59 protein-coding genes (2 of these 59 only partly in view) are annotated in these 54,638 nt (G+C 70.0%); 37 read left to right on the forward strand and 22 right to left on the reverse strand.

Translation table 11 applies throughout. The annotated features are described in order from the left end of the window. The 5 genes from ACFSVL_RS19860 to ACFSVL_RS19880 all read right to left on the reverse strand — a co-directional run. Window positions 1-835: the 5' portion of a nucleobase:cation symporter-2 family protein gene (locus ACFSVL_RS19860; RefSeq protein WP_378306208.1), read on the reverse strand. 512 nt of this gene lie to the left of the window's left edge; the window shows 835 of its 1,347 coding nt (coding positions 1-835); it begins with the start codon at window positions 833-835; its stop codon lies off the left edge, out of view. A gap of 74 nt (window positions 836-909) precedes the next feature. Next, a complete protein-coding gene (gene pucL, locus ACFSVL_RS19865; protein WP_378306210.1) occupies window positions 910-1,800 on the reverse strand; it encodes a factor-independent urate hydroxylase in 891 nt (296 codons plus the stop codon). 1 nt (window position 1,801) lies between these two features. Further along, on the reverse strand, window positions 1,802-2,119 hold the full coding sequence (gene uraH, locus ACFSVL_RS19870; RefSeq protein WP_378306212.1) for a hydroxyisourate hydrolase: 318 nt from the start codon (window positions 2,117-2,119) through the stop codon (window positions 1,802-1,804). Between the two features lie 82 nt (window positions 2,120-2,201). Further along, complete coding sequence (uraD, locus tag ACFSVL_RS19875) at window positions 2,202-2,687, reverse strand: 2-oxo-4-hydroxy-4-carboxy-5-ureidoimidazoline decarboxylase (protein WP_378306214.1); 486 nt, start codon at window positions 2,685-2,687, stop codon at window positions 2,202-2,204. Between the two features lie 92 nt (window positions 2,688-2,779). Then, window positions 2,780-3,256, reverse strand: a complete 477-nt coding sequence (locus ACFSVL_RS19880) for a helix-turn-helix domain-containing protein (protein WP_378306216.1) — start codon at window positions 3,254-3,256, stop codon at window positions 2,780-2,782. Between the two features lie 108 nt (window positions 3,257-3,364). Here ACFSVL_RS19880 and allB point away from each other — a divergent pair, with 108 nt between their 5' ends. Continuing rightward, on the forward strand, window positions 3,365-4,690 hold the full coding sequence (gene allB / locus ACFSVL_RS19885) for an allantoinase AllB (RefSeq protein WP_378306217.1): 1,326 nt from the start codon (window positions 3,365-3,367) through the stop codon (window positions 4,688-4,690). A gap of 4 nt (window positions 4,691-4,694) precedes the next feature. After that, window positions 4,695-5,714 (forward strand): allantoicase, encoded by a 1,020-nt coding sequence (alc, locus tag ACFSVL_RS19890; RefSeq protein ID WP_378306219.1) that lies wholly within the window; start codon window positions 4,695-4,697, stop codon window positions 5,712-5,714. A 320-nt stretch (window positions 5,715-6,034) separates the two neighbouring features. Here alc and ACFSVL_RS19895 read toward each other — a convergent pair whose 3' ends face one another. The 3 genes from ACFSVL_RS19895 to ACFSVL_RS19905 all read right to left on the reverse strand — a co-directional run bounded on the left by ACFSVL_RS19895 (window position 6,035) and on the right by ACFSVL_RS19905 (window position 8,679). Next, on the reverse strand, window positions 6,035-8,035 hold the full coding sequence (locus tag ACFSVL_RS19895) for a WXG100 family type VII secretion target (protein WP_378306221.1): 2,001 nt from the start codon (window positions 8,033-8,035) through the stop codon (window positions 6,035-6,037). Continuing rightward, window positions 8,032-8,364: a type VII secretion target gene (locus ACFSVL_RS19900; protein WP_378306222.1), complete on the reverse strand. Its 333-nt coding sequence runs from the start codon at window positions 8,362-8,364 to the stop codon at window positions 8,032-8,034. The genes ACFSVL_RS19895 and ACFSVL_RS19900 overlap by 4 nt, the downstream gene beginning before the upstream one ends. 138 nt (window positions 8,365-8,502) lie before the next feature. Further along, complete coding sequence (locus ACFSVL_RS19905) at window positions 8,503-8,679, reverse strand: hypothetical protein (protein ID WP_167441866.1); 177 nt, start codon at window positions 8,677-8,679, stop codon at window positions 8,503-8,505. 70 nt (window positions 8,680-8,749) lie between these two features. On the opposite strand from ACFSVL_RS19905, the gene ACFSVL_RS19910 reads away from it, so the two are divergent. From ACFSVL_RS19910 to ACFSVL_RS19920, 3 genes are read left to right on the forward strand one after another with little or no spacing between them, the layout of a single operon-like run. Beyond that, window positions 8,750-8,914, forward strand: coding sequence for a ribbon-helix-helix protein, CopG family (locus ACFSVL_RS19910; protein ID WP_378306224.1), 165 nt, complete (start codon window positions 8,750-8,752; stop codon window positions 8,912-8,914). Between the two features lies 1 nt (window position 8,915). After that, window positions 8,916-9,242 carry a VOC family protein gene (locus ACFSVL_RS19915; protein WP_378306226.1) on the forward strand — a complete coding sequence of 109 codons (327 nt, stop codon included), beginning with the start codon at window positions 8,916-8,918 and terminating at the stop codon, window positions 9,240-9,242. After that, window positions 9,239-10,060: a class I SAM-dependent methyltransferase gene (locus ACFSVL_RS19920; protein WP_378306228.1), complete on the forward strand. Its 822-nt coding sequence runs from the start codon at window positions 9,239-9,241 to the stop codon at window positions 10,058-10,060. Before ACFSVL_RS19915 ends, ACFSVL_RS19920 begins: the two co-directional genes overlap by 4 nt. Here the strand turns inward: ACFSVL_RS19920 and ACFSVL_RS19925 are convergent. The 4 genes from ACFSVL_RS19925 to ACFSVL_RS19940 form a co-directional block, all read right to left on the reverse strand. Beyond that, complete coding sequence (locus ACFSVL_RS19925) at window positions 10,053-10,562, reverse strand: DUF6228 family protein (RefSeq protein ID WP_378306229.1); 510 nt, start codon at window positions 10,560-10,562, stop codon at window positions 10,053-10,055. The two genes, ACFSVL_RS19920 and ACFSVL_RS19925, sit on opposite strands and share 8 nt — an antisense overlap. A 30-nt stretch (window positions 10,563-10,592) precedes the next feature. Beyond that, a complete protein-coding gene (locus tag ACFSVL_RS19930) occupies window positions 10,593-11,069 on the reverse strand; it encodes a CoA-binding protein (RefSeq protein ID WP_378306231.1) in 477 nt (158 codons plus the stop codon). Continuing rightward, the gene (locus tag ACFSVL_RS19935; RefSeq protein ID WP_378306232.1) at window positions 11,066-12,352 is read right to left on the reverse strand and encodes an O-acetylhomoserine aminocarboxypropyltransferase/cysteine synthase family protein; all 1,287 of its coding nucleotides are present in this window, start codon (window positions 12,350-12,352) and stop codon (window positions 11,066-11,068) included. Before ACFSVL_RS19935 ends, ACFSVL_RS19930 begins: the two co-directional genes overlap by 4 nt. A 112-nt stretch (window positions 12,353-12,464) precedes the next feature. Further along, the gene (locus ACFSVL_RS19940; protein WP_378306234.1) at window positions 12,465-13,298 is read right to left on the reverse strand and encodes a putative RNA methyltransferase; all 834 of its coding nucleotides are present in this window, start codon (window positions 13,296-13,298) and stop codon (window positions 12,465-12,467) included. A 175-nt stretch (window positions 13,299-13,473) separates the two neighbouring features. On the opposite strand from ACFSVL_RS19940, the gene ACFSVL_RS19945 reads away from it, so the two are divergent. From ACFSVL_RS19945 to ACFSVL_RS20050, 22 genes are all read left to right on the forward strand, one after another. Next, complete coding sequence (locus tag ACFSVL_RS19945) at window positions 13,474-14,841, forward strand: ammonium transporter (protein WP_378306236.1); 1,368 nt, start codon at window positions 13,474-13,476, stop codon at window positions 14,839-14,841. Then, entirely contained in the window at window positions 14,838-15,176 is a 339-nt protein-coding gene (locus ACFSVL_RS19950) for a P-II family nitrogen regulator (RefSeq protein ID WP_378306238.1), read from the forward strand. Before ACFSVL_RS19945 ends, ACFSVL_RS19950 begins: the two co-directional genes overlap by 4 nt. Before the next feature lie 3 nt (window positions 15,177-15,179). After that, entirely contained in the window at window positions 15,180-17,477 is a 2,298-nt protein-coding gene (locus ACFSVL_RS19955) for a [protein-PII] uridylyltransferase (protein WP_378306239.1), read from the forward strand. Between the two features lie 481 nt (window positions 17,478-17,958). Continuing rightward, window positions 17,959-18,336, forward strand: coding sequence for a hypothetical protein (locus tag ACFSVL_RS19960; protein WP_378306241.1), 378 nt, complete (start codon window positions 17,959-17,961; stop codon window positions 18,334-18,336). 397 nt (window positions 18,337-18,733) lie between these two features. Continuing rightward, window positions 18,734-20,275, forward strand: a complete 1,542-nt coding sequence (gene ffh, locus ACFSVL_RS19965) for a signal recognition particle protein (RefSeq protein ID WP_378306243.1) — start codon at window positions 18,734-18,736, stop codon at window positions 20,273-20,275. Then, the gene (locus ACFSVL_RS19970; protein WP_378306244.1) at window positions 20,272-21,345 is read left to right on the forward strand and encodes an amidohydrolase family protein; all 1,074 of its coding nucleotides are present in this window, start codon (window positions 20,272-20,274) and stop codon (window positions 21,343-21,345) included. The genes ffh and ACFSVL_RS19970 overlap by 4 nt, the downstream gene beginning before the upstream one ends. A gap of 43 nt (window positions 21,346-21,388) precedes the next feature. Further along, a complete protein-coding gene (locus tag ACFSVL_RS19975) occupies window positions 21,389-22,111 on the forward strand; it encodes a CPBP family intramembrane glutamic endopeptidase (protein ID WP_378306246.1) in 723 nt (240 codons plus the stop codon). Between the two features lie 105 nt (window positions 22,112-22,216). Then, a complete protein-coding gene (locus ACFSVL_RS19980; protein ID WP_378306248.1) occupies window positions 22,217-23,008 on the forward strand; it encodes a CPBP family intramembrane glutamic endopeptidase in 792 nt (263 codons plus the stop codon). A 178-nt stretch (window positions 23,009-23,186) separates the two neighbouring features. Beyond that, on the forward strand, window positions 23,187-23,630 hold the full coding sequence (gene rpsP / locus ACFSVL_RS19985) for a 30S ribosomal protein S16 (protein ID WP_378306250.1): 444 nt from the start codon (window positions 23,187-23,189) through the stop codon (window positions 23,628-23,630). Beyond that, window positions 23,627-23,866, forward strand: coding sequence for an RNA-binding protein (locus ACFSVL_RS19990; RefSeq protein ID WP_003103110.1), 240 nt, complete (start codon window positions 23,627-23,629; stop codon window positions 23,864-23,866). Before rpsP ends, ACFSVL_RS19990 begins: the two co-directional genes overlap by 4 nt. Before the next feature lie 25 nt (window positions 23,867-23,891). Next, entirely contained in the window at window positions 23,892-24,407 is a 516-nt protein-coding gene (gene rimM, locus ACFSVL_RS19995) for a ribosome maturation factor RimM (protein ID WP_378306252.1), read from the forward strand. Between the two features lie 10 nt (window positions 24,408-24,417). Next, window positions 24,418-25,125, forward strand: coding sequence for a hypothetical protein (locus tag ACFSVL_RS20000; RefSeq protein WP_378306253.1), 708 nt, complete (start codon window positions 24,418-24,420; stop codon window positions 25,123-25,125). A 4-nt stretch (window positions 25,126-25,129) separates the two neighbouring features. Further along, entirely contained in the window at window positions 25,130-25,876 is a 747-nt protein-coding gene (gene trmD / locus ACFSVL_RS20005) for a tRNA (guanosine(37)-N1)-methyltransferase TrmD (protein WP_378306255.1), read from the forward strand. Window positions 25,877-26,071: 195 nt separating this feature from the next. Then, window positions 26,072-26,440, forward strand: coding sequence for a 50S ribosomal protein L19 (rplS, locus tag ACFSVL_RS20010; RefSeq protein ID WP_116205650.1), 369 nt, complete (start codon window positions 26,072-26,074; stop codon window positions 26,438-26,440). 31 nt (window positions 26,441-26,471) lie between these two features. Further along, window positions 26,472-27,398, forward strand: coding sequence for a signal peptidase I (gene lepB / locus ACFSVL_RS20015; protein ID WP_378306257.1), 927 nt, complete (start codon window positions 26,472-26,474; stop codon window positions 27,396-27,398). 38 nt (window positions 27,399-27,436) lie between these two features. Beyond that, the gene (locus ACFSVL_RS20020) at window positions 27,437-28,279 is read left to right on the forward strand and encodes a ribonuclease HII (protein WP_378306259.1); all 843 of its coding nucleotides are present in this window, start codon (window positions 27,437-27,439) and stop codon (window positions 28,277-28,279) included. Then, window positions 28,276-28,599, forward strand: coding sequence for a DUF2469 domain-containing protein (locus ACFSVL_RS20025; RefSeq protein ID WP_003096226.1), 324 nt, complete (start codon window positions 28,276-28,278; stop codon window positions 28,597-28,599). The genes ACFSVL_RS20020 and ACFSVL_RS20025 overlap by 4 nt, the downstream gene beginning before the upstream one ends. A 232-nt stretch (window positions 28,600-28,831) precedes the next feature. Beyond that, window positions 28,832-29,212 carry a YraN family protein gene (locus ACFSVL_RS20030; protein WP_378306261.1) on the forward strand — a complete coding sequence of 127 codons (381 nt, stop codon included), beginning with the start codon at window positions 28,832-28,834 and terminating at the stop codon, window positions 29,210-29,212. Next, window positions 29,212-30,723 carry a YifB family Mg chelatase-like AAA ATPase gene (locus ACFSVL_RS20035; protein WP_378306262.1) on the forward strand — a complete coding sequence of 504 codons (1,512 nt, stop codon included), beginning with the start codon at window positions 29,212-29,214 and terminating at the stop codon, window positions 30,721-30,723. Before ACFSVL_RS20030 ends, ACFSVL_RS20035 begins: the two co-directional genes overlap by 1 nt. 387 nt (window positions 30,724-31,110) lie before the next feature. Then, window positions 31,111-32,283 carry a DNA-processing protein DprA gene (dprA, locus tag ACFSVL_RS20040; RefSeq protein ID WP_378306264.1) on the forward strand — a complete coding sequence of 391 codons (1,173 nt, stop codon included), beginning with the start codon at window positions 31,111-31,113 and terminating at the stop codon, window positions 32,281-32,283. 51 nt (window positions 32,284-32,334) lie between these two features. Beyond that, entirely contained in the window at window positions 32,335-33,354 is a 1,020-nt protein-coding gene (locus ACFSVL_RS20045; RefSeq protein WP_378306266.1) for a tyrosine recombinase XerC, read from the forward strand. A 109-nt stretch (window positions 33,355-33,463) separates the two neighbouring features. Beyond that, window positions 33,464-34,312, forward strand: coding sequence for a FliA/WhiG family RNA polymerase sigma factor (locus tag ACFSVL_RS20050; protein ID WP_378306268.1), 849 nt, complete (start codon window positions 33,464-33,466; stop codon window positions 34,310-34,312). A 254-nt stretch (window positions 34,313-34,566) separates the two neighbouring features. Here ACFSVL_RS20050 and ACFSVL_RS20055 read toward each other — a convergent pair whose 3' ends face one another. After that, entirely contained in the window at window positions 34,567-35,064 is a 498-nt protein-coding gene (locus ACFSVL_RS20055; protein ID WP_378306270.1) for a murein hydrolase activator EnvC family protein, read from the reverse strand. 1,229 nt (window positions 35,065-36,293) lie between these two features. On the opposite strand from ACFSVL_RS20055, the gene rpsB reads away from it, so the two are divergent. The 5 genes from rpsB (at window position 36,294) to ACFSVL_RS20080 (ending at window position 40,745) form a co-directional block, all read left to right on the forward strand. Further along, a complete protein-coding gene (gene rpsB, locus ACFSVL_RS20060; RefSeq protein ID WP_378306271.1) occupies window positions 36,294-37,184 on the forward strand; it encodes a 30S ribosomal protein S2 in 891 nt (296 codons plus the stop codon). Between the two features lie 82 nt (window positions 37,185-37,266). Next, window positions 37,267-38,082 (forward strand): translation elongation factor Ts, encoded by an 816-nt coding sequence (tsf, locus tag ACFSVL_RS20065; RefSeq protein ID WP_378306273.1) that lies wholly within the window; start codon window positions 37,267-37,269, stop codon window positions 38,080-38,082. A 98-nt stretch (window positions 38,083-38,180) separates the two neighbouring features. After that, on the forward strand, window positions 38,181-38,927 hold the full coding sequence (gene pyrH, locus ACFSVL_RS20070; protein WP_378306275.1) for a UMP kinase: 747 nt from the start codon (window positions 38,181-38,183) through the stop codon (window positions 38,925-38,927). Between the two features lie 49 nt (window positions 38,928-38,976). Continuing rightward, window positions 38,977-39,534, forward strand: a complete 558-nt coding sequence (gene frr / locus ACFSVL_RS20075) for a ribosome recycling factor (RefSeq protein ID WP_009074501.1) — start codon at window positions 38,977-38,979, stop codon at window positions 39,532-39,534. A gap of 176 nt (window positions 39,535-39,710) precedes the next feature. Further along, window positions 39,711-40,745, forward strand: a complete 1,035-nt coding sequence (locus ACFSVL_RS20080) for a phosphatidate cytidylyltransferase (RefSeq protein ID WP_378306501.1) — start codon at window positions 39,711-39,713, stop codon at window positions 40,743-40,745. A 1-nt stretch (window position 40,746) separates the two neighbouring features. Here the strand turns inward: ACFSVL_RS20080 and ACFSVL_RS20085 are convergent, their stop codons facing one another. After that, entirely contained in the window at window positions 40,747-41,589 is an 843-nt protein-coding gene (locus ACFSVL_RS20085; protein ID WP_378306277.1) for a VOC family protein, read from the reverse strand. Between the two features lie 111 nt (window positions 41,590-41,700). Between ACFSVL_RS20085 and ACFSVL_RS20090 the strand changes: the two genes are divergently transcribed. Beyond that, complete coding sequence (locus ACFSVL_RS20090; RefSeq protein WP_378306279.1) at window positions 41,701-42,522, forward strand: class I SAM-dependent methyltransferase; 822 nt, start codon at window positions 41,701-41,703, stop codon at window positions 42,520-42,522. Here the strand turns inward: ACFSVL_RS20090 and ACFSVL_RS20095 are convergent. Continuing rightward, complete coding sequence (locus ACFSVL_RS20095) at window positions 42,459-43,124, reverse strand: PadR family transcriptional regulator (protein WP_378306281.1); 666 nt, start codon at window positions 43,122-43,124, stop codon at window positions 42,459-42,461. The two genes, ACFSVL_RS20090 and ACFSVL_RS20095, sit on opposite strands and share 64 nt — an antisense overlap. A gap of 169 nt (window positions 43,125-43,293) precedes the next feature. On the opposite strand from ACFSVL_RS20095, the gene ACFSVL_RS20100 reads away from it, so the two are divergent. Further along, on the forward strand, window positions 43,294-44,946 hold the full coding sequence (locus tag ACFSVL_RS20100) for a glutamate--tRNA ligase (RefSeq protein ID WP_378306283.1): 1,653 nt from the start codon (window positions 43,294-43,296) through the stop codon (window positions 44,944-44,946). 276 nt (window positions 44,947-45,222) lie between these two features. Here the strand turns inward: ACFSVL_RS20100 and ACFSVL_RS20105 are convergent, their stop codons facing one another. Both ACFSVL_RS20105 and ACFSVL_RS20110 read right to left on the reverse strand, forming a co-directional pair. Then, window positions 45,223-45,867 carry a response regulator transcription factor gene (locus ACFSVL_RS20105; protein WP_378306285.1) on the reverse strand — a complete coding sequence of 215 codons (645 nt, stop codon included), beginning with the start codon at window positions 45,865-45,867 and terminating at the stop codon, window positions 45,223-45,225. Next, window positions 45,852-47,096 (reverse strand): sensor histidine kinase, encoded by a 1,245-nt coding sequence (locus ACFSVL_RS20110; RefSeq protein WP_378306287.1) that lies wholly within the window; start codon window positions 47,094-47,096, stop codon window positions 45,852-45,854. Before ACFSVL_RS20110 ends, ACFSVL_RS20105 begins: the two co-directional genes overlap by 16 nt. 182 nt (window positions 47,097-47,278) lie before the next feature. Between ACFSVL_RS20110 and ACFSVL_RS20115 the strand changes: the two genes are divergently transcribed. Beyond that, on the forward strand, window positions 47,279-47,677 hold the full coding sequence (locus tag ACFSVL_RS20115; RefSeq protein ID WP_378306289.1) for a hypothetical protein: 399 nt from the start codon (window positions 47,279-47,281) through the stop codon (window positions 47,675-47,677). Here the strand turns inward: ACFSVL_RS20115 and ACFSVL_RS20120 are convergent. Both ACFSVL_RS20120 and ACFSVL_RS20125 read right to left on the reverse strand, forming a co-directional pair. After that, window positions 47,661-50,021, reverse strand: coding sequence for a penicillin acylase family protein (locus ACFSVL_RS20120; protein ID WP_378306291.1), 2,361 nt, complete (start codon window positions 50,019-50,021; stop codon window positions 47,661-47,663). The genes ACFSVL_RS20115 and ACFSVL_RS20120 overlap by 17 nt on opposite strands. Window positions 50,022-50,197: 176 nt before the next feature. Then, window positions 50,198-51,460, reverse strand: coding sequence for an aspartate aminotransferase family protein (locus ACFSVL_RS20125; protein ID WP_378306293.1), 1,263 nt, complete (start codon window positions 51,458-51,460; stop codon window positions 50,198-50,200). An 87-nt stretch (window positions 51,461-51,547) separates the two neighbouring features. Here ACFSVL_RS20125 and ACFSVL_RS20130 point away from each other — a divergent pair, with 87 nt between their 5' ends. After that, window positions 51,548-52,450, forward strand: coding sequence for a LysR family transcriptional regulator (locus ACFSVL_RS20130; RefSeq protein WP_378306295.1), 903 nt, complete (start codon window positions 51,548-51,550; stop codon window positions 52,448-52,450). Here ACFSVL_RS20130 and ACFSVL_RS20135 read toward each other — a convergent pair. After that, window positions 52,447-53,400, reverse strand: a complete 954-nt coding sequence (locus tag ACFSVL_RS20135; RefSeq protein WP_378306297.1) for an NAD(P)H-dependent flavin oxidoreductase — start codon at window positions 53,398-53,400, stop codon at window positions 52,447-52,449. The two genes, ACFSVL_RS20130 and ACFSVL_RS20135, sit on opposite strands and share 4 nt — an antisense overlap. A 46-nt stretch (window positions 53,401-53,446) precedes the next feature. Between ACFSVL_RS20135 and ACFSVL_RS20140 the strand changes: the two genes are divergently transcribed. Continuing rightward, window positions 53,447-53,779 carry a winged helix-turn-helix transcriptional regulator gene (locus ACFSVL_RS20140; RefSeq protein WP_378306299.1) on the forward strand — a complete coding sequence of 111 codons (333 nt, stop codon included), beginning with the start codon at window positions 53,447-53,449 and terminating at the stop codon, window positions 53,777-53,779. 36 nt (window positions 53,780-53,815) lie between these two features. Here ACFSVL_RS20140 and ACFSVL_RS20145 read toward each other — a convergent pair whose 3' ends face one another. Then, window positions 53,816-54,571 (reverse strand): LPXTG cell wall anchor domain-containing protein, encoded by a 756-nt coding sequence (locus ACFSVL_RS20145; RefSeq protein WP_378306301.1) that lies wholly within the window; start codon window positions 54,569-54,571, stop codon window positions 53,816-53,818. 3 nt (window positions 54,572-54,574) lie between these two features. Further along, window positions 54,575-54,638: the end of a papain-like cysteine protease family protein gene (locus ACFSVL_RS20150; RefSeq protein ID WP_378306502.1), read on the reverse strand. 494 nt of this gene lie beyond the right edge of the window; only the last 64 of its 558 coding nucleotides appear in the window; its start codon lies off the right edge, out of view — the gene reads right to left on this strand; the stop codon is at window positions 54,575-54,577.

Below are 54,638 nucleotides of genomic sequence, written 5' to 3' on the forward strand. Positions count from 1 at the left end.
GGCTGGTGGTCGGCCGGTCCACGATCTCGCCGAGCGCCAGCAGGTCAGCGGTGCTTTCCGCCATCACCACCAGCATCACGATGAGCATGGAGACGATCGCCGCGACGTCGAACGCCGGCGTGCCGAAGTGGAACGGCGTCACGATGCCGAACACCGGGGCGTCGGGCAGTGTCGAGGTGTCGACTTGGCCGAGCGGCCACGCCACCGCGGTGCCGACGACCAGGCCGAGCAGCAGCGCGATCCGGCTCCAGAACCCGGTCAGGAACCGGGTGAAGACGAGTACCGCGACCAGCGTGATCCCGGCCAGGACGAGCCCGGTGGGCTTGGCCGACTTCTGCTGCGCGGCGATCCACTGCACGGCGACCGGCAGCAGCGAAATCCCGATGAGGGTGATGACCGTCCCCGTCACCACCGGCGGGAAAAACCGCGTCAGCTTGGAGAAAAACGGTGCGGCGAGCACGACGAACACGCCGCCGGCGAGCGTGGCGCCGTAGACGACGCCCAACGCGTTGCCGTCGCGATGCTGCGCCGCGATGGACAGAATCGGGGCAACGGCGGCGAAAGTGACGCCGTTGACCAGCGGCAGTCTCGCGCCGAAGCGCCAGAAGCCGAGGGTTTGCAACAGGGTGGCCAGTCCGGCGGTGAACAGCGCCGCGCTGATCAGCAGCGCGAGCTGGCCGGGGGAGAGGCCGACGGCCGCGCCGATGACGAGCGGTGGGGCCACCACTCCGGCGTACATGGCCGCGACGTGCTGGATTCCGCCGAGGATGAGCTGCGGCAGCGGAGGCCGCACGTCCACGGGGTGCCGAGAAGGTGGTGCCTGTGTGGTTGGCATGCGCTCTCCCGGGGGGTGTCGTGAGTGGCGTTCACGGTTAGAACCGTGATTGCCACTCACGAGGGGACTCGGGGCTAGAGCACGGCGTCGGTCCAGGCCGGGCCGGGCTCTTCGGCTTCGTCGCGGACTACCGTGCCTTCGATGAGGCCGTACGGGCGGTCCGCGGCGTAGAACACCTCGTTGTGATTCTCGAGGCCGAAGGGGCTTAGATCGACGAGGAAATGGTGCTTGTTGGGCAAGGAGAACCGGATCTCGGCGACCTCCGGCCGTGCCAGCAGCACGGCTTCGCCCATCGCGTACAGGGTCTGCTGCAGCGAAAGACTGTGCTTGGTGGCGAACGTCTCCAGGAGCGTCCGCCGGATCTCCCGATGGCTCTTGGCCCAGTCGATCCCGGTGAATCCCTCATAGCGCCAGCGCGCCGTAACGGCGGTGGCGAGAATGCGGTCGTCGGTTTCGGCGAGGGTGGTGTACTCGTCCTTCGGGTAGCCGTGGAATTCGGACCCGGTGGACTTGAGCACGACCAGACCGTCCACTCCGGACACCACCCAGGCGCGGTCGGGGTGCACGGTGACGGTGGTGGTGCGGCGTTCACCGCCGGAGCTGCTGAACGAGTGGGCGTGCGGCGCGCCGTCCACCGTGATGCGGTCCCATTCCCGCTCTTCGACGGAGACCCGCGCGCCGGTGATCTTTTCCTGCGTGTCCACGAAGCGCCTGCCGAGCCGGAGCGCGAAGTCCTCGATCTCGCCGACGTCCTGCTGCTTGGCGAACGCGTACATGGTGTTCTTCTGCGTGTCGGTGGCCAGCACAGCGGAGTTGTCGCCGGTGAGGTGCGTGGCCGACAGGTCGCCGCGCAGGGCCGAGGACACCGTGAGATCGCGCAGGTGGTGCACGCCGCCGGTGCGCCGGACAGTGACGAGGCGGACCTCGGCCTTGCCGTACTGGTTGGGGCCCAACGAGATTCCCATGTCAGCTCCCGCGATAGGTGGAATAGGCGAACGGGCTCAGCAGCACCGGCACGTGGTGGTGCGCCGTGCCGTCGACGATCCGGAAGGCGATGGTGACCTCGGGGAAGAACGCCTCCGGGCCCAGGTAGCTCCCGGTGTCGAAGATCAGCCGGTACACCCCGGCGGCGAGCGTGTCCGGGCCGAGGTCGCGGATTCGGCCGTCGTCGTCGGTCACGCCCTCGGCCACCAGCGTGCCGTCCTGGCGCTCGAAGCGCACAGCGATCCCGGCTGCGGGCTTCCCGGTCGCGGTGTCGAGGACGTGGGTAGTCACGAGGCTCATGCCGTCGCCTCCTTGTCGAGTTTCACACTGGTTGTCGGGGAGGCGACGGCATGAATATCCATGATTCGCTTGCAAGCGGCGCTCATGCTGTTACCGCCTTAGCCAGGCGCAGTTGCGCGATCTTGGCCAGCTCCGCGCCGGCGACGTCGAGTTCGGTCTCCGGGTCGTTGCCGAGCCGGGACCGCAGGTTCGCGAGCAGCTCCTCGCCGCTGCGGCCGCTGGCGCACACCAGGAAGACGTGCCCGAAGCGCTGTTCGTACTCGGCGTTGGCGGCGGCGAACTCGTCCGCGTTGTCCACTCCGGACTGCTCGGTTCGCGACCAGTCCGCGTCGCTGCCCTTGCTCGTCGGGCGTTCCCCGATTCTCGGGTGCGCGGCGATCGCGTCCCGGATCTCGTTGCGCTGCAACGGGGTCGCACTGTCCGCGCTCTTGCTCAGCGCGGCGAAATCGGCGTACGGACGGCCGGCGAGCACGGTGTCGACCCAGCGCGGCACGGCCAGGCAGGCGGTGAGCGTCGGCCGGAGTTCGGCGGCGGACGCGGAGTTGAACTCGGCGAGTGCGAGCGGCAACGGAATCTCCTCCGGGGAGGTGGTGTTCCGCTGACCGTACGGCCGGGCCGAGCGTGCGTCAACACTTTGTTGAAGCGTCGCCCGTGCCTGTTTCAGTCGGTTTCCCGGTTGAGGTAGTTGTAGACCGTGAACCGCGTGACGCCCAGTTCCTCGGCGACCGCCGAAACCGATTTCCGCAGGTTGAAGGCCCCGCGCTCGCGCAGCAGGCGGACCGCGCGCTGTTTTTCCGGACGGTCGAGATCGCGGAGTTTCGAGCCGAGTTCGCGTTCGACGTCGGCGATCAATCGCGACAGCGCGCTGTTGAGTTCGACCGGCGGAACGGCGTCGGAATCGTCGGTCCGGCGCAGCTGCAGCGTCACCCGGGTGGCCCCGCCTTCGAGCGCGGCGCGGGCGATCGACGGCAGTGCGGCGAACAGGTCGTCGGCGGGGCCGCGGGCGAGGGTGCCGAGCGGGCCGAAGTCGGTGTCGAGCCCGGCCGCGTCGGCGGCGTCGCGGGCGCGGACGGCGTGCTCCGGCGGCGCGCCCTCGCCGCGGAACGGCTCGCTGGTGAACTCGGCTTCCAACTCCACCCGGTGACCGTAACGTGGTAGGGACGGCGTTGACGAGCCGGGAAGGACGTGTCTAATCTCGGTCAGCGAAAGACTCTTTCCGTAACGTGGAACTGGAGGGTGCCGTCGATGGACCTCGTAGTGCGTGCTGCGCGTGCGGTGACGCCCGCCGGTCTGGGACCGGCGACGATCGGCGTGCGGGACGGCCGGATCGTCGCGGTCGAGCCGGGAGTCGTGGACCTGCCGGGCACGCGGGTCGTCGACCTGACTGAGGACGAGGTGCTGCTGCCCGGTCTCGTGGACACGCACGTGCACGTCAACGACCCGGGCCGGGCCGAGTGGGAAGGCTTCGAGACCGCGACGCGCGCGGCCGCGGCCGGTGGTGTCACGACGATCGTGGACATGCCGCTCAACAGCCTGCCGCCGACCGTCGACGTGGCCGCGCTTGAGGTCAAGCGCAAGGCGGCGAGCGGCCGGGTGCACGTGGACGTCGGGTTCTGGGGCGGCGCGATTCCCGGCAACGAAGGCGATCTCCGCGGCCTGCACGACGAAGGTGTCTTCGGCTTCAAGTGTTTCCTGCTGCACTCCGGCGTCGACGAGTTCCCTCCGCTGGACGCGGCCAGCCTGGAATCCGCGCTGCGCGAACTGAAGTCGTTCGACGCGCAGATGATCGTGCACGCCGAGGATTCCGACGCGATCGACGCGGCACCCGACCCGCACGGCGAGAAGTACCACGACTTCCTCGGTTCCCGCCCGCGCGGCGCGGAAAACCTGGCCATCACGCACGTGATCGAAGCAGCCCGCCGCACCGGTGCCCGCGCGCACGTGCTGCATCTGTCCTCTTCGGACGCTTTGCCGCTGATTTCCAGTGCTCGCCGCGAAGGTGTCGCGCTCACCGTGGAGACCTGCCCGCACTACCTGTCGTTCGTCGCGGAGGAAATCCGGGACGGGGCAACGCAATTCAAGTGCTGCCCGCCGATTCGCGAGGCAGCGAACCGGGAATTGCTCTGGCAAGGTCTCGCGGACGGCGTGATCGACACGATCGTCAGCGACCATTCGCCGTGCACTCCGGAGCTGAAACGCTTTGACACCGGCGACTTCGGTCTCGCCTGGGGCGGCATTTCCAGCCTGCAGCTCGGCCTGCCCGCGATCTGGACGCAGGCGCGCCAGCGCGGCTTCGGCCTCACGGACGTGGTGCGGTGGATGGCCGAACGTCCGGCCGCGCAGGTCGGAATGACGCGCAAGGGCAAGCTGGAAGTGGGCTGTGACGCCGATTTCTGCGTCTTCGCGCCGGACGAAGCCTTCGTCGTGGACGTCGCGAAGCTCGCCCACCGCAACCCGGTGAGCGCGTACGACCAGCGTCCGCTGGCCGGCGTCGTGCGCGGCACGTGGCTGCGCGGCGAGCCGGTGACCGGCGAACCGAGGGGGACTCTGCTGACCCGGGGCAATTGCTGAAGAGATGGAGGAGCACGTGTCCGACCGTCCGGAGTGGACTACCCAGCCCGACCTGGCCTCGCGCCTGTTCGGGGGCACCGTGATGTGGGCGACCGACGAACTGTTCGCCGAAAAGGAAAACCTGGTCAACCCGTGGCGGCCGGCGCACCGCGCCGAAACGTTCGGCCCGAAAGGCCAGGTGTACGACGGCTGGGAGACCCGGCGGCACCGCGAACCCGGCGACGACCACGCCCTGGTCCGGCTCGGCCTCGGCGGCGTGGTGTCCGGGGTAGTGGTGGACACGGCGTTCTTCAAGGGCAACTACCCGCCGTTCGTGTCCGTCGCCGCGACGTCGGTCCCCGGCTACCCGAGCGCGGCCGAACTGCGGGACGCCGACTGGGACGTCCTGGTCGACCGCGAACCGGCGGTCGGCGACTCGGAGAACTACTACAAGGTGACGTCCCCGCGCCGCTACACCCACGTGCGCCTCACCCAGCACCCTGATGGTGGTGTCGCCCGGCTGCGCGTGCACGGCTCGCCGGTCCCCGACCCCGCGCTGCTGGACCCTCGCTCGCTCGACTTGGCGGCGCTGGAAAACGGTGCCGTCGTCACCGGATGCAGCGACATGTTCTATTCGTCGCCCAACAACATGCTGTCCCCGGGCCTCGCCGCACACCAGGCGGAAGGCTGGGAAACCGCCCGCCGCCGCGACGACGGCAACGACTGGGCGACGGTCCGGCTGGCAGGCGCGGGCCTGGTCCGGTTCGTGGAGCTGGACACGAGCAACCTCAAGGGAAACGCACCCGGCTGGGCGTCGGTGAGCGGCCGCCTGGACGAGGGCGAGTGGGCGGAGCTGTTGCCGCGCACCAGGTTGCAGCCCGACACGCGGCACCGGTTCGCCCTGTCCGACGACGGTCCCGAGGTGACCGAAATCCGCCTGGACATCTACCCCGACGGCGGCCTGGCCCGGCTGCGGCTGTTCGGCGAACTGAGCAAACGCGGCCGGGAAGCGGTGACGTCGCGGTTCGCTGAGACTTCCGGCTGAGTTTCCCGGTCCGTGAAGGGCACCTTGAGGGAATCGGATTCCCTCGTGCCAGGGACTCAAGCTGGGCGGTCCCGGCCTGCCGACCGTCCACAAAGGACTTAACTCCCGGCTAAGTGACCGGTTTATCCCAGGGTGACTGCTTCTGCTAGTCCGTGAGGGGACCCCTGAGGGAATCAGATTCCCTCAGGGGTCCCCTCACGGACGACAAACTCAGCCGTGCCGACCTCGCTGGCCCGGGCCTGCACGCCTCAATTGCAGCCGCAATGGCGACTCAAGCCCCAGGCGTTGGACTCTGAGCCTCGCAAGGGCCCCTCCCGTCTTTACTCCGCGCTGCTTCCTTCGGCGGCGGGGTCCGGGTGCTCCTTGCGCCACTCCTCGTCCGCCGTCTTCCAGGCTTCGTCGGCCTGCATCTGGATGTCGGTGATCGACTTGTCGAAGTTGACCGCGTCCTTGCCGACCCAGCCGACGGCGTTCTTGCTGCTCTTGGCGTCGGCGAGGCCCTTGAGGAAGGGGTACAGCTTCGGGTGCGTCTTGAAGAACTCGTCCGGGCCCTTGACGATGTCCTTCCAGACGTTCTTCCCGCCGGTGTACTTCTGGACGGCGGGGGTGTTGCAGATGTTCTCCAGCCAGCCTTCGTGCTTCTTCATCCAGCTGAACTCGTACGGCTTGAACGGCGACTGCGGTCCGGAGGACGTGCCGCCCCCGCCGCCCCCGTTGCCCGGGGCGTTCTCGTGGTTGCCGCCCGGGGTGTCTTCGTGGTTGGTGTTGTTGCCGGGCGGGTCCTCGTGATGGTTGTTCCCGCCCGGCGTGTCCTCGTGCGGATTGTTGTTGCCGCCGGGGGTGTCTTCGTGCGGATTGTTGTTGCCGCCCGGGGTGTTCTCTTGGTTGGTGTTGTTTCCCGGCGCGTCTTCGTGATGGTTGTTCCCGCCGGGAGTGTCCTCGTGCGGGTTGTTACTGCCGCCAGGGGTGTTGTCGTGGCCGGAGGTTCCGCCGGGGGTGTCCTCGTGGTGGTTGTTCCCGCCCGGCGTGTTGCCGTGGTTGCCTCCGCCGCCCGGGGCGTCCTCGTGATGCGTGGTGCCGCCCGGGGGGTCGTGCGGGCGGTTGGGCGGCGGGTTGAAGTGCTGGTCCGCGGCCAGCCAGGTGTCGAACGGGTCGTCCTCGTGCGGCTGGTTGTTCGGCCGCTCCTCGTGCGGGTTGTTGTTCCCGCCGGGGGTGTCCTCGTGATGGTTGTTCCCGCCCGGCGGATCCTCGTGGTGGTTGTTGCCACCAGGGGTGTCCTCGTGGTTCGTGTTGTTGCCCGGCGGGTCCTCGTGGTGATTGTTGCCGCCGGGGGTGTCCTCGTGCGGGTTGTTGTTGCCGCCCGGGGTGTCTTCGTGGTGGTTGTTCCCGCCTGGCGTGTTCTCGTGGTTGCCTCCGCCGCCAGGCGTGTCCTCGTGCGGCGTGTTGTTCCCGCCGTGACCGCCGCTCCCCCCGCTCCCGCCGCTGCCCCCGCTCCCCGGCCGGGGCGGAAGGTCGGTCATCTCGTGGTTGCCGCCGCCCCCGTGCGTGCTCCCGCCGCTCCGGCCGGGCTTCACCTTCTCCGCCAGCTGGGCCAGCCGGCTCGCCGTCCGGCCGCCGAGGCCGACCACCCGGGCGATCTTGGACGCCATCGTCAGCGCCAGCGAGATCCCGGACCGGATCACGTTGCCGACCCCGACCACGATCGACGCGCCGAACGTGAACGCCGCCATCGCGAGCGCGATCAGCATCGTCGCGATGACGTCGCCGAGGAAAGTCGTGATCAGGTCGCGGATCAGCGATCGCACCACGGAAACCAGAGCCATCGTCGTTTTGACCACGTAGCCCGCGGCGTCGACCGCGTGCCCGGCGCTGTCGATCTGGCCGCGCCGGTCGCCGATGTTCTTCTTGAACGCCTCCGCGCCGTCGCCCTGCCAGTTGGCGACCGTCTTCTGCAGCGTGGTGTCCAGGTCCTTCGCCGCGTTGCGCAGGTTCTCGGCGGTCTTGTGCAGCTCCTCGGCCATCTTGTTGATCGCCGCGGGGTCGCCCGCCAGCTTGTCGAGGCCTTCTTTGAGGAACGAGATGTGCTCGATCATCCAGCCGAGCCCCGCCGCGAAGAGCTTGCCGAACGGGTCGACGACGAACGCCGCGGTGTCCGCGATCGCGCCGATGATCGACACGCCGAGTTCGACGCCGACCGCGGCCGCGTCGCCGCCGTGCAAGTGCTGGATCTCCTGGATCGACGAGACGACGCTGTGCCAGCTGTCCGCGACGCCCGCGCCGGTGGTGCTGTTCTTGTCGGTGATGGGCTCGACGCCGGTCATTTCACCTGCTCCGGCTTGAACTTGTCGAACGCCTTCGCGAGGTCCTGGTCGCCCTTGCTGTACTGCTCGCTGGCCTGGCGAGTCTTGTCCGCGCTGTCGGTCACGTCCTTCGCGACGCCGTGCAGATTGTCGGAGACGACTTTCAGCGCGATCCGCGCGGGAATGGCGAGCACCTGCGCCAGCACGACGCCGAACGCGTCGATGTCCCCGCCGTTGGCGTTGTCCACCGCCTTCGCGGAGTCGTTCACCGTCGGCACGGTGGTCTTGTCCATGTACTCGCTGAATTTGTGCAACTCGTCCGTGTGGACGGTGAAGCCGTTCCCTGCCACCAACACTCCTTCGCCTGCCGCGATCGGGCCGCGCCGAGTAGAGCAGCGGCGGCTGAACCGGAGGCGACGTCCGTGCGGACGAAGGTTGAACGAGACGAGCTTCCTGCCCGAGCGTCCGGGCCGGATTGCCCCGGCGGGTCAGCCCCGGGCGCTCGGCCGGTTGAGGTAGGCGGAGAAGGACGACAGCAGCGCCGCGACGCCGACGATCGCGGTGACCCACCACGGGCCGCCGGTCACCAGGTTGAACACGAACGCCGCGGCCATCAGGACGGCGGCGATGATGTTCCTGATCTGCAGCCCGGAGGGTTTCGCCATGCCTCCACCTTCTCACGGCGGCCGCCGCCCGGGCTTGCCCGCCGTCGGCTAGGTTGCTAGCATCCTAGGCATGGCCGGTGAAGAGGTCAAACAATTCAACGTCTACCTGCCGGTCGAGCTGATCAAGCAGGTGAAGTACCGGGCGATCGAGACCGAGCAATCGCTGTCCGCGCTGGTCACCGCGGCCTTGCGGGCCTATCTCGGCGCCCCGCCCGAACCACGAGAGGACGACTGACATGAGCGACGGCATCACGACGTTCGTCATGGAGACGCACAACTGGGGCAAGACCGTGAAGTTCCTGCAGCGCGTGGGATTCAGCCTCGATTTCGAGACCGACCACAACTCGGGCCAGCTCTCGAACGGCGACGGCGCGCCGGTGTTCGTTGTCGAGGTGCCCGAAGGCCAGGAGCCGCGGACGGCCGTGGTGGTGGCGGTGCCGGACGAGTCGGTCGACGCGGAACTCGACGTCGTCACGCAGTTCGAGGACACCCACTACGGCACCCGCGAGATGACCGTGCGGGACCCGGACGGGAGGATCTGGACGCTGCGGGCCCCGAAGTGAGCGAGCCCGACCACACCGCGGTGCGCGTCGCGTTGTGGCGGGCGCTGCACGTCCTCGCCGATCCGCCGCCGCACGCGCTGGCCGACCAGATCGGCCTCCGGCTGGCGGATCCCGGGCCGGACTGGCGGTCCCGGCCGGACATGGACCTCGATTTCACCCGGCGGTTCCGCGCGGGAATCGCGTTGCGCAGCCGGTTCGTCGAGGATCTGGTGCGTGAACGCGGGGTCGGACAGTACGTCCTGCTCGGCGCCGGGCTCGACACGTTCGCGCAGCGCGAGCCGGAGCTGGGCGTGCGGGTGTTCGAGATCGACCGGCCGGGCACGCAGGAGTGGAAGCGGGCGCGGCTGGCCGAACTCGGGCTGCCCGCGCCCTACCGGTTCGTGCCGGTCGACTTCGAATCCGGCGAGCAATGGCCGGAACGCTTGGCCGCCAGCGGTTTCGAGCCGACGAAGCCCGCGGTGGTGGCGTCCACCGGAGTCAGCATGTATTTGACCCGCGAGGCCAACGCCGCGACGCTGCGCGCGCTCGCCGGGTTCGCGCCGGGCACCGTGGTGGCGATGACGTTCCAGGTGCCGGAGGAGTACCTCGACGAGCCCGACCGCGCGGCCCGGGCCGCGGCGATGAAGGGCGCGAAGGCGTCCGGGACGCCGTTCGTCAGCTTCTTCGCGCCGGACGAGATGCTGGATTTCGCGCGGGAGTGCGGTTTCGCGGACGTCGAGCACGTCAGCGCGGCCGAGCTGAACGAGCGCTACCTGCCCGGACGTTCGGACGGACTGCGGACGTCGGGGGAGGAGTTCCTGGTCGCGACGGTCAGCTGAACTCGTTGTCGCTCTCGTGATAGTCGACGGGAAACCCTTCGGCGGTCAGGAAAGCGTGGAGCTGGGCGGCAAGGTCGTCCTTCTCCGCGCCCGCCTCCATCGTGGTCGTGACGGTGGCTTCCCATTCGCCGTAGACGGAGTGCCGCCACGGCCGGAGCGTCCAGGCCAGCTCGATGTGCCCGCCGGAGTGGAAAGTCGCCGAGACGATCAGGTCCCGGTCGGCGTTGACCCAGCGTCGTTCGCCTTCCCAGCCGCGGAAGTCGAGACCGTCGAGGAAGCGGGCGAGGCTGCGGCCTACGACGTAGTTGGTGACGCTCTCCAGCCGCGCGTCGAGCCCGGGTGCCTGGGCGCGAACCGTGAAGAACAACCGGCGGTCCAGGTGATGGACGGCGGCGTGCCGTTCGCCGAACCGCACCGAGACCGACTCGGGCGGTTCGCCGACGAACACGACTTCGAGATCGTCCAGCCGGGCCGTCTCGACCTCGGGGCGGTTTACGTTCACTAGCCAACCGTACCCAGGCCAGCACCCGATTTACGGCGCGGTTTGCCGCCGCGAGCTGATCACCCCGGTGTTGAACCCGGCGAGGTGCAGACCTCCGGCGAAGCGCGCGTGCTCGATCTTCACGCAGCGGTTCATCACCACGTCCAGCCCGGCTTCGCGGGCACGGTCCGCCGCCGGTTCGTGCCACAGGCCGAGCTGGAGCCACAGCGTCCGCGCGCCCGCCTCGACGACTTCCTCGGTGACGCCGGGGAGATCGTCGTGCTTGCGGAACACGCTCACCAGATCCAGCTCGCCGGGCACCTCGGCGAGCGACGGATACACCGGCCGCCCCAGCAGTGTGTCGAGGCGCGGGTTCACGAAGTTGACCTCGTACCGCGTCGAGGACAGCAGATACGTCGCCACGAAGTAGCTCGGCCGTGCCGGATTCGCCGACGCGCCCACGACCGTCACCGATTTCGTGCGGCCGAGCAGCCGCCGCCGTTCGACCGCGCCGACCTCGTAACTCATGCGCTCACCGCCTTGCCGAGGGCTTGGTCGAGGTCCCAGAGGAGGTCTTCGACGTCCTCCAGCCCGACCGACAGCCGGATCAGGTCCGCGCCGACGCCGGCCGCGGCGAGCTGATCCTCGGACAGCTGCGCGTGCGTCGTCGAAGCGGGATGGATCACCAGCGTCCGCGCGTCGCCGACGTTCGCCAAGTGCGACAACAGTTCCACCGACTCCACGAACTTCTCGCCCGCCGCGCGGCCGCCCTTGACCCCGAACGAAAACACCGCGCCCGGCCCCTGCGGCAGATACCGCGCGGCTCGCTCGTGGTCCGGATGGTCCGGCAGGCCCGCGTAAGACACCCACGCGACCCGCGGGTCCGCGTTCAGGTACTCCGCGACCGCCCGTGCGTTGACGACATGCGCGTCCATCCGCTGCGGCAGCGTTTCCACGCCCTGCAGCAGCAAAAACGCCGAATGCGGCGACAGCACCGCGCCGATGTCGCGGAGCTGCTCGGCGCGCAGCCGGGTACAGAAGGCGTACTCGCCGAAGTTCTCCCAGTACTTGAGCCCGCCGTAACTGTCGACGGTCTCAGTCATCCGGGGGAACTTTCCGTTGCCCCAGTTGAAAGTCCCCGCCTCGACGACCACCCCGCCGAGCGTCGTGCCGTGCCCGCCGAGGAACTTCGTGGCCGAGTGCAGGACGATGTCCGCGCCGTGCTCGATCGGGCGGCAGAGGTACGGCGTGGCGAGCGTCGCGTCGACCACGAGCGGGATGTCGTGTGCATGCGCGAGATCGGCCAGCCCGGCGAGGTCCGCGATCGCGCCGCTCGGATTGCCGATCACCTCGGTGTAGATCAGCTTCGTGCGGTCGGTGACCGCCTCGGCGTACTTCTCGGTGCCGCCGTGCACGAACGTCGTCTCGACGCCGAACCGCGCGAGCGTGCCGGTGAGCTGCGTGACCGTCCCGCCGTACAGCCCGGCGGCCGAGACGATGTGGTCGCCTGCCTCGGCAAGCGCCGAGAAGGTGAGGAACTCCGCCGCCTGCCCGCTGGCCGTCGCGACCCCGCCGATGGCCCCTTCGAGACTCGCGACGCGCTCCTCGAACGCCGCGACGGTCGGGTTGCCAATGCGGCTGTAGACGTTCCCGTACTTCTGCAGCGCGAACAGATTGGCCGCGTCGGCCGCGTCCTCGAATACGAAGCTGGTCGTCTGGTAGATCGGCACCGCACGAGCCCCGGTGGTGGGGTCGGGAGTGCCGCCGGCGTGCAGGGCGCGGGTGCGGAAGCCCCAGGTACGTTCGCTCATCGAGCGCCACGCTAACCCAGCTTCACGACTGTCGGCCATCCCTCCCGGAGAGTGGCTCGGCGAAGGTCCGTGAAGGGCACCCTGAGGGAATCAGAGTCCGCCAGGGTGCCCCTCACGACACCTCGGCACGCTTCCGCCACACGCTCACCGAAACTGCCAGCGTCACCTCTCGTCCCGCTACCGCCGCAAGCCGCTCCCGCCGCCCGTCCCGGTCCAGGTGGAACCCCGCCGGCCCCATCGCCACCACATCCCGCACCTGCTCCGCGCGGAACGCCTGCGTCCGGACCACCTCCACCCCGGACTCCCGGACGAACAACCCGCCCAGCGAAGCTTCGAGCCGCTCTTCCTTCCGCGAGTCCACCGCGAGCACCAGATCTCCCAGCTCGCCGAGATGTCCCGGCAACGGCGACGCCACCACCAGCTTCCCGCCCGGCTCCAGCACCCGATGGAACTCCGCGGCGTTCCGCGGCGAGAACACGTCCAAAACGACCGACGCCACCCCGTCGCCCACCGGCCACGGTTCCCACAGATTCCACACCGCCGCACCCAGCCGCGAATGCGCCCGCGCGGCCCGCCGCAACGCGATCGCCGACACGTCCAGCGCGAGCCCCACCGCGTTCGGCGCGTCGTCCAGCACCCGCGACAGGTAATAGCCCGGCCCGGCCCCGGCGTCGATGATCAACCCAGCACCAGAACCAGCCGCGGCGACCGCGTCGGCCAGCGGCGCGTACGCCCCGGACGACAAGAACGCCGCCCGCGCGTCCACCATCGGCGCGGTGTCGGCCGTTCCCGCCGGGATGCGCGCGTGCAGCAGATTGACGTAACCCTGCCGGGCCAGATCGAACGAATGCCGCCGTGCGCAGCGCAGCGTCCGGCCGGTCAGCGAGACCGGCTCCGCGCACACCGAACAGCGCAGCGCTTCGATCACCCGATCAGGCAAAGACATGGACGCTATTCGACCACGAGGTTGCCTGACCGGACATTTCGCCCCATGATCGCGGAAACGTCCCCGTAACAACCATCGCACCGGAGTTCACGCGGGGGAAACGTGAACCGAAGCCCGGCGAAACACCCGCGCCCAACACTTCCTCAGCAGTTGCCCACGGCACGGGAGGACGATTGTGCTGAACGCCGGAGATACCGCCTGGGTGCTGATCAGCGCCGCGCTGGTCATGCTCATGACCCCAGGCCTCGCGTTCTTCTACGGCGGCATGGTCCGCGCGAAGAGCGTTTTGAACATGTTGATGATGAACTTCATCGCACTCGCCATAGTCGGGGTGCTGTGGGTGCTCTTCGGGTTCTCGCTGTCCTTCGGCGACGACGCTTTCGGCGGCCTGGTCGGCAACTTCGACTACGCCGGCCTGTCGGACGCGTTCGGCAAGCTCGTCGGTCTCGCGAGCGAAGGCCCGCCAGCGGTGGCGTGGCCCGGACCGGACGCGTTGCCGCTGCTCGCGTTCTGCATGTTCCAGCTGATGTTCGCGATCATCACCCCGGCGCTGATTTCCGGCGCCATCGCCGATCGCGCGAAATTCTGGGGCTGGACGCTTTTCGTGACGATCTGGGTCGTCGTCGTGTATTTCCCGGTCGCGCACTGGGTCTTCTCGTTCGACGGATTCACCGGCAAGGACGCGGTGGGCGGCTGGATCGCCAACCAGCTCAAGGCGCTCGACTTCGCAGGCGGCACGGCGGTGCACATCAACGCCGGTGCCGCGGGTCTCGCCCTCGCGCTGGTGCTCGGCAAGCGCAAGGGCTGGCCGAAGGACACCGGACGGCCGCACAACGTCCCGTTCGTGCTGCTCGGCGCGTCGCTGCTGTGGTTCGGCTGGTACGGCTTCAACGCCGGGTCCGCGCTCGGCGCGAACGACCTCGCGGGCGTCGCCTTCACCAACACCACCGTCGCGACCGCGGCCGCGGTGCTCGGCTGGCTGATCGTGGAACAGCTGAAGTTCGGCAAGCCGACCACGCTCGGCGCGGCGTCCGGCGCGGTGGCCGGGCTGGTCGCGATCACGCCCGCCTGCGGTTTCGTGAGCCCGCTCGGCTCGATCGCGATCGGCGTGATCGCCGGGGTGCTGTGCGCGCTGGCCATCTCGCTGAAGTTCCGCCTCGGCTTCGACGACTCCCTCGACGTCGTCGGCGTGCACCTCGTCGGCGGTCTCGTCGGCACGGTGCTGATCGGCTTCTTCGCCACCACCAGCGTGAACCCGGCCGGCGCGGACGGCCTCTTCTACGGCGGCGGGTTCAAGCAGCTGGGCATCCAGGTGGTCGCCGCGCTCGCGGTGCTGGGCTACTCGTTCGTCATGACGTTGATCATCGGCTTCGCGATCAAGAAGGCGGGCGGGTTCCGCGTCAGCGCGGAGCACGAGGTCAGCGGCATCGACGAGGGCCAGCACGCGGAGAGCGCCTACGACTTCACCGGCATGGGCGGCCTCGGCCACTCGGCGACGTTCCCGGTCAAGCCCGTCACGAAACTCGAGGAGACCAAGGCATGAAGCTCATCACCGCGATCGTCAAGCCGTTCACCCTCGACGACGTCCGCTCCGCGCTGGAGCAGCTGGGCGTGCTCGGCATGACGGTGAGCGAGGTACAGGGCTACGGCAGGCAGAAGGGCCACACCGAGGTCTACCGGGGCGCCGAGTACTCGGTGGATTTCGTGGCCAAGCTGAAGATCGAGGTCGTGGTGGACGACGCCGTCGTGGAGAAGGTCCTCGACGCGGTCACCACCGCGGCGCACACCGGCAAGATCGGCGACGGGAAGGTCTGGGTGACGCCAGTGGAGACCGTGATCCGGGTCCGCACCGGCGAACGCGGCACGGACGCGCTGTAGCCGATGACCGACGGGGGAGAACTGGCCCGAACCACTGCGCTGCTGCTCGAAAGCCGGCACGGAGCGCCCGCGCTGCGGACGTCCTTGGTCGACCTCTACGAGTTCTGGCTCGGGAAGGGAGCAACGGCGGCCGGCGTCGACACCTCGGATCCAGGTGTCGCGCTGGTCGCCGTCGGGGGGTTGGGGCGGCGCGAGCTGGTGCCGTATTCCGATCTCGATTTACTTTTGCTGCACAACGGAAACAGCCAGATCGGGGAGATCGCCGACGCGTTGTGGTACCCGCTGTGGGACGCGCGGGTCGGCCTCGACCACTCGGTCCGCACCCCCGGCGAGGCACTGAAGGTCGCGGCGGACGACCTGCGCACCGCGCTCGGCCTCCTCGACGCCCGGCACCTCGCCGGCGACCAGGGGCTCGCCGAACGGCTCGCGTCCGCCGCCCGCGACCAGTGGCGGCGCACCGCCCGCAAACGCTTGCCCGAGCTGGCCGAATCCGTCCACACCCGGTGGCGGCGCAGCGGCGAAATCGCCCAGTCCGCCGAGCCGGACCTCAAACACGGCCGCGGCGGTCTCCGCGACTTCGGCGTGCTGGAAGCCCTCGCCGCGGCCCAGCTCACCGCGCGACCGGGCGAAGAACTGTTGGCAGCCAAGCAACTCCTGCTCGACGTCCGCACCGAACTGCGTCGCGAAGTACGACGCGAACGGGATATCCTCGGTGCCGCCGACGCCGACGTCGTAGCGCACGAACTGGAACTAGGGGACCGGTTCACGTTGGCGCGCAAGCTTTCCGGCGCGGGCCGGACCATCGCGTACGCCGTCGACGTCGCCCTCCGGTCCACTGTGGAGCAACCCCGCCCCCGCTTCGGCCGACGCCCAGTCCGACGTCCGCTAGCCGAGGGCGTCGTGCTGCACGGCGACGAAGTCGCACTAGCCCGCGACGCACTGCCCGCAAGGGACCCGGCGCTGCTGCTCCGCGCGGCCGCCGCGTCCGCTCGCACCAGAAAACCCATCTCACCAGGAACTTTGCGGACGCTCGCGGACTCCGCGCCCGAACTGCGCGAACCGTGGCCGGACGACGCCCGCAACGCCCTCGTCGAGCTGCTGGGCGCGGGGGAGGGGCTGGTCGACGCGGTCGAAGCGCTGGACCGCACCGGCTTGTGGGCCCGCCTGTTCCCGGAATGGGGCTCCGTGCGCGACCTGCCGCCGCGGTCGCCTGTGCACCAGTGGACAGTCGACCGGCACCTCGTCCAGGCATGTGTCGAAGCAGCGAAGCTGACCACCACCGTGTCGCGGCCAGACCTATTGCTGATCGGCGCGCTGCTGCACGACATCGGCAAAGGCCGCGAGGCCGACCATTCAGAGCTGGGCGCGAAGATCTCGGCGTCGGTGGCGCAACGGCTGGGCCTGCCGCCCGCGGACGTCGCGACGGTCTCCGCCATGGTCCGCCACCACCTGCTGCTCCCGCACACCGCGACCCGCCGCGACATCGGCGACCCGGCGACCATCTCGCGCGTAGTGAAAACGCTGGACCGCGACGTCGTCCTGCTGGAACTCCTGCACGCGCTCACCCGCGCCGATTCGCTGGCCACCGGGCCCGGCGTGTGGACCGACTGGAAGGACCGGCTGCTCGCCGAACTCGTCAGCGGCTGCGAGGAAGCGGTGCACGGCAAGGGTTTCACGCCGCCCGAGCCGCTGGACGACGACCAGCGCGAACTGGTCGCCGAGGCCGCCCGGACCGGAGTCGGCCAGATCCGGATCTCCGCGCACGGCAAGGTCGTCACAGTGCTGCTGGCCGTGCCCGCGGGCCGCGAACTGCTGGCTCCCGCCGCCGGGGTCTTGGCGCTGAACTCGCTGGAGGTCCACTCGGCGGTCCTGCGCGACGGCCGCGCGGGCGTGTTCACCGCGTCGCCGAAGTTCGGCTCGCTGCCGGATTCCGCGCTGCTGCGGGAACAGTTCGCCCGAGCCGTCGCCGGGACGATGCCGCTCACCCAACGGCTGGCCGCGAAGGAACGCGACTACGCCACCGCGTCGCCGGTCGTGGTCAAGCCGGTGGTGCGGTGGTTCGACGACGAAACCAGCGGCCCGGACGCCGTCGTGCTCGAACTGCGCGCCGCCGACCGCATCGGCCTGCTGTTCCGCGTGGCGAGCGCCCTGCGCCGCGCCGAGGCCGACGTCCACTGGGCGAAGGCGGCGACCCTCGGCGGCGCGGTCGTCGACTCCTTCGCCCTGTCACCCCGATCCGGCCCCCTCACCCCGCAGTGGAGAACCGCCGTCACCGACGCCGTCCTGGCCGCCGTCTCGTAAAGGTCCGTGAAGGACTCCTTGAGGGAACCAGATTCCAATGCCAGGGACCTAAGCCGGGTGGCCTCAGCCTGCTGACCATCCATAAAGGACACCCGCTTCAGCGAAATGCCCGATTGAAGCCGGTATGCCCGTTTCTTCAAGTCCGTGAGGGGAACCCTGAGGGAATCTGATTCCCTCAGGGTTCCCCTCACGGACGACGCGCCCAGCTCCTGCCGCCCGCGCAGGCCCCGAAGCAAGCCAGCCCGGTCCGCCAGCCGCTTCGGCCTGGGCGGACACGCCTCAGCCGCACCCCATAACGCTGCCTTAAGTCCCGGGCATTGGAATCTAATTCCCGCAAGGAGTCCTTCACGGACGGCTGGCCAGGGCATCAGGACCCGGCCCCGTTGCGCCATCCGGGCTCACCCGTCCGGGGTGTCGGGGGTGCGAGGGCCGGTTCCGGTGGCAGGATGGCAGGTCCGACCCAGGGGGCGAGGTGAACGCGGTGCGAGGTCAGGAGAACCTGCCGGAGCTTTCGCTGCCCCCGACAGTCGTCGCCGGACACCTCCGCACCTGCGCCGAAGAACTCTCCGCCCTGCTGCGCGGCGAGGGATCCGCCGCCAGCCTCGGCGAGCTGTCCGAGGTCGTCACCCAGCTCGTCGCCGGGCAGCACGCGCTTTCGCACGCGCTCGCCGGTCTCGCCGGCCGGATGGACGTCCGGAACCCGGCGCTCGCCACCGTCCCGCCGTCCGAGGTCGAGGTGCTCACCGAAGTGCTCCAAGCCGCGGCGTGCGCGGTGAGCTGCTCGGCCGAGGAACTCGCCGACGCGGAACCGCTTTTCGAGTTCACGAGCGAATCCGCGGGACCCGACACCCGCGTTTGAGTAGTCCTACTCAGTCCCGATTGAGGGACTTCACGCTGCCGCGCGCCCGGTCCCGGCGGGCAGACTTCTCCCCAACGCCGGGTGGTCGAGGGGGAACCGCTCCGCGTGCCCGCGGCGGAAGGCTCCCGGGGAGGTGAGTCCTTCCGCCACAGTTCCGGGGACGGCCGTGGGGAGCGGCCGGCCCCGGAACTCCCGGGAACCCGCGACCGCCAAGCCCGTCCGAGCCGCTTTCGCGCGGTCGAGCAGGCCGTATCGAGTAAATTGGCGGGCGACTGCGCAGCGGCCTCCCCGTACCCGTGGAGGCCGGGCTGCCGGGGCGGCTACCCTCGAAAGATGCCGGGGGTGCCGAGCACCGCCCGGCACGCGAACTTTCGACCCAGCTGGAGCGTGCACCCCCGTGTTCGACACCCTCTCCGATCGGCTCACCTCGGCCCTGCAGTCGCTCTCGCGCAAGGGCCGGCTGTCCGACGCCGACATCGACGCCACCGCGCGCGAGATCCGCATCGCGCTGCTGGAAGCGGACGTCGCGCTCCCGGTGGTCAAGGCGTTCATCGCGAAGATCAAGGACCGCGCGAAGGGCGCCGAGGTCTCCCAGGCGCTGAACCCGGCGCAGCAGGTCGTCAAGATCGTCAACGAGGAACTCGTCGGCATCCTCGGCGGCGAGACGCGGCGGCTGAACCTGGCCAAGAACCCGCCGTCGGTGATCATGCTCGCCGGCCTCCAAGGTGCTGGTAAGACGACTCTCGCGGGCAAGCTGGCGATGTGGCTGAAGAAGCAGGGCCACGCGCCCATGCTGGTCGCCTGTGACCTCCAGCGCCCGAACGCGGTCAACCAGCTGCAGATCGTCGGCGAGCGCGCTGGCGTCACCACCTTCGCGCCGGAGCCGGGCAACGGCGTCGGCGACCCGGTCGACGTCGCCCGCCGCGCCATCGAAGAGGCCAAGCACGCGCAGCACGACATCGTCGTGGTCGACACCGCGGGCCGCCTCGGCGTCGACGAAGAACTGATGAAGCAGGCCGCCGACATTCGCGAGGCCGTGCAGCCGGACGAAGTCCTGTTCGTGGTCGACGCGATGATCGGTCAGGACGCGGTCACCACGGCCGAGGCGTTCCGCGACGGCGTCGGCTTCACCGGCGTGGTGCTCACGAAGCTGGACGGCGACGCCCGAGGTGGCGCCGCGCTGTCCGTCCGCGAGGTCACCGGCCAGCCGATCCTCTTCGCGTCCAACGGCGAGAAGCTCGAGGACTTCGACACGTTCCACCCGGACCGGATGGCCTCGCGCATCCTGGGCATGGGCGACGTGCTGACCCTGATCGAGCAGGCCGAACAGCACTTCGACCAGGAGCAGGCCGAACAGGCCGCGCAGAAGCTCACCAGCGGGCAGCTCACGCTGGAGGACTTCCTCGAGCAGATGCTCGCCGTCCGCAAGATGGGCCCGATCGGCAACCTGCTCGGCATGCTGCCCGGCGCGGGCCAGATGAAAGACCAGCTCGCCTCGGTCGACGACAAGCAGCTCGACCGGCTGCAGGCGATCATCCGCGGCATGACGCCCGCCGAGCGCGCCGACCCGAAGATGATCAACGGTTCGCGCCGGCTGCGCATCGCGAACGGCTCCGGCGTCACCGTCCGCGAGGTCAACGACCTGGTCAACCGCTTCTTCGAGGCGCGCAAGATGATGGCGCAGATGGCGGGCCGGTTCGGCTTCGGCGGCGGAGGCGGCGGGAGCAAGAACCGCAAGGGCAAGAAGGGGAAGAAGGGCAAGAAGGGACCCACGCAGCCGAGGATGCGCGGCGGGATGCCCGGCGGCATGCCGATGCTGCCCCCCGGCGGCGGGATGCCCGGCGGCATGCCGGACCTGTCCCAGCTCGGCGGCATGAACGACGTGCCCGGCTTCGACCCGTCCAAGTTCAAGCTGCCGAAGGACCCGAAGAACAATTGAGCCCGCTGCACCTTTCCGGCACCGTCCTGCCCGGCGGCGAGCCGCGTGACCTCTGGATCCAGGACGGAAAGCTGTCGTTCGAGCCGGTTCCCGGCGCGGAAACGCTGTCCTCCGGCGGATTCGTGGTCCCCGGCCTCGTCGACGCGCACTGCCACCCGGGCCTCGGCCCGCACGGCGGACTGTCGGTGGAGGAGGCGGCGGACCAGGCCGCGACCGACCGCGACGCGGGCACCCTGCTGATCCGAGACTGCGGCCTGCCGCTCGACGTCCGCCCGCTGCAATCGCGCGCCGACCTGCCCACGATCATCCGCTGCGGACGCCACCTCGCGCTGCCCAAGCGGTACATCCCCGGGTTCGCGATCGAACTGGACGACCCGGCCCTGCTGCCCGAAGCGGTCGCCGAACAGGCCCGCGACGGCGACGGCTGGGTCAAGCTCGTCGGCGACTGGATCGACCGCGGCCAAGGCGACCTCGCGCCGCTGTGGCCGGACGACGTGCTCGCCGAAGCCATCCGCGTCGCCCACGACCTCGGCGCACGCGTGACGGCGCACGTGTTCGGCGAAGCGGCGTTGCCGGGCCTGATCGGCGCGGGCATCGACTGTCTCGAACACGGCACCGCGCTGTCACCAGACCAGCTCGCCGAACTCGCCCGCCGCGACGTCGCGTTGGTGCCCACGCTCATCAACATCGAGAACTTCCCGGGCATCGCGGACAAGGCGGGCAAGTACCCGACGTACGCGGCCCACATGCGCGCCCTGCACGCCGGCGTCGCCGAGATGGTGTCTTCGGCGGTCGAAGCGGGCGTACGCGTCTTCGCGGGCACAGACGCGGGCGGCATGGTCGCGCACGGCCGTATCGCCGACGAGGTCGAAGCGCTGCACCGCGCGGGCATGTCGCGTACGCAGGCGCTTGCAAGCGCGTCCTGGGAAGCGCGCGAATGGCTGGGCCACCCCGGCATCGAACACGGCGCCCCCGCAGACCTGATCATCTACGCGGACGACCCGCGCGCCGATCTGGCCGCACTGCACCACCCGACCCACATCGTCCTGGGCGGCACCGTCTTCCACTGACCCCGCCTCGATGCGCCACAGCACAGGCACATAGCGTTAACCCGTGGCCGAAGACGGTGGGGGAAAGCGAATTCTGGGTGCCCACTGGGCATTCGCCGTCTTCTTCCTCGGAGTCGCCGGCTACTACCTCGTCACCCTCCTCACCGCCGCCGCGTTCAACCGCCACGTCGGCGACGACGACCCGGTCGAGGCGTTCGCGGGACCGTTGCTGCTGCTGGCCTTCCTGCCGAACCTCGTGCTCGGCCTCGGCCCGGTGATCGGTTCCGCACGCTACGGCTCCGGCCTCGAACGCGACTTCGGGCTCCGCGTCCGCGGCCGCGATCTCCGCATCGGCCTCGCCTGCGGCGCGCTAGCGCTCGTAGTCGGCTTCGTGCTGAACGCCGCCGAAATCGCCGTCTTCGGCGGCGACGAGGTGTCCGACAGCCCGCTCACCGACCTGCCCGACGTCTCCGGCGGCAGCCCGGTCTGGCTCGTCACGACGGCACTGGTCCTGGTGATCGCCGTCCCGCTCACCGAGGAACTGCTCCTGCGCGGCGCGCTGTGGAACGCGCTGCTGCACTACAAGATCCCGCCCTGGGTAGTGCTCGTTCTCACCTCGCTGGTGTTCGCGCTGCTGCACGGCGAGACCACGCGCACGATCGCGCTGTTCGGCCAGGGTCTCGTGCTCGGGCTGGCCCGGCACTACTCCGGCCGGACCTCGGCGAGCGTCCTCGCGCACGCGGCCAACAACCTCCCGCCCGCCTTCCTGCTGTTCACCGGGCATTGACCGGCACCGGGAAACACCGGAAACCAGTGACCGGTCGAGTACTGTGCGAAACCATTTCGGCCGCTAGGCTCGACCGGTGAGCAGAGCGAGCGCGGGGAGGCGGGCGTGACCACATCACAGCCCCGTGAACCCCTCTCCAGCGCGCTCTCCCCGGAGGAATTCGTGGCCGAACCGACCGCGTTCCCGGCACATCGCTGGGGATTCGGGGCGTTCCTGCTGGTCGAGGCCGTCCTGCTGGCCTCGGCCGCGTTCATCGGCGCGCTCTCCGGGCCGACCGCTCCCGGCCGTCCGCTGCCGATCGGCACGGTGCTGCTCGGCACGATGCTGCCCACCATGATCGCCGCCGGCGTCGCCGTGCTGATCACCGTCGTCCGCGGCAACGGCCCGAAGCTCGACCTGCGGCTCGAATGGCGCTGGGCGGACGTCCGGACCGGCCTCAAATTCGGCGCGCTCGGCCTCGTGCTCACCTCGCTGAGCGCCTACGTGTGGACCCAGCTCGTCGGCTCGGCGGACGCGACCTCGGCGATCAGCGCGCTGGTGGACGACCGCAAGATGTCCGTGCCCGCGGCCGCGGTGATGTTCGGCTACCTGTGGCTGCTCGGGCCGATCTGCGAGGAGATCATCTACCGCGGCCTGCTCTGGGGCGCGGCGGAGCGGCTGCAGTGGCGCAGCGAGCGGTGGGGCCGCGTCGCCGCGTTCCTGCTGTCCACCGCGGTGTTCGCGGCCAGCCACCTGGAACCGCTGCGCACCACGCTGCTGCTGGTGATCTCCATCCCGATCGGGCTGGCCAGGCTGTCCACCGGACGGCTGGCGGGCAGCATCGTCGCGCACGCGGTCAACAACTTCCTGCCCGCCATCGCGATCCTGCTCGGCGCCCTCGGGCTCGCCTCCTTCTGACCCCTTGCGGGGAGCCCCTGCGCAGGCACAACGACGGCGTCTGGCAGAATGTTCGCTTGCCCGCTTCCGCCGGACCCTCTCGCCGTGTGGAAGCTCCTGACCTCCGGGCGCCGCAAGCCTGTCCCCACGGGTTCCGCGCGCGCCCCGCACCACACAGCACTGAGGAGTACCCACACCCGTGGCCGTCAAGATCAAGCTGCAGCGCCTCGGCAAGATCCGTGCGCCGTACTACCGCATCATCATCGCCGACGCGCGCACCCGCCGGGACGGCAAGGCCATCGAGACGATCGGCAAGTACCACCCCAAGGAAGAGCCGAGCTTCATCGAGGTCGACACCGAGCGGGCGCAGTACTGGCTGGGCGTCGGCGCGCAGCCGACCGAGCCGGTTCAGCGCATCCTCGAGATCACCGGCGACTGGCAGAAGTTCAAGGGCCTGCCGGGCGCCGAGGGCACCCTGAAGGTGGCCGAGCCGAAGCCGTCCAAGCAGGACCTGTTCAACGCGGCGCTGGCCGCGGCGGGCGAGGAGCCCTCCACCGAGGCCACCACGCCGAAGAAGAAGTCGGCCCCGAAGAAGGCCGACAAGGCCGAGGCCGAAGCGGCTGAGGGCGAGAAGTCCGAGTGAGCTTCCTCGCCGACTCCCTCGAGCACCTGGTGCGCGGGATCGTCGACAACCCGGACGAGGTCCGGGTCGAGCTGCTGACCACGCGCCGTGGCCGCACGCTCGAGGTGCACGTCCACCCCGACGATCTCGGCAAGGTGATCGGCCGGGGCGGGCGCACCGCGACCGCCCTGCGCACCGTGATGGGCGGCATCGGCGGCCGCGGCGTCCGCGTGGACGTCGTCGACACCGATCGCTGACCCGGATCTCGGAAGAACGGTCAGGATGGACGTCGTAGTCGGCCGCATCGCGAAAGCGCACGGCATCCGCGGCGAGCTCGCGGTCGACGTGCGCACGGATTCGCCGCAGCAGCGGTTCGCGATCGGTGCGGTCGTCACGACGAAGCTGCGCGACAGCAGCACGAGAGAACTCACCATCGCAGCCGCCCGCGAACACAGCGGGCGGCTGCTGGTGCGTTTCGAGGAAGTGCTCACGCGCGACGTCGCGGAAACCCTGCGCGGCGCCCTGCTGCTCGCGGACACCGAAACGCTCCCGCCCACCGGCGACCCGGACGAGTTCTACGACCACGAGCTGGCCGGCCTCAGCGCCGAGCTGGCCGACGGGACGGTCGTGGGCAAGGTCGTCGAGGTGGTCCACTCGCCCGCCGGGGAATTGCTCGAACTCGATCATGACGGACGCTCGGTGTTGGTACCTTTCGTCCGCGCCATCGTTCCGGTGGTGGACGTCGCGGGGGGCCGGGTCGTGCTCGACCCGCCTGAAGGCCTCCTCGACGCTGACTGAGGGGGAGCTTGTGAAGTTCTGGGCGAAGGCCGCCTTCGCGGCCGTATTGATCACCGCTTTCGCCGCGCCGCCCGCGCAGGCCGCTTCGCCGGTGTACGGCGACTTTTCGCTGATGTTCCAGCGCAGTGCCGGCCAGTACGCGCCGCCGGGGGAGAAGGCGTTCCAGTGGGCCTGGTCGCCGCAGTCGGCCACCGAATCGCAGATCACCTGGGGCGACCCGGTCACGTGGCCGCCCGCCACGGCTGAGCACTTCGTCCGCTCGGGCGACTGGGTGCTGCTCGACGGCTGGGACGGCAACGGCACGTACTACTCGCAGCGCGTCACCGAAGAGTCCGCGTGCGACGGCGCCACCTGCACGCCGATCCCGTCCGACGGCGGCCGCCAGCACTACGTGCGCTGGACCGTGCCGTCCTCCGACTACCGGCTCGTCGCGCGCGGCACGATCACCGAGCAGAGTTCGGGCAAGGTCGTCCACTTCGAGCACCTGCAGACGTGGGGCGCGCCCGCTCCGTGCTCGAACGCCCGATTCGGGGCCCGCACCTGCGTCACGCAGACCGAGACCTGGTCGGACGACAACGGCCTGCCCGCCGGGTCGCCGATCCGCCAGACGCTGCACCGCAGCATCAAGATCGCGCAGGGGCTCGGCATGGCCTTCGCGATCGACCAGGACGTCCCGAGCCCGTGGCACGCCGAGGCCACCGAGTACTGGAACTGGTAACCGCTTGCGCATCGACGTCGTCACCATTTTCCCCGAGTACCTGGATCCGCTGCGCGCCGCGCTGCTGGGCCGGGCGATCGACCGCGGCCTCATCGAGGTCGGCGTGCACGACCTGCGCGACTGGACCCACGACGTCCACCGCGCGGTCGACGACGCGCCCTACGGCGGCGGCCCCGGCATGGTCATGAAGCCGCAGATCTGGGGCCCGGCGCTGGACGACGTGTGCGGCGAGGGGACCCGGCTCGTGGTCCCGACCCCGGCGGGCAAGCCGTTCACCCAGGAACTGGCGCACGCCTACGCCGAGGAAAAGCACCTGGTGTTCGCCTGCGGCCGCTACGAGGGCATCGACCAGCGGGTCGTCGACGACGCGGCCCGCCGGATGCCCGTCGACGAGGTCTCGATCGGCGACTACGTGCTGGTCGGCGGCGAGGCTGCGGTGCTGGTGATCGTCGAGGCCGTGGTCCGCCTGCTGCCCGGCGTGCTCGGCAACGCGCGGTCCGCGGCCGAGGACTCGTTCTCCGACGGCCTGCTCGAAGGCCCCAGCTACACCCGCCCGGAGGTGTGGCGCGACCTGGCGGTGCCGGACGTGCTCCGCTCGGGCAACCACGCGCTCATCGACCGCTGGCGGCGCGACCAGGCGCTCGGGCGCACCGCGCGGCGGCGGCCGGATCTCCTGGCCCAGCTGCCCGAGGGCAGCCTGGACAAGCGGGACCGCGAGGTGCTCGACGGGCTCGGCGACCAGCCCGGATAGGCCCCGTGCGAGGTCACCGCAGGCCTCTGCCATAATGAATCAGTTGGCGTGACGCGTAGTGCTTTACAAACGCTCACAGCGGCTGTTAAGTCGCGACGCCAACCGTGAATGCCATCAGCCCCGGGCTAGTCGCAGTGAACTCCACTGCGCGCTCAAGCTGTACGTAAGCCACACGAATACGAGGACGGACCACCGATGAACACCCTGGACGCGCTGGACGCGCAGTCACTGCGTTCCGACATCCCGGCCTTCCGCCCCGGCGACACGCTCAAGGTGCACGTCCGCGTCATCGAGGGCAACCGCGAGCGCAACCAGGTCTTCCAGGGCGTCGTGATCCGCCGGCACGGCGGCGGCGTCCGGGAGACCTTCACCGTCCGCAAGGTCTCGTTCGGCGTCGGCGTCGAGCGCACCTTCCCGGTGCACTCGCCGAACGTGGCCGAGATCGAGGTCTTCAAGCGCGGCGACGTCCGCCGGGCGAAGCTGTACTACCTGCGCGAGCTGCGCGGCAAGAAGGCCAAGATCAAGGAGCGCCGCGAGAACCGCGAGACCGCCTCTGCCCGCTGAGTGGCGAGTCGGTTACCGGTAGCCTGGCGACGTGGTCGAACCAGTGTCGCGGAACGCCGATGAGGACGGCCCCGAACGCCCGGAGGAGGACCAGGAACGGTCCGGCGGGCGTGGGGGGTCGCACCGGCGGGGCAAGTCCTCGAAAAAGCGGTCGTTCTGGAAGGAACTGCCGATCCTGATCGTGATCGCCCTGGTGCTCACGATCCTGATCCAGGCGTTCCTCGCCAAGGTCTACATGATCCCTTCGGGATCCATGGAGTCCACGCTGCACGGCTGCCCCGGCTGCACCGGCGACCGGATCCTGGTCGACCGCGTCACCTACGACTTCACCGACCCCTCCCCGGGGGACGTGATCGTGTTCAAGGGCCCGCCCGCGTGGACCGAGAACGAGATCGCGCCGCAGGAGTCGAGCAACATCGTCGTGCGCGCGCTGCGCGGTCTCGGCTCGCTGGTCGGGTTCGCCCCGCCGGACGAGCGGGACTTCGTCAAGCGCGTCATCGCCACCAGCGGCCAGACCGTCCAGTGCTGCGACGACCGCAACCGGGTGATCGTCGACGGCAAGGCCCTCGACGAGCCTTACATCCACTGGGAAGACGACAACCACCGCGTGCAGGAGTCGTTCGCCCCGGTGAAGGTCCCGCAGGGCGCGCTCTGGGTGATGGGCGACAACCGCAACAACTCCGCCGACTCGCGCTACCAGGGCGGCGGCGGACCCAACGGTGCCGTGCCGGTCGACGACGTCATCGGCAAGGCCCGCATCATCGTGCTGCCGCCGAGCCGCTGGGGCGGCATCTCGGACCACAATCCGCAGGAGAACGCGCAGCCGGTCGCGCTCGGCGCGCCCGCGTGGCAGCAGGGGCTGCCGCTCGGCATCGGCTTCGCCACCGCGGTGCCGACGCTGTTCGTCGGACGCCGGTTGAAAGCGGGCCTCCGCAAGGCGGCCGGCCGGAGACGGTAAGCGGTGCGCTCCGTCCGCGACTTCCGGGTGGTGCTTCGGTGACTCTCCCTCCTCCCCGCACTCCGGCGGAACCGCTGCGCCCGCCGCGCGCGGCGGTGCGCGGCGAGCTGTTCTGGGGTCTGCAAGGCGCGCTCGAACGACGCGGCCTCGGCCCGGTCGCCGGGGTCGACGAGGCCGGTGCCGGTGCGTGCGCGGGTCCGCTCGTGGTCGCTTCGTGCGTGCTTCGTCCCGGCGACGGTGCGCGCCTGCCCGAGCTGACCGATTCGAAAATGCTCACCGCGAAGGCCCGGGACCGGGTTTACGACCGGGTCCTGCAACGCGCCCTCGACTACTCGGTGATCGTCATCCCCGCCGACCAGGTGGACCTGCTCGGCATCCGGGTGATGAACCTGGAGGGCATGCGCCGCGCCGTCGCCGGCCTGCGCACCCATCCCGGATACGTCCTCACCGACGGCTTCCCGGTGCCCGGCATCCCCGCGCCGAACGTCGCGGTGATCAAGGGGGACCGCAGCGTCGCGAGCATCGCGGCGGCGTCCGTCCTGGCGAAGGTGACGAGGGACCGGATCATGGCCGGCCTGCACGAAGAGCTGCCCGCGTACGGCTTCGACGTGCACAAGGGCTACAGCACCTCGGACCATTTGGCTGCGCTGAGTGAGCACGGCCCGAGCCCGGTGCACCGCTGGTCCTACACGAATGTCGCGACCGTTGCCCTCGCGCACGGGCTCACTGCCCCGCATCCGGTCGTGCTGACCTACGCTGCACTGGAGAATGCCCTGGAAAAAGCGGGCGGGCCGGTCCGTGCCCCGGGCCGCTCGGTGGGTAAGAATGAACGCTCCGCCGCCGGAGCAGGACGAACGCGAGGAGGGGCGCGGATTTCATGAGCGCAGAGGATCTCGAGAAGTACGAGACCGAGATGGAACTGTCGCTGTACCGCGAGTACCGCGACATAGTGGGCCAGTTCTCGTACGTGGTGGAGACCGAGCGGCGGTTCTACCTGGCCAACGCGGTGGACGTGCAGGTCCGCGACGGCGGCGGCGAGGTGTACTTCGAGGTGCGCATGTCGGACGCCTGGGTGTGGGACATGTACCGCCCCGCCCGGTTCGTGAAGCACGTCCGGGTCATCACCTTCAAGGACGTCAACGTCGAGGAACTCGACAAACCCGACCTGCGGCTCCCCGAGGACGGCCCGTTCTCGGGCTGACCCCGCCTTTCCGCCACGAGGCCACCCGGCACTTGCCCGGGTGGCCTTCGTCGTCTCCGCACACCGCCCCGACATTCTCGGGTCTTCCCGCTCGCAGACCGGCTTTTGATCCACAACCCCCGGCTTATCCACAGCCGGCGGGAATCCCCCTGGCGCAGGGTCTGATCACGTTGCGATCGTGAAAGCACACGCACCGTGACCGGCGGTGCACCCGCTGTCCGAGGGGGACACCATGAACGACGGCCCGCGCCCCGGCGCGCACTGGCGCCGGAAGTTCGGCCGCTGGGGCGAGGACCTCGCCGCCCGGCATCTGCAGGCCGCCGGCATGGTCCTGCTCAGCCGGAACTGGCACTGCCGCGAAGGCGAACTGGACCTGGTCCTGTCCGAGGGCGACCGCGTGATCTTCTGCGAGGTCAAAACCCGCTCCAGCACCGAATACGGCACACCCGCCGAGTCGGTCACGCCGGAGAAGATCGACCGCGTCCACCGAGCCGCGATGCGCTGGCTGAAGGAACACCGAGTCGGCTGGTGCCGCATCCGCTACGACGTCGTCACCGTCTACGCACCCGACGGCGAAGAGCCGGTCGTACGCCATCTCGTGGGAGCTTTCTGATGCCGCACGCCAAAACCTGGTCTGTCGCCTTGCTAGGCATCGAAGGCCGCGTAGTGGAGATAGAAGCCGACCTAGGCGGCGGTCTGAGCCGAGTCACCCTGGTCGGCCTGCCCGACGCTGGTCTCCGCGAGGCGAAAGACCGAGTCCGCTCCGCCGTCCGCAATTCCGGCCAGTCGTGGCCGGACGGCAAAATCACGCTGGCCCTGTCCCCGGCCAACCTGCCCAAAATGGGTTCCGGCTACGACCTGGGCATCGCAGCCGCCGTCCTGGCCGCCATCGGCGCCGTCCCCGCCCGAAAACTCCTGCACACCATCCTCCTGGGCGAGCTGGCCCTAGACGGCCGGATCCGCCCCGTCCGCGGCGTCCTCCCAGGCTTGCTCGCCGCCAAAGCGGCCGGCCACGAACGTGCCATAGTCCCCAGCGAATCCCTGGTAGAAGCCGCCCTGGTAGACGGCCTGGAAGTCTCCGGCGTCACCCGCCTGGCCGACCTGATCGCCTGGCTCAAAGACGAAGCCGACCTAGTCCCTCCCGCCGCCCCAGTCCCCGCTGCCCCCGAAGAAATCCCCGACCTGGCGGACGTCGTAGGCCAACCAGAAGCCCGCTGGGCCCTAGAAGTCGCCGCGGCAGGCGGCCACCACCTCCTGCTCACCGGCCCACCTGGCGTAGGCAAAAGCATGCTCGCCAGACGACTCCCCGGCCTTCTCCCGGACCTGTCCCCGGCGGAGTCCCTAGAAGTGACCGCCATCCACTCCGTAGACGGCTCCCTGTCGAAGTCGTCGCCGCTGGTGACAGTCCCGCCCTTCGTCGCCCCACACCACTCCATCAGCCCACCAGCCCTCATCGGCGGCGGCACCGGCCTAGCCGCCCCCGGCGCGATCAGCCGCGCTCACCGAGGGGTCCTTTTCCTAGACGAGGCTTGCGAATTTGGAAACCAACGCCTCGACTCGCTCCGCACCGTGCTGGAAGAAGGAGAAGTCCGCATCGCCCGAGCCAAAGGCGTAGTGCGCTATCCCGCCCAATTCCAGCTGATCCTGGCAACCAACCCCTGCCCCTGCGCCCCACCCCGCGAGACCGACTGCACCTGCTCAGTCCCTACCCGCCGCCGCTACCTGTCGAGACTTTCCGGCCCGCTCCTGGACCGAGTAGACCTCCGCGTCCGGCTACGTCCGCTCACCGCCATCTCCGCCCACCAATCCACCACCCCCGAACCTTCCGCCGTCGTCCGCACCCGAGTCCTAGCCGCCCGCGACCGCGCGAAACACCGCTGGCACGAACACGGCTGGCAGTCCAACACCGAAGTGCCAGGCCCCGTACTGCGCCGGGATTTCGCCCTGCCGCCACCCGCTACCGCAGTACTGGACCGAGCCTTAGACCGAGGCCTCCTCACCGCCCGAGGAGCCGACCGATGCCTGCGCATCGCCTGGACCCTGGCCGACCTGGCCGCCTTGCCCCAACCCGACACCGACCACGTCACCGCCGCCCTCGACTTCCGAGAACGCAAAGCCGCCTAGCCCACGCCCGGCTGTCCGACGCGAACAGCGCCGACATTTCGAGCGCACGCGAAATCCGGCGGAAACCCCGTCCCTTTCGCCCGACCCGCCACGCGCGGTCCCTTGCTCCGCCGAGATCTCCTAACTCCGGACAGGCAATCCCGCCCGCCCGGAACCTCAACGAAAGGAAGCACCCATGTCCCATCGAGCCGTCCCCTCCACGTCCCGGCGCACCCGGCACCGCAGGCCGAAAACGCCGCAGCACAAAATCGTCCGGCATCTGCATCCCGTGCGGCACAGGGAAGTCCGCCCCGAACACGACCCGGTCCGCGTCCGAGAACGACTGGCGCTCCATCGCCCTCTCGCCGTCGTGCGCAACGAGAAGCCCGTTCGCCGAAGAGGTGCGGCATGAGCGTCGCCATCGAGGACCAGACCGCCGCGACCGACTCCGAACGGCTCGCCCGCGCCTATCTGCTCGGAGTAGCCGAACCACCGGCACCCCACTTGCTGGAGTTCGTCGGCGAGCACGGCCCGGTCGTCGCCGCCGAGCGAGTTCGCGCCGCGGACTGTCCCCATCAGGTCCTCCGCGAAACAGCCGCGCGCCGGGAAACCGCCCTCGCGGAACAGGATCTCGAAGAAGCCGCTAAAACCGGTGCCCGGCTCGTGGTCCCCGAAGACCATGAGTGGCCAGCCTGGCCCTTGCTATCGATGGCCGTAGCGAGCGGAAACGGCGTAAAACACGTGGCCGCTCCGCTCGGACTGTGGGTGCGCGGCCACGTGAGCCTGGCCGAAGCCGCCGACCGCGCGGTGGCGGTAGTCGGTGCCCGGATGGCCACCGACTACGGCGTGAACAACGCGCTCGAGATCGGCCACGCCTTGGCAACCCGCCAAGTACCGGTGTTCTCCGGCGCGGCGCTGGGCATCGACGCCGCCGCCCACCGAGGCGCACTCAGCGGCGGCGGGGTGACGGTCGCGTTGCTCGGATGCGCGGTCGACTATGCGTATCCGGCGGGAAACATCCCCCTGTTGAACAGCATCATCGACCAGGGCGGCGCGCTTGTCAGCGAGTACGCGCCGAAGACTCCGCCCGCGCGTCACCGATTTTTGGTGCGCAACCGCCTGATCGCAGCTCTCACCGACGGCACAGTCGTTGTGGAGGCCGGAATCCGCAGCGGCGCGCGCAACACCGCCACTATCGCGGGCTCGCTCGGCAAGGTGGTGATGGCGCTGCCGGGATCAGTGCATTCGGGCAGCTCAGCCGGTTGCCACGCACTGATCCGGGACTGCAAGGCCACGCTGGTCACCTCAGTCGACGAGGTGCTCGAAACCGTGGGCCGCTTCGGCACGGTGGCCCCCGCGCCCGAGCCGAGCCGTCGTCCCACTGACAATCTCGGACCGGAGGCGTCGCGGGTCTACGACGCGCTGCTGCCGCGAGCCGGACGTGCTCCGGAGGAGGTCGCGGAAAGCGCTGGAGTGCCGGTTTCCCGGGTTCGCGCCTTGTTGCCGGCACTGGAAATCGACGGCTTCGCGGTGCGCGGCGAGACCGGCTGGCGGCAGATCGTCCGAACGGCCAACCGATGATGGGCGTGGCGATGCTTGACCAATGGCGATGGTTCGCGCAGCGTAATCGCCATGCCCTCAGCGAGTGCACGCGAGGACGCGGTCCCGCGTCCCGGTGGACACCGGAAACGCCCGCCACGACCCGATCTTCGTGCTCTTCGCGCCGAATTGCCGGAGTCCGCCGAGTCGGTGGTGGCCGGTTACGAACGGCATCTGTCGCTGGAGCGTGGGCTGTCGCCGCACACCGTGCGCGCGTACGTCGGCGACGTCGTCTCGCTGCTGGCGTTCCTGACCGCGGGGGAGGGAGACCGTCCCGCGCGGCGCTTTGAGGACTTGGACGTCACGCAGCTGCGCGCGTGGCTCGCGGGACAACGCTCGGACGGAGCCGGGCGCACCACCCTCGCGCGCCGCGCCGCAGCCGCGCGCACGTTCACGGCTTGGGCGCACCGCACGGGCTTGTTGAAGTCGGACCCAGGCGGTCGGCTGGCCGCGCCGCGCGCGCACCGGAACCTGCCTGGCGTGTTGCGGGCCGAGCAGGCCGACGCGCTCATGGACGCCTCCGCGAAAGGGGCAGCCGAACGGGATCCGGTTGCGCTGCGTGATCGCGCGTTGGTCGAGTTGCTGTACGCGACCGGCATTCGGGTGTCGGAATTATGCGGACTGGACGTCGGCAGCGTGGACTTTTCCCGGCGCGTGGTTTCGGTGGTGGGCAAAGGGGACAAAGAGCGGACAGTTCCGTTCGGCGTCCCGGCGGCCGGGGCGCTGACCGCGTGGCTGGAGGACGGACGGCCCGCGCTGGCTGGGGAAACGCCGCCGGCGGCGCTTTTCCTGGGCGTTCGCGGCAAGCGCCTCGACCCGCGCGCGGCGCGCCGGGTGGTGCACGAGGCGGTGGCCGCGGTGCCCGGCGCAACGGACATGGGGCCGCACGGGCTAAGGCATTCCGCCGCGACGCATCTGCTCGAAGGAGGTGCCGATCTCAGGAGCGTTCAGGAACTGCTTGGTCACGCTACGCTGGCCACGACCCAGCTCTACACTCATGTGACCGTCGATCGGCTGAAGGCGATCCATGACCGAGCACACCCGCGGGCCTGAAGAGGCCGGCGGTGGCTCGGCCGGGGACGGCAGGGCCGAACCGCCGGCGCACGCGCATCCGCACGAGCACGGAGACCACACTGAGCAGCACGCCGAGAACGACCGTGCAATGACTTCCACATCGCAGGTCACGGAAGCCGGGGCGGAACGCCCCGGCGTGCAGGACGCCGTCAACGGTGCCGGTCGTCCTGGTCAGGACGTCGACGCGGGGATTCAGGCGCTGTGGCAGCAGTTCGCCGACAAACCGGACCAGACCTCCCGCGACCGGCTGGTGCTGCACTACGCGCCGCTGGTCAAGTACGTCGCGGGCCGGGTCGGCACCGGTCTGCCGACGCATGTAGACGTAGGCGACCTCGTGCAGTCGGGCATTTTCGGGCTGGTCGACGCGATCGAGAAGTTCGACCCGGAACGCGGCCTGCGCTTCGAGACCTACGCGATGCAACGCATCCGAGGCGCCATCCTGGACGACCTGCGCTCCCAGGACTGGGTCCCGCGCGCGGTGCGCAGCAAGGCCAAGGAGACCGCCCGCGCCCTGGAACGCCTCGGCGCCCGCCTGCACCGCACCCCGACCGACGCCGAACTCGCCGGCGAAATGGGCATCAGCCTCGACGACCTGCGCGATTTCTACGGCCAGCTCCGCCTGACCAGCGTGGTGGCGCTGGAAGACCTGGTCGCCGCGGGCAAAGACGCCGGCTCGCTGGTCGACACCCTCCCCGATGACGGAGCGGTCGACCCGGTGGCCGTCCTGGTGGACCAGGACAACCGCCGCCAGCTGGCGGAAGCCATCGCGCAGCTCACCGACCGGGACAAGATCGTGGTCAGCCTCTACTACTTCGAAAGCCTGACCCTGGCGGAAATCGGCAAGGTCCTGGGCGTCACGGAATCGCGCGTGAGCCAGCTCCACACCCGCGCCGTGATGCGCCTGCGCGCGAAGCTGATGGAGCAACCCAGCGGCTGACCCTTCGGCTGACGATCGCCCGGCCGACGATCGCCCGGCCGACGACCGCTCGGCTGACGACCGCCCGCAGCTGCGCTTCTCGCGATGCCCGCAGCGGCTAGGACGCGCTGCCTTGGGTGACCGGGGCGGTTTCGGGCTGTTGACCTCCTTGGCGTTGTGCGCCTCGCGGCGGCGAAGCGGAGTTTGGGTGCCGCGCGCTGGCGGGGTCGGGCTGCCTAGCTGCGAACGGGCTCGGGAGTCTCCGGTTGCCTCGGTCAGGGCCCTTCTGCCCACGGCTTGAGCCGTACTCGGCTTGGGGCGCCGACCAAGGCGAGCGGGTCGATGTACTCCGTGCCGCGGCGGGCGCCCCAGTGCAGGCAGGCCGCGGACGGGCAGCCGGGGTGGCCCGGGGCTGCGGTTCCCAGCGGTTGGCCGCGATAGATCTGGTCTCCGGCGGCGACGGTCGGCGCGATGGGGAGGTAGGTCGTGTGGAGGCCGCCGTCGTGGTCCAGTGCGACTACTCCCTGGCCCGCCACTTGGCCCGCGAATACGACTATGCCTTTGTCCGCGGCCAGTACTTGTTGTCCGGCGGTCGTTTCCAGGTCTACGCCTCGGTGGCCTGGGCCGAACGGGGTCGCGGGCGGTTCGAAGGTGCGGGTGACGTGAGGGCGGGGCGTCAACGGCCAGGCCAGGCGGCCGGGCTGCTCGGGGACCGGCTGGAGAGACGTGGCGTCGGCTCGGGCGTTGAACAGGGCTGCTGAGCTTGCGGACACGACTAGGACTGTCGCCAGGATCAGCCACGTTCGGGTGCTTTTGCGGGTGCGTCGGCTGAACAGCGGGAGTGCGCCGCTCGTGCCTGCCAGACGCAGGGGTGGGTGGCCCCAGGCGAAATCGCAGGGGAGCGAGATTCGGATTCTGGGCAGGAGGGGCGTCGCTGCTCGGGGGTTGGGTGGGCGGAGGAGCCTGCGGGCCGCGAAGAGGGTGTGGCGGGCAGCGTAGGTCGCTCGGCGAAGGACGGCGCGGATTCTGGGCGGTCTAGCGGGTATTCGGCGGTGGCGGCCGCTGCGGGGGAGTGCCGCGGGCGGTATCGCGGACGAGAGCTGGTCGTCTGGGGACAGCAGGGCGGTGGCTGCGGACGGGTTCTGGGCTAGCAGGGCGGTGGTTGCCAGGACCACCGGGTGCGGTTCCGGCGAAGGCGCAGGGCTCGCTTCACGGTCCGGGCGTGGGGCAGGCGAGGGCGCGGAGCTGACAGGAGGACGGGCAGGCGAGGGTGCTGGGCTGGCAGTAAGAGCGGTGGACGAGGGCGCTGGGCTGGCAGGGAGCGGGGCAGGCGACGGCGCGGACCTGGCTGGAGCTGGACGGGGAGCAGTCGACGGCGTGGCATCGGAACGACGAGGGGCGGGCCAAGACGTCGAACTGGCATGACGAGGGTCGGGCGACGGCGCAGGACCGGAAGCACGAGAGGTCGGCGACGGCGCGGAGTCGGCAGGACGAAGGACGGGCGAAGGCGTTGAGCTGCCAATACCCCGCCCAGCACCGGAATCGGCGGAGCGGACGGGGACGGCGGCAGCGGGGAAAGCTCGGGTCGTGGTCATGTCCCCATCCTCGGCGTCCGGCCGACCGGAACCGGCGTTTCGGAGGTAGTTGTCCACAGGCGGACACAGTTGTGGACAACCCCGGGTCGGGCCAAGGCTGCCCGCAGGGGCGGGGCTGGTGGCAGGGGGTAGAATCACTTTCGCAGCCCACTCGCTGGGCTGACTTCGCGTGCACGTGCGCGCGTCCCCGGACGGGCCGCTTCGGCGGGAACCCGGACGGAGGGGCGCACGGTGTCCGGCGGTCCCTGGGGTTTCGCACTGCCGAACCCGCGGGTCCGGGCATCGGCTGCGGCACCAGGGCCCACGACCTCCCGGTCGCGGGCGACTAACCGGAACAGCGCCTCCGCGGGCGGATCGGAAGACCGGCGGCGGGAGCGCGCGAATACAGAGAAGGTGTGATTCCGGCAATGGCCGTCGTCACCATGAAGCAGCTGCTCGACAGCGGCGTGCACTTCGGGCACCAGACCCGTCGGTGGAACCCGAAGATGAAGCGCTACATCTTCACCGAGCGCAACGGCATCTACATCATCGACCTGCAGCAGACGCTGACGTACATCGACCGTGCGTTCGAGTTCATCAAGGAAACCGTCGCGCACGGCGGCACCATCATGTTCGTCGGCACGAAGAAGCAGGCGCAGGAAGCGATCGCCAACGAGGCCGCGCGCGTGGGCATGCCCTACGTGAACCAGCGCTGGCTCGGCGGCATGCTGACCAACTTCCAGACCGTCCACAAGCGCCTTCTCCGCCTGAAGGAGCTCGAGGCCCAGGAGCAGACCGGCGGTTTCACCGGGCTGACCAAGCGCGAGATCCTCACGCTGACCCGCGAGAAGGACAAGCTCGAGAAGACCCTGGGCGGCATCCGCGACATGGCCAAGGTGCCGTCCGCGGTGTGGATCGTCGACACCAAGAAGGAGCACATCGCCGTCGGCGAGGCTCGCAAGCTCAACATCCCGGTCGTCGCGATCCTCGACACCAACTGCGACCCGGACGAGGTCGACTACCCGATCCCGGGCAACGACGACGCGATCCGTTCCGCCGCGCTGCTCACGAAGGTCGTCGCCGAGGCGGCCGCCGCCGGGCTGATGGCGCGTTCGGGCCGCAACGGCGCTTCGGCCGACGCGAAGCCGGAGACCGGCGCGTCGGACGAGCCGCTGGCCGAGTGGGAGAAGGAGCTGCTCGCGGGCTCGGAGACCGCCGCGGCCGACGCGACCGAGGCCGCTGCCGCGACCGAGACCGCCGAGACCGCCGCGACCGAGACCGCGGACGCGACCGGCGAGCAGGCTCCGGCCAACTCCTGATCCACCCCGTCCGGGCGGTCCGCGCAGGGCCGCCCGGACGGCGCTCACCGCACACGTACCTGAAACGGACGGATTCAACACGATGGCGAACTACACCGCCGCTGACGTGAAGCGCCTGCGCGAGATGACCGGCGCGGGCATGATGGACTGCAAGAAGGCCCTCGAGGAGAACGAAGGCGACTTCGAGAAGGCTGTCGAGTTCCTGCGCATCAAGGGCGCCAAGGACGTCGGCAAGCGCGCCGAGCGCGCCACCGCCGAGGGCCTGGTCGCCGGCGACGGCGGCGTCATGATCGAGCTGGACTCGGAGACCGACTTCGTCGCCAAGAACGACGACTTCCAGCAGCTCGCGGCGAAGATCGTCGAGACCGCGAAGGCGCTGAAGTCCAGCGACGTCGAGGCGCTCAAGGCCGCCGACCTGGACGGCAAGCCGGTCAACGAGGTCGTGCAGGAGCTGTCGGCCCGCATCGGCGAGAAGCTCGAGCTGCGCCGCGTGGTGTCGTTCGAGGGCAAGACCGCGACCTACCTGCACCGCCGCGGCTCCGACCTCCCGCCGGCCGTCGGCGTGCTGGTCGAGTTCACCGGTGACGACGTGGACGCCGCCCGCGGCGCCGCGATGCAGGTCGCCGCGCTGCGCGCGAAGTACCTGACCCGCGAGGAGGTGCCGGCCGAGATCATCGAGAACGAGCGCCGCATCGCCGAGCAGACCGCCCGCGAGGAAGGCAAGCCCGAGCAGGCGCTGCCGAAGATCATCGAGGGCAAGGTCAACGCGTACTACAAGGACAACGTGCTGCTCGAGCAGCCGTCGGTCAAGGACAACAAGAAGACCGTCAAGGCCCTGCTCGACGCGGCGGGCGTGACCCTGACCCGGTTCGCCCGGTTCGAGGTCGGCCAGGCCTGAGCGAGGCACTGGGACTAGGTTCTGGCACTGTGCCCCGTCTCCGCGCATCGGGGAGACGGGGCACAGTCGGGTCTACCGAGGGGCAGGAGGCGACAGACATGGGTGAGGACCGGGTCGAGGGCGGATACCGCCGGGTGCTGCTGAAACTGGGCGGCGAGATGTTCGGCGGCGGCGCGGTGGGCGTCGACCCCGACGTCGTGCACTCCGTAGCCCAGCAGATCGCCGACGTCGCGCGCACCGGGGTGCAGATCGCGGTGGTGATCGGCGGCGGCAACTATTTCCGCGGCGCGGAGCTGTCCCAGCGCGGCATGGACCGCGACCGCGCCGACTACATGGCGATGCTCGGCACCGTGATGAACTGCCTGGCGCTGCAGGACTTCCTCGAAAAGGAAGGCCTGCCCACGCGGGTGCAGACCGCGATCACGATGGGCCAGGTCGCCGAGCCCTACATCCCGCGCCGCGCGGAACGGCACCTGGAGAAGGGCCGCGTCGTCATCTTCGGCGCCGGCGTCGGCATGCCGTACTTCTCCACCGACACCGCCGCCGCGCAGCGCGCGCTCGAACTCGGCTGCGAGGCCGTGCTGATGGCGAAGGCCGTGGACGGCGTCTACACCGCGGACCCGAAGACCGACCCGGACGCGAAGATGTTCCACGAGATCAGCCACCGCGAGGTGCTCGAGCGCGGCCTCAAGGTCGCCGACGCCACCGCGTTCAGCCTCTGCATGGACAACAACATGCCGATCATCGTGTTCAACCTGCTCACCGAGGGCAACATCGCCCGCGCGGTCGGCGGTGAGAGGATCGGCACGCTGGTCTCCACCCCCGCCGACGAGGCGTCCGCCTAGACCTGCTGGGATCAAGCTCAGGTCCGACAACACAACACCGGGAGTAGCCGTGATCGACGAGACCCTCCTCGACGCCGAGGAGAAGATGGAAAAAGCGGTGTCCGTCGCGAAGGAAGACCTCACGTCGGTGCGCACCGGGCGGGCCCACCCGTCGATGTTCTCCCGCATCGTCGTCGAGTACTACGGTGCGCCGACCCCGCTGAACCAGCTGGCCAGCGTCAACGTGCCCGAGGCCAGGATGGCCTTGATCAAGCCCTACGACCAGACGCAGCTGAACGCCATCGAGAAGGCGATCCGCGAGTCCGACCTCGGCGTCAACCCGAGCAACGACGGCAACGTCATCCGCATCGTCATCCCGCAGCTCACCGAGGAGCGGCGCAAGGAGATGGTGAAGGTCGCGAAGGGCAAGGGCGAGGACGCCCGCGTCTCGATCCGCAGCATCCGCCGCAAGGCCAAGGAAGAACTCGACCGCATCGCCAAGGACGGCGAAGCGGGCGAGGACGAGGTCGCGCGCGCGGAGAAGGAGCTGCAGAACCTCACCGACACCTACGTGCACCAGGTCGACGAACTGGTGAAACACAAGGAAGCCGAGCTGCTCGAGGTCTGATGAGCCAGGTGAGCGAGGAACGCGACGAGCGGGTGGGCGACATCCCGCCACCGGACCCGGCCGCCGGGCCGGACCCGGTGTCGCGGCCGGAACCGGCTACGGAACCGCCTGCTGGGCAGCGGAAATCGGAGTCCGCGACGAACGCGCGCGCGGAATCCGGTGCCGTGCCGGGGAAACTGGCGGAAGCCGGGGCCGGCGACGGTGCCCAGGCTGCTTCCGCGGACGGACCGGCGAAGGGCTCGAAGCGAGTTTCCGCGGGCGAGTCGGCGAAGGGTGCGAAGGGCGCGGAAGGCGTTTCCTCGGGTGCGCCGGGCAAGGGTGCGAAAGCTGAAGGCGGGTCCGCGAACGGCGGGGCGGCCGAAGGCGCATCCGGAAGCGAAGGCGAGCCGGAAAAGAAGGCGTCCCGGGCCGGGCGCAATCTTCCCGCGGCGATCGGCGTCGGGCTGCTGCTCGGGGCCGCGATCATCGTTTCCCTGGTCACCGTGCGGTTCCTCTTCATCGGGGTCATCGCCGCCGCGATCGCGGTCGGCACGTTCGAGTTCTCCGGCGTGCTGCGCCGGGTCGCGGACACCAAGGTCGCGCTGATCCCGGTGCTGGTCGGCGGGCAGGCGATGATCTGGCTGGCCTGGCCGTTCGGCCGGGAAGGCGCGCTCACCGCGTTCGTGCTCACCGTCCTCGCCTGCCTGCTGTGGCGATTGCCCGGCGGCGCGAAGGGCTATGTGCGCGACGTCAGCGCTTCCGTTTTCGCCGCCGCGTACCTGCCGTTGTTCGGCGCGTTCGCGGCCATGCTCGTGCCGCCGGACGACGGCGTCGGGCGCGTGCTCACCTTCCTGATCGCCGTCGTCGCTTCCGACACCGGCGGCTACATCGCCGGCGTGCTCGGCGGCAAGCACCCGATGGCGCCCACGATCAGCCCGAAGAAGTCCTGGGAGGGCTTCGCCGGTTCGATGATCGCGGGCATCGTCGCGGGCGTGCTCACGATCAGCCTCATGCTCGACGGCCAGGCCTGGCAGGGCGTCATCTTCGGCGCGGCCATCGTGCTCACCGCGACGCTCGGCGACCTCGTCGAGTCGCTCATCAAACGCGACCTCGGCATCAAGGACATGGGCACGCTGCTGCCCGGCCACGGCGGCATCATGGACCGCCTCGACTCGCTGCTGCCCTCGGCCGTCGTGTCCTGGCTGCTGCTGTCGGCCTTCGTTCCCGCCTGAGTCAGTCGTCGTACGGGTCGTCGACCTCGGCGCGGCCCACGCCTTCCAGCACCCGCGAGTGGTCGATCACCGCGAACACCGCGCCGTCCTGGTCGGCGAGGATCGCGGTGCGGCCGAACGGGGTGTCGTACGGTTCGAGCACCACCGAACCGCCCAGCATCAGCGCCTCGCCCGCCGCGGCGTCCGCTCCGCGCGCGGGGTCGACCTCGAAGTACACGAGCCAGTGCGGGGGAGTGTCCCGGCGGTATTCGGGACCCATGACGTAGCGGTACAGCACCGCCGTGTGCTCAATGGAATATTCGACATAGTCGACGCTCTCGCCGTCGCCGACCTGACGGCTCGAGTAGTTGAACAGCTTGGTGTAGAAGTGGTCCGCGGCCACGCCGTCGTGCGTGTTGAGGTCCGCGCCGCTGAAGGTGTTGGGCGCGCCGCCCGCGAACTGCCAGTCCGGCGGGGCTTCCCAGAACACCACCGGCGCGCCGCACGCGTCGATCGCGTGCACGATGCTCCCGCGTTCGGGAATCGCGACCGGCCCGAGCGTGACCTGGCCGCCGAGGTGTTCCACCCATTCGGCCGCGCTCGCCGTGTGCGGCACCGCGAGCTGCATCGTCCAGCCGGGCGCGCTGCGGGCCCCGGCTTGGTACAGACCACCGGCGGGCACCCCGTCGCGCGAGGCGATCGAGTACCGGCCGGTCGGCGCCGCGGGATCGCGCCGGATTTCGTAGTCCCAGCCGAAAAGCCGGGAGTAGAAGTCCTGTGTCCTGGCTTCGTCGTGGCACGCTACCTCGACCCAGCAGGGCAAGCCTGCCGGGATCGTGCGGGCGCCGGGCCAGCCGATCGACATGGTGCGTCTCCTCCCCGATGAAGGGAGAAGTGTATTCGGACCGGCGGGGTTCTACGCTCTGAGCGGGAAAAGCTGCCGCGCCCGCCGGCGCCCCGGACGGAGAGGAGTGCCGTGCGCTGGTTCTTCCGCGGCCCGGCGGCGTCCGACGAAGTCGTTCCCAGTCCGAACATCTGGTACCACCAGCACGTTTACGACGTGGAAAACCGGGCGCAGGACACCGGCGGCGACATCTGGCGCGTACTGCGCGAGGAGAGCGACTGGACCGGACGCGACGTTCTCGACCTCGGCTGTGGTGACGGATACCACTTGCCGTTCTTCGCCGCCGACGCGCGCTCGGTGCTCGGAATCGAACCGCACCCGCCGCTCGCGCGGGACGCGGAGCGACGGGTGCGGGATCTGGGGAACGTGCGGGTTCGCGTGGGGCGAGCGCAGCAGCTGCCGGTGGACGACGCCAGCGTGGACATCGTGCACGCGCGCACTGCGTACTTCTTCGGCCCTGGATGCGAACCCGGATTGCGCGAAGCGGAACGGGTGCTGCGGCCCGGAGGATCGATCGTGATCGTCGACCTCGACGTGACCAGTGAGCCGTACGGCGGGTGGATGCGCGCGGACTTGCCGCACTACGACCCGCCTGCGGTGGAACGCTTCTTCGCCGCGCACGGCTTCAACTGTCGGCGCGTACGCACGCGTTGGCGCTTCGCGGACTTCGCCGCGGCGGAATCAGTGTTGAAGATCGAGTTCAGCGCGAAGGTCGCGCAGCGGGCGATCGCTGACACGCACCGGCTGAACCCCGGACCGGGCGAGGTGACGCTGCCGGTGGGCTATCGCGTGCATTGCCGCGTCAAGCCCACCGGCCTCGTCCTGCCCGGTCACTCGGCTGCCTTGCCGGAGTCACCGGAGTCCTCGTCTTCGACCTCGCCGAGGATCGAGTAGAGCGAACGGCGTGCTTCGTTGAGCACGTCCACCGCGCGGGCCTGCTGGTTCTCGCTGCCGGCGCGCATCACCTGCACGACGGCCGCGGCGAGCGTCGCGCCCGCTTTGCGCAGGTCGTGCTCGACCGGTTCGACGTCGTCGGTGAAGTGCTCCCACGGCGGCGTGCCGGTCTGCTGCTCGGCGGTGGCACGGCCCTCGTCGGTGAGTTCGAAGAGCTTTTTCCCGCTCTCGTCGCGGCTCACGACCAGGCCCTCGTCGGCCAGCATCTGCAGGGTCGGGTAGATCGAGCCGGGGCTGGGCGTCCAGAGCCCGCCGCTGCGCTCGCCGATCTCGCGGATGATCTCGTACCCGTGCCGCGGCTGTTCCGCGAGCAGGGTGAGGATCGCCGCCCGCACGTCGCCGCGGCGTCCGCGCCGGGAGCCGCGGCGCCCGCCCGGACCGTGGCCGCGCCGTCCGCGCCCGCCGGGCCCGAAGGCGAACTCGCCGAATTCCCGGCCCCAGGGGCCGGACGAGGACCGTCCGCGCTCGTCGTGTTCTCCGTGTTCGTGATGTCCGCCGGGGAAGGAGCGTCCGCCGGGGAACGGGTGTCGTCGTCGGTTCATGGTCTTGGTTCCTTTCTCGAACTGTTGCGACACGTTCACGATATATCGGAAACGGTCGATTGGCAACCCTGGCGACAACCCGGGACCTGGGCGACCGCCGGAGACGGCGGTCGGCGATACTCGAAGCACTAGCGAAAACACCCGAACGACCTGGGAGACCCGACCTCCGATGCTGGACCGTGCGGTCATCGACGCCCTGTTCCCCGCGGATCTGCCCGAGCCTGAGCACTGGGAACAGCGCTATCCGGCCCGGCAGCTGCCCGACGGCGCGAAGGTGACCCGGTTCGGCCCGTCGCCGACCGGGTTCGTGCACATCGGCGGCATCTACGTCGCGACGATCGACCAGGACGTCGCGCGCCGCTCCGAAGGCCGCTACCTGGTGCGCGTCGAGGACACCGACCAGTCGCGCGAGGTCGAGGGCGCGCTGGAGCAGTTCGAACGCGGCTTCGCGTACTTCGGGCTGCAGGCGGACGAGGACGCGGTGCGCGGCGGCGACTACGGCCCGTACCGCCAGTCCGAGCGCGAGCAGATCTACCTCACCTACGTACGGCACCTGCTGCGCGAAGGCCGCGCGTACATCGACTTCGCGACGAAGGACGAGCTGGCGTCCATCACCGCGCGGCAGCAGGCCACGAAGCTGCCCACCGGCTACTACGGCTCGTGGGCGATCTGGCGCGACGCCGACGCGGCCGACGTACAGGCGAAGCTCGACGCGGGCGAGCCGTGGGTGGTCCGTTTCCGCGCGCCCGACGACACCGGGCAGCGCGTGCGCTTCACCGACGCGATCCGCGGCACCATCGAGGCCGAGGCCAACCGCAACGACGTGGTGATCCTCAAGAGCTCCGACCAGAGCCCGCGGCTGCCGACCTACCACTTCGCGCACGCGGTCGACGACCACCTGATGCGGGTGAACCTGGTGATCCGCGGCGACGAGTGGATCTCGTCGGTGCCGACGCACCAGCAGCTCTTCGAAGCGCTCGGGTTCGAGCCGATCCAGTACGCGCACATCGCGCCGCTGATGAAGCAGGAGGGCGGCAGCAAGCGGAAGCTGTCCAAGCGCAAGGACCCGGAAGCGTCGGTCGACTTCTACCTCGAAGCCGGCTACCCGGTCCCGGCGGTGCTGTACTACCTGCGCGGACTGGCGAACGGACGGCTCGCCGAGATGCCGCTGGCCGAAGCGCTCGACGCGCCGATCAACCTCGACGAATGCGGCGTCGCCGGTCCGCTCGTGGACCTGGTGAAGCTGGACGACCTCGCGGCGGACTACGTCGCGACGCTGTCCGGCGAGGAGATCCTCGCGTCGGTGCTGGAGTGGGCCGAGCGGTTCGATCCGGAGCTGAAGGCGGTCCTGGAGTCCTCGCGCGAGCTGGCGCTGCGTGCGCTGTCGGTGGAGCGCGAAGGCGTCGAGAACCCGCGCAAGGACCTGAAGAAGTGGAGCGAGTTCCGCACCGTCTACGGGTTCTTCTTCCCGCAGCTGCACCAGGCGGCGACCGGTCCGGACGACGAGCGGATCGCCGCGCTCGGCGTCGCGGCGGACGTCGTGCGCGCGGTGGCGTCGGACTTCGTTTCCGCGTACCGGCAGCTCGACGACGGCCAGGAGTGGTTCCAGCAGATCCGCGAGGTCGCGGCGAAGCACGGGTTCGCCAAGAACGCCAAGGAGTTCAAGAAGGACCCGGACGCCTACCCCGGTTCGATCCGCGAGGCTTCGCAGATCATCCGGATCGCGATCACCGGGTCCACCCGGAGCCCGGACCTGCACTCGATCACGCAGGCGCTGGGCGCGGAGGAAACGTTGCGGCGCTTCGGCAATCTGGTCGGCTGACCCTCTTGTGAGTGCCTAGGCTCCATGCCGGGGACTTAAGGCGGGCGCTTGCGGGTGCCGTTTGAGGCTCGTCTTGCGGTGGCAGGGGCTGGCCAGGGCCGGTGCCGCTCGTGGCTGGCTGGCGCGGGTTTGGTCGTCCGTGAGGGGAACCCTGAGGGACTCTGATTCCCTCAGGGAGTCCCTCACGGACCTTCGAATACGGTCATGCAGGCATCGGGCCACGTGGCTCAGGTCCCTGGCATTGGTGCCTAGGCCGGTGAGAACCGGCCTAGGCAGTCACGAGTTGAGGTAGGTCAGCACGGCCAGCACGCGCCGGTTGCCGGTGTCGTCGTCGCTGATGCCGAGCTTGCCGAACAGCGACGTCGTGTACTTGCTGATCGCGCTTTCGCTCAGGAACAGCCGTCCGGCGATGGCGGCGTTCGACAGGCCTTCCGCCATCAGTTCCAGCACTGAACGCTCGCGGTCGGTCAGCGCGGCGAGGCGCTGGTCCGGCGATCCGCTGGTGAGCAGTTTCGAGATCACCGCCGGGTCCATCGCGGTGCCGCCGGCCGCGACGCGTTCGAGGGCGTCGATGAACTGTTCGGCCTCGAAAACGCTGTCCTTCAACAGATATCCGACGCCGCTGGCCCCGTCGGCGAGGAGCTCCCGGGCGTAGAGCTGTTCGACGTGCTGCGACAGGATCAGCACCGGTAGCCCGGGCGTCTCGCGGCGCGCGGCGAGGACCGCGCGCAGGCCCTCGTCGGTTTGCGTCGGCGGCATCCGGACGTCCACCACGGCGACGTCCGGGCGGTGTTCCCGCAGCACGGCGACGGTTTCCGGACCGGTCGTCGCGGTCGCCACCACCTCGTGGCCGTAGGCCCGCAGAAGCCGGACCAGTCCGTCCCGCAGCAGGTAGAGGTCCTCGGCTACGACGATTCGCATGGCACCATCATCCACGCTCGGGTCGGCCCGCCCACCGGGCTGGTGATCTCCAGCGTGCCGTCGAAGACCTCGATGCGGCGGCGCAGTCCGGCAAGTCCGCCGTCCGGGCGGATTTCGGCACCGCCGCGGCCGTCGTCCTCGACCTCGGCGCAGAGCTGATTCCCTTCCTGCAGCAGGGAAATCCGTGCGTGCGAAGCGTGTGCGTGCTTCACCGCGTTGGCGAGCAGTTCGGCGATGCCGAAGTACAGCGCGGATTCGATCGGCGCGTCGAGCGGCCGCGGCAGGTCGGCTTCGACGGTCACGTCGAGCGGCAGGTCCATCGCCATCGCGCGGACAGCGTCGACCAGGCCGCGTTCGTTCAGGACCGGCGGGCTGATGCCGCGGACCAGTTCGCGCAACTCGGTGAGCGAGGTGGCGGCGCCGGCCCGGGCGTCGCGCAGCAATTCCTTGGCCTGCTCGGGATTGGTCTCCATCAGCTTCTCCGCCGTCGCCAGCGCGAGGCCGAGCGCGACCAGCCGGGCTTGCGCGCCGTCGTGCAGATCCCGTTCGATGCGGCGGATTTCCGCGGCCTGCGCGATGGTCGTGTCCGCGCGCAGTGCGGTCAGCGTGTCCACCCGGTCGGCCAGCGCCATCGTGGCGGACGCGCCCAGGAACCGCGTGGCCACCGGGATGACGCTCCGCCACGCGTACGGCGCGGTCGCGATCGTCACCAGCAGCCCGGCCAGGTAGCCGCTCGGGAGAAGCCCCAGGCCCAGGACCGCCGCGACGACGCCGAGCAGCGGCACGAGCGCGACCAGGCCGAACGAGAGCGGCGCGATGAGGACGAACCGCAGGTCCCGCCAGGTCGCCGGGTCATGGCGCCAGTTCTTCAGCCGCTGGTCGCGCCGGGCGTCTTCGCTGGTGCGCGAGTAGGAGTGGCCGTTCCACCAGTACCCGGTCGACAGCTGGGTGACCGGCGGCGGCTCGCGATAGCCGGGCGGGAGCACGATGCCGGTCCAGTTCGCGACCAGCGTCCGGGTCATCCGGCAGACTGGCCGCGCCAGCAGCAGTGTCCCGATCGCCGCCCAGATGAAGGGCGCGATCCACGACCACGCGCCGCCGCCCCACAGGTGCCACAGCCCGGCCGCGGCGGCCCATACCGCCGGGATCAGCAGCGCCACGCCCGCCGCTTGGGCGGCACGGACGAATCCCACGCCGCAGCCGCGCATCCAGGACCGTAGTCGTCGCATCGTTTGTTCCCCTCGTCCATCCGGCTTCGCGGTCCACTGTGCACCACGAAACGCCGGATTCCCGCCGACGCGGGGCAGGAGTGGGTCCAGGCCCACCCGCTCGTGCGGCCAGACCCATACCGGGAGGGGTCGCGGCTTCCTAGCGTTGCTGGCACAACGGGAAACCACAAGGGAGAACAGAGATGCAGACCATCGAACGCCCCGCCGTCCAGGGCCCGCTCGACGTGGCGAAGAGGTTCGTCGTGGCTTACGGAGTCGCGGGCGCGGTCGTTTTCGGGGTGATCGCGGCGCTGGGCCTTTCCGGCGGAGAGGTGTCCAGCTTCATGTGGATCCGGTCCGGGGTCCTGGTCGCCAGCGCCGCGGTCGCGTGGTGGCTCCTCGCGGCCGCGGCGCGGGGCTCGCGCCGGGCTTACGAGCGGGCGCGGTTCATCGCGATCGTCGTGCCGGTCGCGATCGTCGGGGTCGATCTGATCCCCGGCGTGTGCCCGCTCTGGTTCCTGCTGGCGCAGACCGGGTGCGCGCTCGTGCTGGCCGGCGCGGCGTTCCCGCTCGTCCGGCTGCGGGCTAGCTTCCCGAAGTGAACCCCGGGACCAGCCGGATCCGGGCGTCGAGGTTCCGTTCGACCGCCGCGCGGCTCGACAGCAGGGGGAACGAGCCGCCGGAGGCCCACAGGTCGTTCAGGTCGCGGTAGTGCGGGCTGCGCGGGTCGCCGGACTGGCCGGGCGCGTTGATCGCCCGCGACGCGTCCCAGTCGCCGACGTCGAGCGCCATTTTGAAGGTCGCGCCGATGATCTGCTGGTAGGTGAGCGGGTGGAAGAACGACGGGTGGACGGTCTGGTAGTCGCCGCCGACCGGGGTCGGGCCGACGTTCGGGCCGCCCGCCGGGTGGACGAACTCCTGGTACTGCAGCGCGCCCCAGCGCCACTTCGCCGGGTCTTCGCCGAGTTTCCCGGCGACGTCGCGGAAAGCGAGCGGGAGGGTGTCGAGGATCAGCTTGTCGCGTTTGGCCGCGCCGCCGGGGCCGAACCACGCGTCCGGGTCGGCGAAGGACGCGAGCACGAGGCTGAAGTCCGGATTGATGGTGCGGGACAGGACGTCCGCGGCGGATTGCGGGAGCATCGTGTGCGCCCAGCCGCCGTGGAGGTACTTCAGCAGCCAGGTTTCGTACAGCGCGGACGGCGCGGAATCGACCGAGGCGACGCCGTCGAAGCCGCGCAGCAGGTCGAGCGCCTTCGCGGTGTCCGGGTCGGCGGAGGAAAGGTTGCGCAGGAACGGGGTGAGACGGGTGGCCAGCAAGGACTTCTCGTCGCGCTGGATGGCGAGCGAATCGGCGACCCGGTTGCGCGGCTTCGACTTGATCAGCTCGTCGATCCGTTCCTTGCGGTAGGGCAGCTGCCATTCGTAGTTGGACACCACCGGGAAGCCCGGCGGGAGGTTGTAGTCGTTGGCGGAGGCGAAGAATCCGGCCGGCGGGTTGTGCTGCCACGGGAGTTCGGAGTTGGCGTGGAAGCCGTTCCACTCGTAGCGGCCGTCGCCGGGGACGGGCAGCAGGCCGTCGTAACCGGCTCCGGTGCGGCGCGGGGTCAGCGCGCCCGGGACGTAGCCGATGTCGCCGTGGACGTCGGCGTAAACGAGGTTCGATCCGGGCGCGCCCCACTTGCGCATGCCGGCGGTGAACTCGGTGAAGTCGCGGGCCCGCTGGTAGTTGAGGCTGCCGAGGTAGGCCGCGCTGCCCGGTTCGGTCCAGGCGGTCCGGACGGCGAACGCCCGGTGCGCCGCCTCGTCGACCTTCACGATCGGGCCGTGCCGGGTGAAGGACAGCTCTCGGGTCACCGGCGGCTTGCCGAGCACCGGGATGGTTTCGGTGACCTTGGTGATGGGCTCCCAGCCGTCGCGGTAGCGGTAGCGGCTGTGGTCGGCGGGGTCGAGTTCGTAGACGTAGAGGTCGGTCTGGTCGACCGGCAGGTTCGTCAGCCCGAACGCGATGGAGTCGTTGTGGCCGATGGCGATGCCCGGGTTCCACGGCTCGCCAGCCCCGGTGAGGTTCAGCCCCGGCGCGGAAAGCTGGGCGACATACCGGCCGGACGGCAGCGCATCGGTGCCGCGGTGCGGGTCGTTGGCGAGGATCGGCCGCCCGGTGGCGGTGCGGCCCGGGCCGATCGCCCACGAGTTGCTGCCGCTGGTCGCGTCGGCGATGTCCTTCGGTCCGGCGACGCCCTTCGGGAAGGTGACGGACGCGGTCGCCTTGTTGTAGACGGACAGGACGTCGCCGGGGATGGAGCAGGGGTCCAGACCGGCAGGCACGGCGGCCTCGTGGTCGGGGTGCAGGCTGCGGAGGTACTTGCTCGCGCCCGGCCCGGCCTGGCACACCATCTGCGCGCGGGCGACCTCCCACATGAGGTTCTCGCCGATCGCGTGCGTCCGGATGCGGACGACGTCCTCGGGCCGCCAGTGCGCCGGCTGGTACCCGAGCTTGCCGAACTCCGGCGGCGCGGCTTCGGGATGCTTGGCGAGCCAGTCGATGTAGGAGTTGATGCCCTCGGCGAACCGGGTGGCGGCAAGCTTGGCTTCGGGACCGTAGGCGGCCCACTCCTTCCGCATGTCGCCGCGGTAGAGGAACAGCCGGGCGGCCCGGTCCTGGTCCACATAGGACTCCCCGAGGACCTCGCTGAGCTGCCCGAGCCCCCGGCGGCGCCAGGTGTCGAGCTGGAAGAGCCGGTCGCGGGCGACGGTGAAACCCTGTGCGTAGAACAGGTCCGCGGTGTTGGCGGCGTAGATGTGCGGGACGCCCCATTTGTCGACGAGCAGGTCGACGGGACGGGAGAGACCGTCCAGGGCGACCGTGTCGGCGGCGCTCGCGGATGCGGCCGGCGTGGTGCCCAGCAGCGTCAGAACGAGTATCAGGACGGCAGTTTTGGACCGCATTTCCCACCCCCGGAAGCAACGTTGACGTCGCGCACGCTAATCGCGGACGGGGGCGGGGCCCACCCCTGAACCGGGACGGGTAGGGGCAATCGGACCCGCCGCCGGAGGTTTGTCGTCCGTGAAGGACTCCTTGAGGGAATCAGATTCCTTCAAGGAGTCCTTCACGGACGGTCGGGTCAGCTTCGCGAAACGTCCCCGATCGCCTCGTCCAGGATGGACAGTCCCAGGTCGATCTCGCTGTCGGCGGCGGTCAGCGGCGGCGCGATCCGGAACACCCCGCCCATCCCGGGCAGCTGCACGATGTTCATGTGCAGCCCGAGTTCGAGGCACCGCTGCGTCACGCGGGCGCCGAGCTTGTCCGCGTCCGGGCCGCCGCCGCTCAGTTCCAGTCCGGCGAGCAGGCCGCGGCCGCGGATTTCGCCGACTGCCTCGTGCCGCGCCGCGATTTCCTCCAGTCCGGTGCGCAGCCGGGCGCCGAGCTGGCGGGCGCGTTCGTCGAGGCGGTCGCGGATCAGCACGTCCAGCACCGTGTTGCCGACCGCCGCCGGGAGCGGGTCCGAGACATGCGTGGTGAAGAACAGGTACCCGCGTTCGTGGGCTTCCTGCTCGATTTCCGCGCTGGTCAGCACCGCGGCGAGCGGCAGCCCGGCGCCGAGCGTTTTGGACACGGTGAGGATGTCCGGGACGACGCCGTCGTGCTCGAAGGCGTACCAGGTTCCGGTGCGGCACAAGCCGGTCTGTGCTTCGTCGAGGATCAGCAGCATGCCGCGTTCCCGGCATTTCCGGTGCAGGGCCTGGAAATACCCCGGCGGCGGCACGAGGATCCCGCCGGAGCTGAGGATCGGCTCCACCAGGCACGCGGCGAGGCTGCCGACCGACTGCGCGTCGATCAGGTCGAACGCCAGGTCCAGCTGGGGTTCCCAGTCCGCGCCGGGCACCGGGATGGCGAAGTTGCCCGGCGCGCCGGGGCCGTAGCCCTTGCGCCCGGCGCTGTAGGTCGCGCTCGCCGCCGCCTGCGTCATCCCGTGCCAGGACCGGGCGAACGAGACGATCTCGTGCTTGCCGGTCACCAGCTTGGCCATCCGGAGCGCGGCCTCGTTGGACTCGGCGCCGGTGGTGAGCAGCAGCGCCTTCTCCAGCGGGTCCGGCAGCGTTTCGGCGAGCCGCCGCGCGAGGTCGACCACGGGGCGGCTCAGCATCCCGCTGAACAGGTGGTCGAGCTTCGCGGCCTGCTTCCGGACAGTCTCGACGATCTCCGGATGCGCGTGCCCGAGGATCGCGCTCATCTGCCCGGACGTGAAGTCGAGGATCCGCCGCCCGTCCTCGGCGAAGACGAAGCTGCCCTCGGCGCGGTCGATGATCTCGCCGGTGAACGAGCCGGGGCCGGCGTAGCGGACGAGGTGCCGGTCGACGTCGGACCAGAAGGTGTCGGTGGCCATGGCTTCGACGGTAAGGCCGTGCCGAGCGCCGCGTCCATCTCACAGTTTCCGCTTGCCTGTGCGATGGCGTCGAACAACGATGAGGCCATGTTGAACCCGTGGCGGTTGCGGTTGCTGAGCCGGCTCGCCGTGCTCGGCACGGTGCGCGCGGTCGCGCAGGACGTGAATCTCAGCGCCTCGACGGTGTCGCATCAGCTCGCGCTGCTCGAAACCGAAACCCGCACGCGGCTGCTGGAACGCACCGGCCGTCGCGTCCGGCTGACGCCCGCTGGCGAGAAGCTGGCCCGGCAGGCGCGCGCGATTCTCGACCACCTCGACGCGGTCGAGGCCGAACTGCGCGGCGACGAACCGGCCGGGCTGGTGCGGATCGGCGCGTTCCAGAGCGCGATCCACACCTTCGCCGTGCCCGCGGCGACCCGGCTCGCCGAGACCTATCCGCGGCTGGAAACCGAACTGGTGGAACGGGAACCGCACGAAAGCGTGCCCGCGCTCCGGGCCGGGGACAGCGACGTCGTCCTCACCACCACCGATTTCGCGGACCTGCCGCTCGGCCCCGATCTGGAGATCATCCGCCTGGCGACCGATCCGATCGTGCTGGTCACCGCGCTCGGCAGGCCGGATCCGCCCGGCCTTGCCGTGCTCGCGGACTACGCCGGCGAACCGTGGGCGCTGGACATTCCGCCGTCCTACATGGCGAATCTGACGCTGCGGCTCTGCCGTGAATCGGGCTTCGAGCCGCGTGTGGTGTGCCGCTTCAGCAATTACCTGATGACGCTGCAGCACGTCGAGGCCGGGCTGTCGATCGCGCTGCTGCCCGGGCTGGCGGTGGATCCGCGGTACCGGGTCGCGACGAAAGCGCTGGCCACACCGGTCACGCGCACGATCGTCGCGGTCACCCGGCGAGGTTCGCCGCGGCGGGCGGCGGTGAACGCGGTGCTGGCGGCGCTGCGGCAGCCGGTCGCGCTTCCGGAGGCGGTGGAACGGGCTTAGCCGACGAGGTCCGCGACGATCTGCGCTGCGGGGGCTACGTTTCGGACCAAGCCCGCCGCTTGACCCGCGTAGTGCGCCAGAGCTTCGAGGTCGCCCGTCATACCCGGCACCGGGATCATGTCGTCGTACCGCCGCCACGGCTTTCCGGCTGCATCTCTCGCCACGATGTCGCCTTCGCCGGGGCGTTCCGTATGCGGTTCGCCCGCCGCTTCCCATTGCGTCAGCGTCGAATTGCGCAACGCCCGGTGCGGCGCGTTGGGCCAGCCGCCGTTGAAGCAACGGGTGTGGACGGCGTCCTCGAGTTCCGCGGCCAGCACGGCTTCGCGGTAAGAATCGTGGGTCGCCGCTTCGGTCGCGGTCAGGAACCGGGTGCCGAGCCAGCCGCCTTGCGCGCCGAGCGCGAGCGCGGCGGCGAGCCCGCGGCTGTCGGCGATTCCACCGGCCGCGAGCACCGGAATCGGGCCCACCGCGTCGACAACGGCGGGCACCAGTACGAGCGTCGACGCTTGGCCGCGGACGTGTCCGCCTGCTTCCCAGCCTTGCGCGACCACGACGTCCACGCCCGCTTCCGCTGCCTGCCGTGCTTCAGCGACCGAGCCCACGGTGTGGATCAGCTGCGCGTCCTTGGCCCGTGCGGCGATCTTGGCGGGGTCGCCCCAGAACGTCGAAACGATCGGGACTTCCTCGGCCAGGCACGCGTCGAGCACGTCGTCGATCGGGAAGTCGAGCACGAGGTTGACCGCGAACGGCCGGTCGGTGCGGCGGCGCACCTCGCGGATCCGGCGGACGGCTTCGTCAGGTTCGGTCCACGTGAGCGCGAGCGTCCCCAGTCCGCCCGCGTTCGAAACCGCCGCGGCGAGCGCCGGAGTGGCCGCGGAGCCGATCGGCGCCTGCACGATCGGCACCTCGATGCCGAGGGCGCGGCAGATCTGCTTCGGAAATCGAATCATGGCGGCCGATGTTAGTGTTTCGGAAATCGAAGCACAAGGAGGGCGGATGGCGACGCCGAAACCGGGACAGCCGGTCCGGGGCTCCGCGACCGGCCGTCCGCTGATGGCCGCGCTCGACCTGTTCGGCAGGCGATGGTGCCTGCGGATCGTGTGGGAGCTGCAGGTCGGCGCGCTGGGTTTCCGCGCCCTGCGGGAACGCTGCGACGGCATGTCTTCGAGCGTCCTGCGCCAGCGCCTGGTCGAGCTCGCCGACGCCGGTTTGGTGCGGCAGACCGACGAATCGCACTACGAGCTGACGACGCTCGGCCGGGAGGCGTTCGACGCGCTGCGGCCGCTCGTGTCGTGGGCGGACCGGTGGGCGGAGGCTCTCGGCGAATGAATCCCGGCAGGGGCGCGGTGCCCCTGCCGGGACGAATCACTTGCTGTGCTGGGAACGGCGGCGCAGGAGGAACGCGCCTCCCGCCGCTGCCACGGCCGCCCCGCCGAGGGCGAGAGCGGTGGCAGGGCTGTCGTCCGAGCCGGTGTTCGACGCCGGGGCTGCGTAACCGCCGCCCGCGCCGGTCTTGTCGTAGGTGGAGCCGGGGAGTTTGTCGCCGTAGCGCTTGTGGAGTTCGGCTTGGTACGTGGCCAAGGTGACGCGGGTGCCGTTCGGGACGCCGGATACTGAGCCGTCGAGAACGGTGACGGTGTCGCCGTTGACGGAGTACCAGGCGTTGACCTGGGGTTCGTGCAGGAGGTAGCCGCCGTGTGCGGCTGCGGCGTGGACTTGTTCGTCGTTGCCGGAGGCGACGTTGATGACCTGCCAGCCGGATGCGCTGGGCTGGGTCCAGACCGTCGCGTCCCGTCCGTCGGCCAGATGCGCCGGAGACGCGACATAGGCCAGGGCGGCCGGGACGTCGGAGGCGCCGTTGACGAAGGCCGCGGTGGGTTCGTAGACCGGGATCTGCGTGCTGGCGTCGGCGGCGGCGCGAGTGGCGTGCGCTGCTGCCGGTGCGGCTCCGGGGAACTTCGTGTGCGCGAGGCGGGCGGCGGTGCCGGGGCTGGCGAGCAGCCCGGAGATCGCGGCCGTGTCCGAAGCGGAGGGACCGGCCGGCGCGGTCGCGGCGGACGCGGGGTTCGCGGCGAACACCGCGGCGGCGACGGCCCCGGTGAGGACGAGGGTTCGCTTCATGGGTCAGCCCACCATTCCGTAGACGGTGTGGGTCCAGGCGAATTGGTTGTTGGAGACGTAGGAGCTG

This window comes from Amycolatopsis silviterrae (assembly GCF_042684085.1).
Classification (GTDB): Bacteria; Actinomycetota; Actinomycetes; order Mycobacteriales; family Pseudonocardiaceae; genus Amycolatopsis; species Amycolatopsis silviterrae.

Coding starts and splice junctions, on each gene's coding strand:
- pucL (WP_378306210.1), bottom strand. CDS start 1,800: ATGGGAATCTCGTTGGGCCCCAACCAGTACGGCAAGGCCGAGGTCCGC.
- uraH (WP_378306212.1), bottom strand. CDS start 2,119: ATGAGCCTCGTGACTACCCACGTCCTCGACACCGCGACCGGGAAGCCC.
- allB (WP_378306217.1), top strand. CDS start 3,365: ATGGACCTCGTAGTGCGTGCTGCGCGTGCGGTGACGCCCGCCGGTCTG.
- alc (WP_378306219.1), top strand. CDS start 4,695: ATGGAGGAGCACGTGTCCGACCGTCCGGAGTGGACTACCCAGCCCGAC.
- ACFSVL_RS19895 (WP_378306221.1), bottom strand. CDS start 8,035: ATGACCGGCGTCGAGCCCATCACCGACAAGAACAGCACCACCGGCGCG.
- ACFSVL_RS19905 (WP_167441866.1), bottom strand. CDS start 8,679: ATGGCGAAACCCTCCGGGCTGCAGATCAGGAACATCATCGCCGCCGTC.
- ACFSVL_RS19910 (WP_378306224.1), top strand. CDS start 8,750: ATGGCCGGTGAAGAGGTCAAACAATTCAACGTCTACCTGCCGGTCGAG.
- ACFSVL_RS19915 (WP_378306226.1), top strand. CDS start 8,916: ATGAGCGACGGCATCACGACGTTCGTCATGGAGACGCACAACTGGGGC.
- ACFSVL_RS19930 (WP_378306231.1), bottom strand. CDS start 11,069: ATGAGTTACGAGGTCGGCGCGGTCGAACGGCGGCGGCTGCTCGGCCGC.
- ACFSVL_RS19935 (WP_378306232.1), bottom strand. CDS start 12,352: ATGAGCGAACGTACCTGGGGCTTCCGCACCCGCGCCCTGCACGCCGGC.
- ACFSVL_RS19940 (WP_378306234.1), bottom strand. CDS start 13,298: ATGTCTTTGCCTGATCGGGTGATCGAAGCGCTGCGCTGTTCGGTGTGC.
- ACFSVL_RS19950 (WP_378306238.1), top strand. CDS start 14,838: ATGAAGCTCATCACCGCGATCGTCAAGCCGTTCACCCTCGACGACGTC.
- ACFSVL_RS19955 (WP_378306239.1), top strand. CDS start 15,180: ATGACCGACGGGGGAGAACTGGCCCGAACCACTGCGCTGCTGCTCGAA.
- rimM (WP_378306252.1), top strand. CDS start 23,892: ATGGACGTCGTAGTCGGCCGCATCGCGAAAGCGCACGGCATCCGCGGC.
- rplS (WP_116205650.1), top strand. CDS start 26,072: ATGAACACCCTGGACGCGCTGGACGCGCAGTCACTGCGTTCCGACATC.
- ACFSVL_RS20025 (WP_003096226.1), top strand. CDS start 28,276: ATGAGCGCAGAGGATCTCGAGAAGTACGAGACCGAGATGGAACTGTCG.
- ACFSVL_RS20030 (WP_378306261.1), top strand. CDS start 28,832: ATGAACGACGGCCCGCGCCCCGGCGCGCACTGGCGCCGGAAGTTCGGC.
- ACFSVL_RS20035 (WP_378306262.1), top strand. CDS start 29,212: ATGCCGCACGCCAAAACCTGGTCTGTCGCCTTGCTAGGCATCGAAGGC.
- dprA (WP_378306264.1), top strand. CDS start 31,111: ATGAGCGTCGCCATCGAGGACCAGACCGCCGCGACCGACTCCGAACGG.
- ACFSVL_RS20045 (WP_378306266.1), top strand. CDS start 32,335: ATGCCCTCAGCGAGTGCACGCGAGGACGCGGTCCCGCGTCCCGGTGGA.
- ACFSVL_RS20050 (WP_378306268.1), top strand. CDS start 33,464: ATGACTTCCACATCGCAGGTCACGGAAGCCGGGGCGGAACGCCCCGGC.
- rpsB (WP_378306271.1), top strand. CDS start 36,294: ATGGCCGTCGTCACCATGAAGCAGCTGCTCGACAGCGGCGTGCACTTC.
- tsf (WP_378306273.1), top strand. CDS start 37,267: ATGGCGAACTACACCGCCGCTGACGTGAAGCGCCTGCGCGAGATGACC.
- pyrH (WP_378306275.1), top strand. CDS start 38,181: ATGGGTGAGGACCGGGTCGAGGGCGGATACCGCCGGGTGCTGCTGAAA.
- ACFSVL_RS20085 (WP_378306277.1), bottom strand. CDS start 41,589: ATGTCGATCGGCTGGCCCGGCGCCCGCACGATCCCGGCAGGCTTGCCC.
- ACFSVL_RS20095 (WP_378306281.1), bottom strand. CDS start 43,124: ATGAACCGACGACGACACCCGTTCCCCGGCGGACGCTCCTTCCCCGGC.
- ACFSVL_RS20100 (WP_378306283.1), top strand. CDS start 43,294: ATGCTGGACCGTGCGGTCATCGACGCCCTGTTCCCCGCGGATCTGCCC.
- ACFSVL_RS20105 (WP_378306285.1), bottom strand. CDS start 45,867: ATGCGAATCGTCGTAGCCGAGGACCTCTACCTGCTGCGGGACGGACTG.
- ACFSVL_RS20110 (WP_378306287.1), bottom strand. CDS start 47,096: ATGCGACGACTACGGTCCTGGATGCGCGGCTGCGGCGTGGGATTCGTC.
- ACFSVL_RS20115 (WP_378306289.1), top strand. CDS start 47,279: ATGCAGACCATCGAACGCCCCGCCGTCCAGGGCCCGCTCGACGTGGCG.
- ACFSVL_RS20120 (WP_378306291.1), bottom strand. CDS start 50,021: ATGCGGTCCAAAACTGCCGTCCTGATACTCGTTCTGACGCTGCTGGGC.
- ACFSVL_RS20125 (WP_378306293.1), bottom strand. CDS start 51,460: ATGGCCACCGACACCTTCTGGTCCGACGTCGACCGGCACCTCGTCCGC.
- ACFSVL_RS20130 (WP_378306295.1), top strand. CDS start 51,548: ATGTTGAACCCGTGGCGGTTGCGGTTGCTGAGCCGGCTCGCCGTGCTC.
- ACFSVL_RS20135 (WP_378306297.1), bottom strand. CDS start 53,400: ATGATTCGATTTCCGAAGCAGATCTGCCGCGCCCTCGGCATCGAGGTG.
- ACFSVL_RS20140 (WP_378306299.1), top strand. CDS start 53,447: ATGGCGACGCCGAAACCGGGACAGCCGGTCCGGGGCTCCGCGACCGGC.
- ACFSVL_RS20145 (WP_378306301.1), bottom strand. CDS start 54,571: ATGAAGCGAACCCTCGTCCTCACCGGGGCCGTCGCCGCCGCGGTGTTC.